Source organism: Mesorhizobium sp. M0518, from assembly GCF_040321125.1.
Taxonomy (GTDB): Bacteria; Pseudomonadota; Alphaproteobacteria; order Rhizobiales; family Rhizobiaceae; genus Mesorhizobium.
The window spans coordinates 505940-561281 of record NZ_JAMYQY010000001.1 but is presented as its reverse complement, the minus strand read 5'-3'; the positions used below and the strand labels follow the sequence as shown (position 1 = coordinate 561281).

General features: G+C 63.5%; 55 protein-coding genes and 1 pseudogene (1 of these 56 only partly in view). 28 read left to right on the top strand and 28 right to left on the bottom strand.

The window, feature by feature from the left end:
• The 6 genes from NKI66_RS02795 to NKI66_RS02770 all read right to left on the bottom strand — a co-directional run.
• On the bottom strand, positions 1-240 hold the 5' portion of the coding sequence (locus tag NKI66_RS02795; protein WP_023811329.1) for a chorismate mutase. The gene continues 87 nt to the left of window position 1, outside the view; only the first 240 of its 327 coding nucleotides appear in the window; the start codon lies at positions 238-240; the stop codon falls past the left edge of the window.
• A 7-nt stretch (positions 241-247) separates the two neighbouring features.
• Positions 248-1852 (bottom strand): signal recognition particle protein, encoded by a 1605-nt coding sequence (gene ffh, locus NKI66_RS02790; RefSeq protein WP_023811328.1) that lies wholly within the window; start codon positions 1850-1852, stop codon positions 248-250.
• Positions 1853-2142: 290 nt separating this feature from the next.
• Positions 2143-3090, bottom strand: a complete 948-nt coding sequence (locus NKI66_RS02785) for a CPBP family intramembrane glutamic endopeptidase (RefSeq protein ID WP_023811327.1) — start codon at positions 3088-3090, stop codon at positions 2143-2145.
• 159 nt (positions 3091-3249) lie between these two features.
• Complete coding sequence (locus NKI66_RS02780; protein ID WP_023811326.1) at positions 3250-3849, bottom strand: DUF1236 domain-containing protein; 600 nt, start codon at positions 3847-3849, stop codon at positions 3250-3252.
• Positions 3850-3912: 63 nt separating this feature from the next.
• The gene (locus NKI66_RS02775; protein WP_023811325.1) at positions 3913-5010 is read right to left on the bottom strand and encodes a zinc-binding metallopeptidase family protein; all 1098 of its coding nucleotides are present in this window, start codon (positions 5008-5010) and stop codon (positions 3913-3915) included.
• A 179-nt stretch (positions 5011-5189) separates the two neighbouring features.
• A complete protein-coding gene (locus tag NKI66_RS02770) occupies positions 5190-6440 on the bottom strand; it encodes a flavin monoamine oxidase family protein (RefSeq protein WP_023811324.1) in 1251 nt (416 codons plus the stop codon).
• A 139-nt stretch (positions 6441-6579) separates the two neighbouring features.
• Here NKI66_RS02770 and NKI66_RS02765 point away from each other — a divergent pair, with 139 nt between their 5' ends.
• Positions 6580-7377 (top strand): lytic murein transglycosylase, encoded by a 798-nt coding sequence (locus tag NKI66_RS02765; protein WP_023811323.1) that lies wholly within the window; start codon positions 6580-6582, stop codon positions 7375-7377.
• Positions 7378-7448: 71 nt separating this feature from the next.
• Here the strand turns inward: NKI66_RS02765 and NKI66_RS02760 are convergent, their stop codons facing one another.
• The gene (locus tag NKI66_RS02760) at positions 7449-7970 is read right to left on the bottom strand and encodes a hypothetical protein (protein ID WP_023811322.1); all 522 of its coding nucleotides are present in this window, start codon (positions 7968-7970) and stop codon (positions 7449-7451) included.
• 5 nt (positions 7971-7975) lie between these two features.
• A complete protein-coding gene (locus NKI66_RS02755) occupies positions 7976-9199 on the bottom strand; it encodes an argininosuccinate synthase (protein WP_023811321.1) in 1224 nt (407 codons plus the stop codon).
• Positions 9200-9496: 297 nt separating this feature from the next.
• On the opposite strand from NKI66_RS02755, the gene NKI66_RS02750 reads away from it, so the two are divergent.
• The gene (locus NKI66_RS02750; protein ID WP_050592691.1) at positions 9497-11572 is read left to right on the top strand and encodes a putative bifunctional diguanylate cyclase/phosphodiesterase; all 2076 of its coding nucleotides are present in this window, start codon (positions 9497-9499) and stop codon (positions 11570-11572) included.
• A gap of 126 nt (positions 11573-11698) precedes the next feature.
• Positions 11699-12339: pseudogene (locus NKI66_RS02745) on the top strand (LysE family translocator).
• A gap of 6 nt (positions 12340-12345) precedes the next feature.
• Here NKI66_RS02745 and NKI66_RS02740 read toward each other — a convergent pair.
• From NKI66_RS02740 to NKI66_RS02715, 6 genes are all read right to left on the bottom strand, one after another.
• On the bottom strand, positions 12346-12825 hold the full coding sequence (locus tag NKI66_RS02740) for a hypothetical protein (protein WP_023811319.1): 480 nt from the start codon (positions 12823-12825) through the stop codon (positions 12346-12348).
• Positions 12825-13274, bottom strand: a complete 450-nt coding sequence (locus NKI66_RS02735) for a hypothetical protein (RefSeq protein WP_023811318.1) — start codon at positions 13272-13274, stop codon at positions 12825-12827. Before NKI66_RS02735 ends, NKI66_RS02740 begins: the two co-directional genes overlap by 1 nt.
• Positions 13271-14506: a dual-specificity RNA methyltransferase RlmN gene (gene rlmN / locus NKI66_RS02730; RefSeq protein WP_023811317.1), complete on the bottom strand. Its 1236-nt coding sequence runs from the start codon at positions 14504-14506 to the stop codon at positions 13271-13273. The genes NKI66_RS02735 and rlmN overlap by 4 nt, the downstream gene beginning before the upstream one ends.
• 190 nt (positions 14507-14696) lie before the next feature.
• On the bottom strand, positions 14697-15200 hold the full coding sequence (locus NKI66_RS02725; RefSeq protein WP_023811316.1) for an invasion associated locus B family protein: 504 nt from the start codon (positions 15198-15200) through the stop codon (positions 14697-14699).
• Between the two features lie 270 nt (positions 15201-15470).
• Positions 15471-15833 carry a YkvA family protein gene (locus NKI66_RS02720; protein WP_023811315.1) on the bottom strand — a complete coding sequence of 121 codons (363 nt, stop codon included), beginning with the start codon at positions 15831-15833 and terminating at the stop codon, positions 15471-15473.
• A gap of 123 nt (positions 15834-15956) precedes the next feature.
• The gene (locus tag NKI66_RS02715; RefSeq protein WP_023811314.1) at positions 15957-16253 is read right to left on the bottom strand and encodes a 4a-hydroxytetrahydrobiopterin dehydratase; all 297 of its coding nucleotides are present in this window, start codon (positions 16251-16253) and stop codon (positions 15957-15959) included.
• A gap of 50 nt (positions 16254-16303) precedes the next feature.
• On the opposite strand from NKI66_RS02715, the gene NKI66_RS02710 reads away from it, so the two are divergent.
• Positions 16304-16822, top strand: coding sequence for a low molecular weight protein-tyrosine-phosphatase (locus tag NKI66_RS02710; protein WP_081734850.1), 519 nt, complete (start codon positions 16304-16306; stop codon positions 16820-16822).
• Here the strand turns inward: NKI66_RS02710 and thpR are convergent.
• Positions 16726-17322: an RNA 2',3'-cyclic phosphodiesterase gene (gene thpR / locus NKI66_RS02705; RefSeq protein ID WP_023811312.1), complete on the bottom strand. Its 597-nt coding sequence runs from the start codon at positions 17320-17322 to the stop codon at positions 16726-16728. The genes NKI66_RS02710 and thpR overlap by 97 nt on opposite strands.
• A gap of 125 nt (positions 17323-17447) precedes the next feature.
• Positions 17448-18092, bottom strand: coding sequence for an arylesterase (locus NKI66_RS02700; protein WP_023811311.1), 645 nt, complete (start codon positions 18090-18092; stop codon positions 17448-17450).
• 83 nt (positions 18093-18175) lie between these two features.
• Between NKI66_RS02700 and NKI66_RS02695 the strand changes: the two genes are divergently transcribed.
• The 4 genes from NKI66_RS02695 to NKI66_RS02680 all read left to right on the top strand — a co-directional run bounded on the left by NKI66_RS02695 (position 18176) and on the right by NKI66_RS02680 (position 23110).
• Positions 18176-18871: an ABC transporter ATP-binding protein gene (locus NKI66_RS02695; RefSeq protein ID WP_023811310.1), complete on the top strand. Its 696-nt coding sequence runs from the start codon at positions 18176-18178 to the stop codon at positions 18869-18871.
• Positions 18871-21420, top strand: a complete 2550-nt coding sequence (locus NKI66_RS02690; RefSeq protein WP_352750704.1) for an ABC transporter permease — start codon at positions 18871-18873, stop codon at positions 21418-21420. Before NKI66_RS02695 ends, NKI66_RS02690 begins: the two co-directional genes overlap by 1 nt.
• A 227-nt stretch (positions 21421-21647) precedes the next feature.
• The gene (locus NKI66_RS02685; protein WP_352750702.1) at positions 21648-22427 is read left to right on the top strand and encodes a Bax inhibitor-1/YccA family protein; all 780 of its coding nucleotides are present in this window, start codon (positions 21648-21650) and stop codon (positions 22425-22427) included.
• Positions 22428-22537: 110 nt separating this feature from the next.
• Entirely contained in the window at positions 22538-23110 is a 573-nt protein-coding gene (locus tag NKI66_RS02680) for a GNAT family N-acetyltransferase (RefSeq protein WP_023811307.1), read from the top strand.
• A 139-nt stretch (positions 23111-23249) separates the two neighbouring features.
• On the opposite strand, the gene NKI66_RS02675 is transcribed toward NKI66_RS02680, so the two are convergent.
• Complete coding sequence (locus NKI66_RS02675) at positions 23250-23636, bottom strand: DUF2794 domain-containing protein (RefSeq protein WP_023811306.1); 387 nt, start codon at positions 23634-23636, stop codon at positions 23250-23252.
• A 605-nt stretch (positions 23637-24241) separates the two neighbouring features.
• On the bottom strand, positions 24242-25042 hold the full coding sequence (locus tag NKI66_RS02670; RefSeq protein WP_023811305.1) for a DUF1223 domain-containing protein: 801 nt from the start codon (positions 25040-25042) through the stop codon (positions 24242-24244).
• A gap of 172 nt (positions 25043-25214) precedes the next feature.
• Between NKI66_RS02670 and NKI66_RS02665 the strand changes: the two genes are divergently transcribed.
• The gene (locus NKI66_RS02665; protein WP_023811304.1) at positions 25215-25886 is read left to right on the top strand and encodes a ceramidase domain-containing protein; all 672 of its coding nucleotides are present in this window, start codon (positions 25215-25217) and stop codon (positions 25884-25886) included.
• 105 nt (positions 25887-25991) lie between these two features.
• Here NKI66_RS02665 and acnA read toward each other — a convergent pair whose 3' ends face one another.
• Complete coding sequence (gene acnA, locus NKI66_RS02660) at positions 25992-28682, bottom strand: aconitate hydratase AcnA (RefSeq protein ID WP_023811303.1); 2691 nt, start codon at positions 28680-28682, stop codon at positions 25992-25994.
• Between the two features lie 280 nt (positions 28683-28962).
• Here acnA and ccmA point away from each other — a divergent pair, with 280 nt between their 5' ends.
• From ccmA to NKI66_RS02640, 4 genes are all read left to right on the top strand, one after another.
• Entirely contained in the window at positions 28963-29586 is a 624-nt protein-coding gene (ccmA, locus tag NKI66_RS02655) for a heme ABC exporter ATP-binding protein CcmA (RefSeq protein WP_023811302.1), read from the top strand.
• 25 nt (positions 29587-29611) lie between these two features.
• On the top strand, positions 29612-30277 hold the full coding sequence (gene ccmB / locus NKI66_RS02650) for a heme exporter protein CcmB (protein ID WP_023811301.1): 666 nt from the start codon (positions 29612-29614) through the stop codon (positions 30275-30277).
• A gap of 112 nt (positions 30278-30389) precedes the next feature.
• Positions 30390-30557 carry a heme exporter protein CcmD gene (ccmD, locus tag NKI66_RS02645; protein ID WP_013528831.1) on the top strand — a complete coding sequence of 56 codons (168 nt, stop codon included), beginning with the start codon at positions 30390-30392 and terminating at the stop codon, positions 30555-30557.
• Entirely contained in the window at positions 30554-31135 is a 582-nt protein-coding gene (locus tag NKI66_RS02640) for a DsbE family thiol:disulfide interchange protein (RefSeq protein WP_023811300.1), read from the top strand. Before ccmD ends, NKI66_RS02640 begins: the two co-directional genes overlap by 4 nt.
• A 103-nt stretch (positions 31136-31238) precedes the next feature.
• Here NKI66_RS02640 and NKI66_RS02635 read toward each other — a convergent pair whose 3' ends face one another.
• Positions 31239-31406: a hypothetical protein gene (locus tag NKI66_RS02635; RefSeq protein WP_013528833.1), complete on the bottom strand. Its 168-nt coding sequence runs from the start codon at positions 31404-31406 to the stop codon at positions 31239-31241.
• Positions 31407-31769: 363 nt separating this feature from the next.
• Between NKI66_RS02635 and NKI66_RS02630 the strand changes: the two genes are divergently transcribed.
• A complete protein-coding gene (locus tag NKI66_RS02630) occupies positions 31770-32690 on the top strand; it encodes an SMP-30/gluconolactonase/LRE family protein (protein WP_023811298.1) in 921 nt (306 codons plus the stop codon).
• 73 nt (positions 32691-32763) lie between these two features.
• Positions 32764-32970, top strand: a complete 207-nt coding sequence (locus NKI66_RS02625; RefSeq protein WP_023811297.1) for a tautomerase family protein — start codon at positions 32764-32766, stop codon at positions 32968-32970.
• A gap of 276 nt (positions 32971-33246) precedes the next feature.
• On the opposite strand, the gene NKI66_RS02620 is transcribed toward NKI66_RS02625, so the two are convergent.
• The 8 genes from NKI66_RS02620 to NKI66_RS02585 form a co-directional block, all read right to left on the bottom strand.
• The gene (locus NKI66_RS02620) at positions 33247-33777 is read right to left on the bottom strand and encodes an NADPH-dependent FMN reductase (protein WP_023811296.1); all 531 of its coding nucleotides are present in this window, start codon (positions 33775-33777) and stop codon (positions 33247-33249) included.
• A gap of 39 nt (positions 33778-33816) precedes the next feature.
• Entirely contained in the window at positions 33817-34437 is a 621-nt protein-coding gene (locus tag NKI66_RS02615) for a pyridoxamine 5'-phosphate oxidase family protein (protein WP_023811295.1), read from the bottom strand.
• A gap of 51 nt (positions 34438-34488) precedes the next feature.
• Positions 34489-35163: a septation protein A gene (locus NKI66_RS02610; RefSeq protein WP_023811294.1), complete on the bottom strand. Its 675-nt coding sequence runs from the start codon at positions 35161-35163 to the stop codon at positions 34489-34491.
• A 61-nt stretch (positions 35164-35224) separates the two neighbouring features.
• Positions 35225-37036 (bottom strand): signal recognition particle-docking protein FtsY, encoded by a 1812-nt coding sequence (gene ftsY, locus NKI66_RS02605; RefSeq protein ID WP_023811293.1) that lies wholly within the window; start codon positions 37034-37036, stop codon positions 35225-35227.
• 12 nt (positions 37037-37048) lie between these two features.
• Positions 37049-38362, bottom strand: coding sequence for a tRNA (N(6)-L-threonylcarbamoyladenosine(37)-C(2))-methylthiotransferase MtaB (gene mtaB / locus NKI66_RS02600; RefSeq protein WP_031213274.1), 1314 nt, complete (start codon positions 38360-38362; stop codon positions 37049-37051).
• The gene (gene dapF / locus NKI66_RS02595) at positions 38362-39246 is read right to left on the bottom strand and encodes a diaminopimelate epimerase (RefSeq protein WP_023811291.1); all 885 of its coding nucleotides are present in this window, start codon (positions 39244-39246) and stop codon (positions 38362-38364) included. The genes mtaB and dapF overlap by 1 nt, the downstream gene beginning before the upstream one ends.
• 96 nt (positions 39247-39342) lie before the next feature.
• Positions 39343-39504, bottom strand: coding sequence for a DUF1328 family protein (locus NKI66_RS02590; protein WP_023811290.1), 162 nt, complete (start codon positions 39502-39504; stop codon positions 39343-39345).
• A 77-nt stretch (positions 39505-39581) separates the two neighbouring features.
• On the bottom strand, positions 39582-40601 hold the full coding sequence (locus tag NKI66_RS02585; RefSeq protein WP_023811289.1) for an MBL fold metallo-hydrolase: 1020 nt from the start codon (positions 40599-40601) through the stop codon (positions 39582-39584).
• Between the two features lie 261 nt (positions 40602-40862).
• On the opposite strand from NKI66_RS02585, the gene NKI66_RS02580 reads away from it, so the two are divergent.
• From NKI66_RS02580 to lpdA, 13 genes are all read left to right on the top strand, one after another.
• Positions 40863-41402 carry a protease inhibitor Inh/omp19 family protein gene (locus NKI66_RS02580; protein WP_023811288.1) on the top strand — a complete coding sequence of 180 codons (540 nt, stop codon included), beginning with the start codon at positions 40863-40865 and terminating at the stop codon, positions 41400-41402.
• Positions 41403-41455: 53 nt separating this feature from the next.
• A complete protein-coding gene (gene zapE / locus NKI66_RS02575; RefSeq protein ID WP_023811287.1) occupies positions 41456-42658 on the top strand; it encodes a cell division protein ZapE in 1203 nt (400 codons plus the stop codon).
• Between the two features lie 749 nt (positions 42659-43407).
• The gene (mdh, locus tag NKI66_RS02570) at positions 43408-44376 is read left to right on the top strand and encodes a malate dehydrogenase (protein ID WP_013528846.1); all 969 of its coding nucleotides are present in this window, start codon (positions 43408-43410) and stop codon (positions 44374-44376) included.
• A gap of 43 nt (positions 44377-44419) precedes the next feature.
• Positions 44420-45613, top strand: coding sequence for an ADP-forming succinate--CoA ligase subunit beta (sucC, locus tag NKI66_RS02565; protein WP_023811286.1), 1194 nt, complete (start codon positions 44420-44422; stop codon positions 45611-45613).
• Positions 45614-45617: 4 nt separating this feature from the next.
• The gene (locus NKI66_RS02560; protein ID WP_023811285.1) at positions 45618-45989 is read left to right on the top strand and encodes a cupin domain-containing protein; all 372 of its coding nucleotides are present in this window, start codon (positions 45618-45620) and stop codon (positions 45987-45989) included.
• Between the two features lie 64 nt (positions 45990-46053).
• Positions 46054-46284 carry a hypothetical protein gene (locus NKI66_RS02555; protein WP_023811284.1) on the top strand — a complete coding sequence of 77 codons (231 nt, stop codon included), beginning with the start codon at positions 46054-46056 and terminating at the stop codon, positions 46282-46284.
• Positions 46274-46693 (top strand): PIN domain-containing protein, encoded by a 420-nt coding sequence (locus tag NKI66_RS02550; RefSeq protein ID WP_023811283.1) that lies wholly within the window; start codon positions 46274-46276, stop codon positions 46691-46693. Before NKI66_RS02555 ends, NKI66_RS02550 begins: the two co-directional genes overlap by 11 nt.
• A gap of 14 nt (positions 46694-46707) precedes the next feature.
• Positions 46708-47610, top strand: coding sequence for a succinate--CoA ligase subunit alpha (gene sucD / locus NKI66_RS02545; RefSeq protein WP_023811282.1), 903 nt, complete (start codon positions 46708-46710; stop codon positions 47608-47610).
• Positions 47611-47759: 149 nt separating this feature from the next.
• Positions 47760-50747, top strand: coding sequence for a 2-oxoglutarate dehydrogenase E1 component (locus NKI66_RS02540; RefSeq protein ID WP_023811281.1), 2988 nt, complete (start codon positions 47760-47762; stop codon positions 50745-50747).
• A 47-nt stretch (positions 50748-50794) separates the two neighbouring features.
• Entirely contained in the window at positions 50795-52075 is a 1281-nt protein-coding gene (gene odhB / locus NKI66_RS02535) for a 2-oxoglutarate dehydrogenase complex dihydrolipoyllysine-residue succinyltransferase (RefSeq protein ID WP_023811280.1), read from the top strand.
• 59 nt (positions 52076-52134) lie between these two features.
• On the top strand, positions 52135-52653 hold the full coding sequence (locus NKI66_RS02530) for a hypothetical protein (RefSeq protein WP_023811279.1): 519 nt from the start codon (positions 52135-52137) through the stop codon (positions 52651-52653).
• Positions 52650-53405, top strand: coding sequence for an SDR family oxidoreductase (locus NKI66_RS02525; protein WP_023811278.1), 756 nt, complete (start codon positions 52650-52652; stop codon positions 53403-53405). The genes NKI66_RS02530 and NKI66_RS02525 overlap by 4 nt, the downstream gene beginning before the upstream one ends.
• A gap of 23 nt (positions 53406-53428) precedes the next feature.
• Entirely contained in the window at positions 53429-54835 is a 1407-nt protein-coding gene (gene lpdA / locus NKI66_RS02520) for a dihydrolipoyl dehydrogenase (RefSeq protein ID WP_023811277.1), read from the top strand.
• Positions 54836-55342: the final 507 nt, after the last annotated feature.

The window sequence follows — 55342 nt, the reverse complement described above, 5'->3', positions numbered from 1 at the left end:
CGCGAAATCCGGGTCGAGATGGGCATCCTTCGCCAGCTGGCGAAGCCGGGCGATCTGCTGCTGCTCGCGTGCCGGGTCGGCCGGGGGCAGGCCATGCGTCGCCTTCAGCACACCGACCGCCTTGGTGCAGCGGAAGCGCTCGGCCAGCATGTGGATGAGGGCCGCGTCGATGTTGTCGATCGAGGCGCGGTAATCGGCCAGGAGAGCGCGAGCGTCGGCCATGTCCTTCTCTTCGTTCATGGCGTCCTCACTTCTTCTTGCCAAGGCCGGGCAGGCCGCCGCCCATTCCGGGCAGGCCGGGGAGCTTCATGCCGCCGGGCAGTCCGGGTAGGCCGCCGCCGGGAAGGCCTTTCATGCCGCCGCCGAGGCCGGCTGCTTGCGCCTGCTTCTGCAAGGCTTCGAGCTGCTTGGGATCCATCTTCGACAGGTCCGGCATGCCGCCGCCCATCATGCCGCCACCCATGCCCCCGGGGCCGCCCGGCATCATGCCGCCGAGGCCCATCTTGGAGGCGAGGCCGCCCATCATGCCGCGCATCAGGCCGCCGCCTTTGCCCTTGCCGCCCATCGCCTTCATCATGTCGGCCATGCCGCGATGCATCTTGAGCAGCTTGTTGATTTCGGCCGCGTCGGTGCCGGAACCGGCGGCGATGCGCTTCTTGCGCGAATGCTTGAGCAAATCGGGATTGGCGCGCTCGGCCTTGGTCATCGACGAGATGATGGCGAGCTGGCGGCCGAACATCTTGTCGTCGAGACCGGCGGCGGCCATCTGGTCCTTCATCTTGCCCATGCCGGGCATCATGCCCATGATGCCGCCCATGCCGCCCATCTTCGACATCTGCTGAAGCTGGCCGGCGAGATCGTTCAGGTCGAACTTGCCCGACTGCATCTTCTTGGCCATCGCCGCCGCCTGCTCGGCGTCGATGTTCTCGGCGGCCTTTTCGACGAGCGAGACAATGTCGCCCATGCCGAGGATGCGGTCGGCGATGCGCTTGGGGTGGAATTCCTCCAGCCCGTCCATCTTTTCGCCAGTGCCGATCAGCTTGATCGGCTTGCCGGTGACGGCGCGCATGGAGAGTGCAGCACCACCGCGGCCGTCGCCGTCCATGCGGGTCAGGACGAGGCCGGTGATGCCGACGCGCTCGTCGAAGCTCTTGGCCAGGTTGACGGCGTCCTGGCCGGTCAGCGAATCGGCGACCAGCAGGATTTCGTGCGGGCTCGACACCTTCTTGATGTCGGCCATCTCGACCATCAGCGGCTCGTCGATATGGGTGCGGCCGGCGGTGTCGAGGATGACGATGTCGTGGCCGCCGAGCTTGGCCGCCTGCACGGCGCGGCGGGCGATGTCGACCGGCGACTGGCCGTCGATGATCGGCAGCGTGGCGACCTTGACCTGTTCGCCGAGCTGGCGAAGCTGCTCTTGCGCGGCAGGACGCCGCGTGTCGAGCGAGGCCATCAGGACCTTCTTGTTCTGACGCTCGGTGAGACGCTTGGCGATCTTGGCCGAGGTCGTCGTCTTGCCGGAACCCTGCAGGCCGACCATCATGATGACGACCGGGGCCGGGGCATTGAGATCGATGGCGACGCCCTCGGCGCCGAGCATGTCGACCAGTTCGTCATGGACGATCTTGACGACCATCTGGCCGGGCTTGATAGACTTGACCACGGCAGCGCCGACGGCCTTCTCACGCACCTTGTCGGTGAAGGAGCGCACCACTTCCAGCGCCACGTCGGCTTCGAGCAGTGCACGGCGCACCTCGCGCAGCGCCGCCGAGACATCAGCCTCCGACAGCGCGCCGCGGCCGGTGAGGCCGTTCAGGATGGAGCCAAGGCGCTCCTGCAGCGATTCAAACATTCTTCTTCCTTTTTCCCAGGCACCCGGACGGTGACCGAGAAGTAATGCGTTCGCGCCAAGTGTCCAAGCAAAAGCCCGTCCAAGCGAAAAGCCAAAAAGCACCCGGGGGCGCTCAGCGCTGCCGGGTGTTGGCCTCCAGGATCGATTTACAGCACTTCACCTCGAAGAGGCTTCGGCGTCCTGGTCGGCTTGCTCGGAGGGATACTCGTCGCGGAATTCGGGGCGTGTAGACAGGAAATCGGACGCAGAGTCAAGACAAAGACCGGATTGCGTCGTTCCCGGGCCTGCAATCAGGCCGTGCTCGCCCGGTCCGGAAGCTCGGCGGCGACCTTGAGCGGCGAACGCGGATATAGAAGCAGCACGATGGTCAGCAGGCTGCAGGCGATGCCGATGAAGGCGATGAGAACCGCATCCGACGTCGCCCAGCCCGGTCCTTCGAGCGGCCTGGCATTGAACAGGGCGAAGGAATTGTAGCTTTCCTGATGCGAGATCAAGAGAAACCCGGTCAGGTTGTTGCCGAGATGAGCACCCAAGGCGCCGCCGAGATTGCCGGTTGCGTAGACGACAAGTGTCAGCAGCAGCGCGAAAGCGGCGATCGACGCCAGCACGCAAGCATTGATGGCTGGTGACGAACTCGCGCTCCAATGCAGCGAGGTGAACAGCAGGGCCGGCAGCAGCGCCCAGACGAACGGGCTCTTGAACCGGCTGGCGAGGCCGCGCAGCAGGTAGCCGCGAAACAACAGCTCTTCCGAAGAGGTCTGCAACAGGGTGAGCGCGGCGATCGGGATCGCAAACAGCAGCCAGGACGACAGGCTGATCGGGCCACGCGCGATCTGCGGCTGCAGCAAATAGAGCAGGATTTCGGATATGAACGACGTGATCAGCACCGCGATCAGCCCCTTGACGAAGCCGGACCATGAAACACGTCGCCTGTTGCCGAGCAGCGCCGACAGCTTCTCGCCATGCAGCCAGCGCATGGCGACCCACAGGCCGATCCAGATGCCGGCAAACGAGACGAGCGCGGTGAGGATGCCGAGGGGCGAAGCGAGGAAACCCTGCATGCCGGATGGGGCCGCCTGCCAGGCGAAAAAGGCATAAGTGCCGCCGACCAGCACGGCCACGGTGATTGCTGCCCAAAAAAAGACCACGATCCCCGTTCCGAGCAACAGGCGCGGCAAGGTCGTCCTGGCGTTCGGCGAATGCCTGTAACGCTCGAAGGCGGCCGGATCGATGGTCACGCGGGCTCCTTTGCCAAAGTCATCGCCTGTTGACTAACCGATGGCCGGGAAAATCGGAATGGTTTTCCGCAAAGGACTAAGCCAGAGCAAAGTCGGCGCAGGAGAGCGCCGCCTGCTGGCGGCCGCTACTGTCGCAGCGGCCGCTTGTGCCGCTTGTCGTCAGCGAACGACGTACATGATGCGCCGGGTCTGCGGATCGATCAGCGCCCGCTGGCCGTTCACATAGACATAGCGGTAATTGTAGTCCGGAATCTCGCGCAGCTCGACGGTGTCGGGCAGGGTCGCGCCGGTCACCACTTCGCCTTCGAGATAGATGGGATCGAGGCGATGCGTGTCGACATAGGTGCGGACTTCAGCCGGGGGCGAAGGGAAGTCATCCACGACCGGATCGCTGGCGATGATCGCGCCGGTATAATCGGTCGAGTAGTTGCCGATGTCCTCCGGCGGCGAGACGACAGCAACGCTGGAGCGCCGTTCCGTCAGCACCACCCGGCTGCCGCCTATATCGGCCGTCACATAGTCGGAATAGACCCAGCCCTGGCCGCCGGCCTCGGCTATGGTGCACCATTTGCTGTTTTCGATGCAGCCATTGAGCGTTGCCGACTGACCGGCGGCGAGCACGCCGATCACAGGGTATTGCGGGCCGGGCCCGGCGCGCACGTTAAGATCGGTGACGGCTGAGACGGCGGTATCGGCAAACGCGGCGCCCGACATCACGGTCAGCATTCCGGCTACCGCAGGAAACAATAGGGATTTCATGGTTTCTCTCCGTTTTCATGGTCCCTCGCCAGCGAAAACGGGGCAGCAGCTCATGCGTTCCCGCTAAAGCGCCTGCGCCAACTCACGATTTGTTCCGTGTTCTTTCGGCAAATCGGTCAGAAGTTCGTGAACGAATTCCAATTTCCGCGCCGTGACTTCCGAAATGACGAAGGGGTAGAGGTCGGGCAGGCCCATGCAGCGGTTGATCGAATTGGAGGCCTCCGACAGCACCAGCCAGCGGGCAAGGATCTTTTCGAAAGGCTCCGGCGCGGTCGCCGGCTCCGAGGGTGCTGCCTGCAATTCGCCGCCGGTGTCGCCGCGCGGCAAGTCGTTGGCCTCCACCGTCTCCAGCCGGCCGAGCGGAAAGTTCAGTGCGTGCACCATTTCCAGCGTGTCGGTGATGTGCAGGTGGTGAGCCCAGGTCTCGGCCCAGTCCTCCCATGGATGCGAGGTCGCATAGGCCGAGATGTGGCCTTGCTGCCAGTCGGGCGGCGCACCATTGGCATAATAGGCCTTCAGCGCCTGTTCGTAATCGGCGCGGTCGTCGCCGAACAGTGCGCGAAAAGCTTCGAGCCTGTGCGGATCGTCGCGGATCAGACGGTCCCAGTAATAGTGCCCGAGCTCATGGCGGAAATGGCCGAGCAAGGTGCGGTAGTTCTCGCCCATCTCGACGCGCCGCTTCTCGCGCTCGGCCGAATCCGCCTCGGCGACATTGAGCGTGACCAGGCCATTGTCGTGGCCGGTGAGAATCCGCTCGCCGCCGGGGCCGCCGCCGATCGGATCGGCGAGGAAGTCGAAGGCCAGGCCGACCTCGTCGGCAGGGGTCTGCTTGGGCGCCACCGGCAGCCCGAAGGCCAGCAGCGAGTAGATGGCGCGCTTTTTCGCCGCTTCGACACGGATCCAGCGGCGGCGGTTGCCGTCGACGGAGAGATCCGGGATCAGCTGGTTCAGCACGCAGGCGCGGCAAAAAGCGTGACCCGGTTCCGCCATCCAGTTGCAGGCGCATTTATCGGCGTTGGTGCACTGGAAGACGCCGTCGACGCCCGCCAGCGCAAAGCGCGCGTGCTCGGGATCGTAGAGCACCGGGTTTCCGCAGTTCAGGCACTGGGCGTTCTCGAAATAGATGCGATGGCCGCAATGCGGGCAGTCGAAGAGTTTCATGTCGATCTCAATTCACCGGAGGTGACATAAATGTTCACGGCGGCCCGTGCCCAACGCGAACAGCCGCGCGGTGTTCCACATTATGTCGAGCCGTTTGTGGAACATGATCTCTACAGAACGAGGTTTCGCAAAGCGAAGGCCAGGTTCCACCTCTCGTTTGCTCTGTCCTTCGGTTCGGGTCATGTCCTCGCCGCAAGCTGGGCGACAACCTGTCTTGCCACCGCTTCGCCCGACAGGCGTGCGCCGCCGCAGGTCTGCATCAGCGGACCGGCCAGGTGCTCGCCGGCGAAGAAGATCTTGTCGGCCACCGGCTGCATAAGGGCCATGCGCGCCAGTGAACGGCCGGGGCGGGCCGCGGCGTATGCGCCGCGCACGAAGCGCTCGCCGCCCCAATTGGTCATCATGGCGCGTCCGACATGCTTGCGCGTATCGCCGCCGAAGATGCCGCACAGCCGGTCGACGACGAAGTCGATGCCGGCCGCCTCGCCGGCCGCCGACATTTCCCAGGCGAAATCGCCGCCGACGAAGCCGACCATCAGGTCGAGGTCGAACGGGAAGCACAGGAAATAGATGTCGTGCCTGGCCATCCGTTCGATCAGCAGGTCGTCGAAGGGCTGCAGCCCGAGCCTGGTGCCCGATATTTCGACCGGCAATTTGGTCAGCATGCCCATCGGCAGGTCGAAGAAGGCGCCGAAATGCGTGTCTGGCAAGGCCGGCGAGAACGCGATCTCCTCGAAGGCGAGCACCGCCGGCGAAGCGGTGACGATCACCGCTTTGGCGCGGACGGTGCCGCGATCGGTGACGCAGGCGACGCCGGGCACGTCCCACAGGATCTTGCGCACCGGCGTCGAAAGTTCGACCGGCACGCCGGCGCCGAAACGCGCCACCAGTGCGCCAAGGCCCTCCTTGCTGAAGTAGTTCGGGTCGAGATCGGCAGCGGCCTGGAAGTCCAGGATCGAGATCTCGTCCTCGTCGGCGCCGAAATCCATCGGCCCGGCGAAGGTGGCGGCGGCGCGCGGTGCATGGCCTTTTGCCAACAGCGCCGAAAGACGATCGTCATCTCCGTCCTTCACTTCATGCCTGGCCAGCAGCCCGAACAGCTTTGCATCGGCGGCCTTCATGTCGGCTTCTTCCGCTTCACTCGCCTTGCGCTCGCGGTAGTAGAGATGATCGACGTTCATGTCATGATGATGCAACGTCCAGCCTGCCGCCTCGGCTTCGGGAAAATAGGGATTGCGGTCGGCGGCATGCAGCCAGGCGCAGCCGATGTCGAAAGGCACGCCGAAATGCTGGTTGCTGGTCCAGGCCCGCCCACCGATGCGGTCCATCGCTTCGAGCAGCGTGAAGGAAAGGCCCGCCGCCTGCAAGGTCCTGGAAGCGGCAAGACCCGCCGAGCCGGCGCCGATGATGACGACATCAACGTCTTGCATGCAGCCCCCTGCCACAATAATCACTTGATCCTAGGCAAATTCCACGGCATTCGCCAGCATTGCAGCGGTGACAGTGACAAGTGCGCGTTTGACTGGCAAGTTCGCAATGGGACGTGATTCAGGCAACCAGGAGATTAACATGGCATTTCTTGCCAAGGGAAAGATGTTTGCAGCGGCCGTGGTGGCGGTGCTTGCGCTGGCGACGGGCGCACAGGCAGCGGCGAGCTGCGGCAAGACCGGCGCCGGCTTCGAGGCCTGGAAGCAGGACTTTGCCGCGCAGGCCGGGTCGGAAGGTGTGGGCGCCAAGGGGCTGGCCGCCCTGGCTGGCGCGAACTACGCAAAAAAGACGATCTCCGTCGACCGCGGCATTCACAAGGCTTTCAGCGGCTCGGTGGACGATTTCATGCGGCGTCGTGGTGGCGCAGCGATTATTTCCAAGGGCCGGTCGCTGAAAAAGTCGAATGCGGCGCTGTTCTCCAAGATCGAAGCGAATTACGGCGTGTCGCCGGGCGTGTTGCTCGCCATCTGGGGTATGGAAACCGGCTTCGGTTCGGCCATGGGCAACCAGAACACCGTCTCTGCCATTTTGACGCTTGCCTATGATTGCCGCCGGCCGGGGTTCTTCTACCCGCATGCCATCGCAGCCCTGAAGCTGGTTGATCGCGGGGCGTTGACAGCCTCGTCGGTCGGGGCCGCGCATGGAGAGATCGGACACACGCAGTTCCTGCCCGGAAACGTCCTTAAATATGGCGTCGGTGGCGGAAACCTGCGCGACAAGGGCACGGCGCTGGCTTCCACCGCCAACTTCCTCAAGGGTCATGGCTGGCGGGCGGGCGCGAGCGCCAGTGCGAATATGGGCGCGATTGCCGGCTGGAATTCCGCGAGCGTCTATCAGCAGGCCATCGCCCGCATTGCCACGGCGATCGACGGCGATTGACGGACCATGCACCGGGCAGAAGGCCCCGGCCATTTCTGACTTGATCGAAAACCCGGCGCGAATGCCGGGTTTTATTTGATTTCGAGCGTGTAGGAGCAGCCGGCCAGGGTCTTGCCGGGGTGGGACTCGACGGTCGAGACGTTGAGCTTGACGTCCGTGGAGAAGGTCAATCCTTCCGCCTCTTCGGTGCTTTGGACAACGACCTTCTCGCCAAGGAATTTTTGCGGCGTGGAAAAAACGGCCATGACGTTGAGTTCTTCGGCAAGCTCCGGCGCGGCAACGCTATCGAGCACGGCCATCGGCCCCGCAGCGGTAAACACGATCGATCCTGTCTCGCGGTTGAACACGCGGATCTTGGCCGGCAGTTCGTATTGGCTGAGAAACGGATTGCCCGAGGCAACCTCCTTCCAGCCAAGCGTTTCAACGGCACCCGGTGCGCTGGACAGCCACAGGGCAAAGTCGTTGTAGGTCGGAACGTCCGCCCTGCACTCGATCAGCGCGGGAAGGTCGAGAGAGGCGGGATCGAACTCCTGACCGGCGGCCGGCGTCGCCAGAACAACCAGCGGCGCCAGGCAGCGACCGAAACCGCGCATCCGCGCTACTTGGTGCGGTTGCGCGCGGCCAGCGTCCTCAGCCGCAGCGCATTGAGACGGATGAAGCCGGCGGCGTCCTTCTGGTCGTAGGCGCCGCGGTCGTCCTCGAAGGTGACCAGCGCATCGGAGTAGAGCGTCTTCTTCGACTTGCGGCCGGTGACCATGACATTGCCCTTGTAGAGCTTGAGGCGCACCGTGCCCTCGACGTCTTCCTGGCTCTTGTCGATCATCGCCTGCAGCATCAGCCGTTCGGGCGCGAACCAGAAGCCGTTGTAGATCAGTTCGGCGTAGCGCGGCATGAACTCGTCCTTGAGGTGGGCGGCACCTCGGTCGAGCGTGATCGATTCAATGGCGCGATGGGCAGCGATCAGAATGGTGCCGCCTGGTGTTTCGTAGACGCCACGCGACTTCATGCCGACAAAGCGGTTCTCGACCAGGTCAAGCCGGCCGATGCCATTATCGCGGCCAAGATCGTTGAGTGCCGCCAGCATGGTCGCCGGCGACAGCTTCTTGCCGTTCAGCGCGATCGGATCACCCTTCAGGAACTCGATCTCGATCTCGGTGACGGTATCAGGTGCGTCCATCGGCGACACGGTGCGCTGGTGGACGAATTCGGGCGGCTCCACCCACGGGTCTTCCAGCACCTTGCCCTCGGAGGACGAATGCAAAAGGTTGGCGTCGACCGAGAACGGTGCGTCGCCCTTCTTGTCCTTCGGCACCGGGATCTGGTGCTGCTCGGCGAAATTCATCAGGTCGGTACGCGACTTGAACGTCCAGTCGCGCCACGGCGCGATGACCTTGATGTCGGGGTTCAGTGCGTAAGCCGAGAGCTCGAAGCGAACCTGATCGTTGCCCTTGCCGGTGGCGCCATGCGCGATCGCATCGGCGCCGGTTTCCCGGGCTATATCGACCAGATGCTTGGAGATCAGCGGCCGCGCGATCGAGGTGCCAAGCAGATAGGTGCCTTCATAGACGGTGTTGGCGCGGAACATCGGGAAGACGAAGTCGGACACGAATTCCTCGCGCACGTCGACGACGCGGATGTCCTTGATGCCCATCATCTCGGCCTTGCGACGGGCCGGCTCGAGTTCGCCGCCCTGGCCGAGATCGGCGGTGAAAGTCACGACTTCGGCGCCGAGTTCAGTCTGCAGCCATTTCAGGATGATGGATGTGTCGAGACCGCCGGAATAGGCAAGCACGACCTTCTTGACGTCTTTGGCCTTGGACATTTCTACTCCGTCGATGGCGGACGCCCCAGCCTGGGCGTCACGGATTGTCGCAGCGCCTTTTAGCAGGAACGGCAAAGCGAGCAAGCACGCGTGCGTGCATGGCTTCTGGTCCAGCGCATGGCCGGGGGCCGCCGGCAGCGGAAACAACCTGCTGCAATCAAAGGCTGCATTTGCTGGAAGGACTTAATCAAGTTTTCACGCCGTGCCGCTAACATTCGCGACAAAGCCGCCTCGACCATTTCCGGGCGGCTTCTTGCCTGCCTTGTCGCGGGTGTCCTCGGGCTCGGGCCGTTCTTGATGCGCGTTATATCATGCATCGCCATGGAGCATAATCTGTGGCTTGTCCTGCTGGCGGCGCTGATGTGCGTCACCGGCTGCTGGGTGACGATCGGCCTCTTCGACCGTTCGAGGAAAACCACCGGCGTGCAGATGAAGGGCTGGCTGTTCCTGACCGCGGTTGCCGCCGGCTCGTCGATCTGGTGCACCCATTTCATCGCCATGCTGGCCTACCAGCCCGGCGCGCCGATCACCTTCGATCCGGTCCTGACCATGGCATCCCTGGTCATCGCCATCGTCGGCACCGGGTTGGGCTTCACCCTCGCATCCGGCAAGAGCTGGCGGCTGGCTCCGGAATGGGGCGGCGTCGTCGTCGGCCTGGCGATCTCGGCCATGCACTACACCGGCATGATGGCCTATCACGTTGCCGGCATCGTCGAATGGGACGGCTCCTATGTCGTGGCCTCACTGGTCATCTCGGCGGTGTTCTCCGCCCTGGCCGTCGGCCATGCCGTGCGCCGGCCATACCGCTGGTCGCACTATCTCGCCATCGGGCTGCTGGTGCTTGCGATCGTCGGCCTGCATTTCACGGCTATGGCCGCGGTGGCGGTGACGCCGCTGTCCTTCATCAGCACAGGCACCAATCCCGATATTCTGGTGGCAATGGCGGTCGCCGTCGCCGTGGTGGGCCTGATCGTCGCGGCTACCGGCTTCGCCAGCTATCTGATCGATGAGCGTGGTCGTTTGGAGAGCTTCGAGCGGCTTCAGCATCTCGCCCTCAACGACGCCCTTACCGGCCTTCCCAACCGGGTCTCCTTCAACGACCGCCTTGACCATGAAATCGACCGGGCATGCGAGGGCGAGGACACAATGACGGCGGTCATCGTCATCGATCTCGACCGCTTCAAGGAGATCAACGACCTCAGGGGGCATGCGGCCGGCGACCAGGCGCTCAAGATCGTCGCCCGCAGGCTCTCGAAACTCATCGACGAGGGCGAATTCGTCGCCCGGCTCGGCGGTGACGAGTTCGCCGCGATCAAGCGCTTCAAGGATCAGAAGGACCTTCTCGGGCTGGTCTCGCGGCTGGAGAAATCCCTGTTCGAGCCGTTGCGACTCGACGATTTCGAAATCGCCGCCGGCGCCAGCATCGGCGTAGCGATCTATCCGCGCGACGGGGCCGACCGCGAGCGGCTGGTCAGCAATGCCGATCTTGCCATGTACCGGGCAAAGAACGACGTCACGCGAGCCGTCTGCTTCTACGAATCCGCCATGGACGAGACGGCGCGGGCGCGCCGCGCGCTGGCCACCGACCTTCGCCAGGCGATCGAGCGCGGCGAGCTTTCGCTCCACTATCAGGTACAGACCTCGGTCCCGACCGGCGCCACCTGCGGTTACGAGGCGCTGCTGCGCTGGACCCATCCGGTGCACGGCATGATCCCGCCCGCCGAATTCATCCCGATTGCCGAGGAGAACGGCTCGATCATGGCGATCGGCGAATGGGTGCTGCGGACCGCGTGCCGCCAGGCGGCCTCGTGGGGCAATGGCCACAAGATCGCAGTCAATCTGTCGCCGGTACAGTTCGCCCATGCCGATCTCGCCAAGCTCGTCCATCAGATCCTGGTCGAGACCGGACTGTCTCCGAAACGCCTGGAGCTGGAGCTGACCGAATCGACGATCGTCGCCGACAAGGTGCGCACGCTGCATGTCCTGCGCCAGATCAAGGCGCTGGGCGTGACCATCGCGATCGACGATTTCGGCACCGGCTATTCTTCGCTCGATACGCTGCGCTCGTTTCCGTTCGACAAGATCAAACTCGACCGTTCATTCATGGCTGACGTCGAGCGAAGCCCGCAGGCCAAGGCCATCATCCGGGCGGTGCTGACGCTGGGCCGCAGCCTCGACATTCCGGTGCTTGCCGAAGGCGTCGAGACGCATGTCCAGCTCACCATCCTGCAAGTCGAAGGCTGCAACGAGGCGCAAGGCTATTTCCTCGGCCGGCCCAAGCCGATCGACCAGATCACCGGGGACGCCGATGTCCGCAACGATCAACTCGTCGCGGAGGAGCCGGCGAGGATGCGGCTGAGCAGGCAGGCATAGGACGCCGCGGCCGGCCGTCCAGCGAATGCCGTGCGGACGCCTGCTGGATCGAGATCGGGTCGCTGCTGTGTCTGGCATCGTCATGGCGCATCCTGTATAGGCCTCGCAATCCCTTGGGGGCCGCTCATGTCGTTCATTCCAGACACCGCCACGCTGATCCAGTTCGCCATCGCCACGGTCATCCTGGCGATCACGCCGGGGCCGGACATGACCCTGTTCGTCTCGCGCACGCTGAGCCAGGGCCGTGCCACCGGCTTTGCCTCGATGGCCGGCGCGCTGTGCGGCACGCTGATCCACACCACACTGGTGGTTGTCGGTGTCTCGGCGCTGATCGTCGCCTCGCCGATGGCTTTCTTCGTGCTGAAGATCTTCGGCGCCGGCTATCTCGTCTTCCTGGCCTGGCAGGCATCACCAGGGGCTCGGCCTTTTCGCCGGAGAAGAAGACAGGCCCCGAGATTTCCCTGTTGCGCAGCTGGGCCGCGGGTCTTGGCGTCAATCTGCTCAACCCGAAGATCATCCTGTTCTTCATGACCTTCCTGCCGCAGTTCGTCTCCGCGCATGATCCGAACGCACCGGGAAAGCTGTTTTTCCTTGGGCTGATGTTCATTGTGCTGTCGGTCCCGGTGACGGTGCCGATGGTGCTGGCGGCGGAAAAGTTTTCGGCGGCGATGAAGGCCAGCCCGCGCGTCACACGGGCGGTCGACTATCTCTTTGCCGGCGTGTTCTCCGCCTTCGCCCTCAAGATCCTGACGGCGCAGGCGAAGTAGGCGCCGTCATCCTGTCTGGCCATCCTCTTTTGATCCTGGTTCGCCTTGCCACCAGCTTGCGGCCCAGCGCCCGGCGCTGAGCCAGTAAAAGATACCACCGACCATGCCGCTGCCGATCACGGCCATGATGGCGCTGGTGTCCCTGACGACGAAGGCGGTGTCACCGCTGCGGTCGGCAAGCCCGAGGAAAACACCGGCAACCACCGCGCCTGCCAGCGCATAGAACAGCCAGTCGCGCCGGCCCAGGATTTCGGCAAGCAGGATGACGACAGAGGCCGGCATCAGGGCGAAATAGGCGACGAACAGAGCGGCGAAGGGAATTGAGAAATACAGGGAAGCCGTCGCCGTCGGATGCGCATGCTCCGGCGTGTAGCCGAGCGATGCCAGCAACAGGATGTTGAGGAAGGCGCTCGCCGCCAGCGAGGCGACGGCATAGCCGAACAGGATGACGGTGAAACGGACGAGGTAGCCGACGAGACGCGCCATCAATCTCGGCCCAGATTCTGTCGCGTGCCGGACCTGCGTCCAGCCAGAAGCCAGTAGACCGAACCGGCGGCGATGCCGGCGGTGGCGAGAAAACCCAGAAAGCCCGGATTGAAGACAAAGCTGCTGGCCGAGCGCGGCATGGATACGCCAAAGGCGATGGACGTGATCGCACCGGTGGCGGCGAAGTAGAACCATCCCCGAAGTGAAAACCGTTCGGCGACAAAGAGCGCCGGGCCGACGATCAACAGCGCGCCGATCGTTACGGTCAAGACGGCGAGCGGGAACGAGCCCAGCCAGTCGAAAGCGAAAATGATGGACCAGTTGCCGTCTTCGATGCCTTCCAGGAGAGCGATCAGCAGCACCGGCACCAGGATCGAGGTCAGCACCGCGGCGACATAGCCGACCGCCATGATGGCGAAGCGTTTTAGCCAGGCGAAGGGGCGGCTCACGCCTCGCCGTGCCCCGCTATCATCATCGCTTCCAGCGCCAGCCGGTCGACCTTGCGCATGCGCTCGGAGTCGGATTTGAGCTGGCCGCAGGCGGCGAGAATGTCGCGGCCGCGCGGCGTGCGGATCGGCGAGGCATAGCCGGCATTGTTGATGTAATCGGCGAATTTCTCGATCGTCTCCCAGTCCGAGCACTGGTAATTGGTGCCCGGCCACGGGTTGAACGGGATCAGGTTGATCTTGGCCGGAATGCCCTTGAGCAGCTTGATCAGGCCCTTGGCGTCCTCGATGGAATCGTTGACGTCCTTCAGCATCACATATTCGAAGGTGATGCGCTTGGCGTTCGACAAGCCGGGATAGGCGCGGCAGGCGGCGATCAGCTCGTTGAGCGGATACTTCTTGTTGATCGGCACAAGCAAGTCGCGCAGATCGTCATTGGTGGCGTGCAGCGAGATCGCCAGCATGACGCCGATCTCCTCGCCGGTGCGGAAGATTTCCGGCACGACGCCGGAGGTCGACAGCGTGATGCGCCGCTTCGACAGGGACAGGCCGTCACCGTCGGAAGCGATCAGCAGCGCCTTCTTCACCGCTTCGAAATTGTAAAGCGGTTCGCCCATGCCCATCATGACGACGTTGGACACTTTGCGGCCCTCGGCCGGCACGATGGCGCCGTCGGGCGTGTCGCGGTCGGGAAAATCGCCGAGCCGGTCGCGGGCGGTGAGCAGCTGGGCGAGGATCTCCTCAGCCGTTAGATTGCGCACCAGCTTCTGCGTGCCGGTGTGGCAAAACGAGCAGGTCAGCGTGCAGCCCACCTGTGACGAGATGCACAGCGTGCCGCGACCCTCTTCGGGAATGTAGACAGTCTCGATCTCGACCGGCCGGCCGGCGCCGCGCGGCGGAAAGCGGAACAGCCACTTTCGCGTGCCGTCGGCGGAAATCTGCTCCTCGACGATCTCGGGCCTGGCGACGGTGAAATGCTTGTCGAGCTCGGCGCGCAGATCCTTGGAGATGTTGAACATGCCGGCGAAATCGGAGACGCCGCGCACATACATCCAGTGCCACAACTGCTGGGCGCGCATTTTCGCCTGGCGCTCGGGCACGGTGCCTGATGCAACCAGAGCCTCGGCGAGCTCGACCCGCGTCAGGCCGATCAGCGACGGCTTTTCGGGCTGTGCCGCGCGGGCACGCAACGCGTCGCGGGCGCCGTCAGTGGTGAGATCGAATGAAAGGGTCATGGTTGCACTGATATAAGCGGTTTGCGGCCGATTTCACGCATCGTGCCGGAAAGGAAGCGCGGCGCATAGCACAGGTTGACGGCAGAGTCATGGGTTGTGCGATGATGCACCCTCGCCAGAGATCCACCAACAGACCCAAAAACGAAAGGCCGGGCTTTGCGGCCCGGCCTTTCACTCAAAACAGCCTAGCCTATTTGCACTTGGCAATCGACGTCAGCGCCGCCGAAATACCTTTCAGGGAGAAGACATAGGAGGTGGGATTGCCGCGGCCAGACTTCGCCGTCACCTTCATGTCGGTGCCGGTCTTCATGGCGGCGATCAGCACCGGCTCCTCGGCGGCATTCTCGACCCAGGCCGATTTGCCGCGGGTGAACATCGAAAACGTCTTCTTATCGATGGTCACGGTGGCCTTGGAGCCGTCCTGGAAGTTGTAGCCGGCAATGAATTGCGGCTCGTACGACACTTGCTGGCCGGGCCGCTGGCTGACGAAGAAGAACATGTCGCCATGGTCGAGCGTCGGCGGCTGCTTGTCGGTCGGCACGGTCAGGACATAGCAGACCTTGCCGCCCGATGCCTGGTAGCTGTAGGTGCCCCAGGCATTGTGCTGGCCGATCTTGGTCGCCGACTGCGCCAGCGCCGGGGCTGCCACGGCCACCAGGACCAGACTCGAAACTATAGCAATCAATCCGCGCATCGCTTTTCCCGTATTCCAAATGGTGCGGAGGCAGGCCGGCTTGGCGTCCTGCCCGTCGCTTCATTTTGATTTAATCTGGGTTACCAAACGGTGAATTTCCGAAGAGAAAAGGACCCTCACCCCGAGGAAACCGCCGCCATTCCCGCGCCGCCGCCTTGCGAGCGGCTGGCGCGACATCCCTTTGGCGACTTGGAGGCCACGAAAGCGGCAAGAGTTTGACTTTTTACGCTGCCGCGGAAAGCCGGCTTCAACGGCGTTCCGTGCGCGTGTTCAGCCCTTGTCGGCCATGGCGTCCCTGGCCGCCTGCCGGTGCGCAGTGGTGATGTGGGCACTGACGGCGGTGATCGCGGCGGTGAGCACGGCGATGTCGTCGGTGAAGCCAAGCCCGAAGACGAAGTCGGGGATGACATCCACCGGCAGCACGAAATAACCGAGCGCGGCCAACAGAATGCCTTTGGCGCGCAGCGGCGTGTTCTTGTCCATGGCGCAGTAGTAGGCGGCCACGACCTCTTCCATGAAGGGGATCTGCCGCGCGGCTTTCTTGGCTGTGCGCCAGAATTTCTCGCGCACTTGGCTCTCGTCTGCCAGCTTGCTGCCAAAGCCGAAGAAATCAAAACCGGATTGTTGCGCCATCAGTTTCTCCTTGCGAGCGCCCATGCGCTTCCGGCGCATGCCCGCGGGGGAAAATGTGGTGAAACCCGACCCCCGCTACAAGATGCCGGTGCCGATTTGGGCCTCCCGAGGCGATACCAGGCCTCAGGCGCCGGCAAAACGGTTCATTTTCTTGGCCAGATCGATATCGAGCGCGGTGACGCCGCCGGCGTCGTGAGTGTTCAGCGTCACATCCACGGTCTTGTAGACATTCGACCAGTCGGGATGATGGTCCATCGTCTCGGCGGCAAGCGCGACGCGGGTCATGAAGGCGAAAGCCTCGGAGAAATTCGCGAAGGTGAATGTGCGCTTGATGGAAGCGCCGTCTTCCGCCAGCGCCCAGCCGTCGAGACCGGTCAATGCGGCTTCAGCGGCTTGCCTGCCCAGTTTCTCTCTCGCCATGTCCATATCCTGTGCTATTCGAAAACGACCCTCACCATAGCGACGGATCGATGAGCGCGAAGCCCATAAACTCCATTCTCTTCGTCTGCCTCGGCAACATCTGCCGGTCGCCGCTGGCGGAAGGTGTCTTCCGCGCCGTTTGGGCCGAGCGCGGATCGGCCCGGGATATCCTGCTCGATTCAGCGGGAACCAGTGACTGGGAGGCCGGCTCTGCCCCCGATCGACGCGCGATCGCGATCGCGGTGCGGCACGGAGTAGACATTTCCGGACAGAGGGCGCGCAAGGTCACGCCGCAGGACCTCCACCGTTTCGACCTGATCCTCGGCATGGACCGGTCGAATGTCGCCGACCTGAAGGCGCTGGCGCCGGCGGCCGTGCAGGACCGCATCCATCTGTTCCTGGAGTTCGCGCAGGGAAAGTCACGCGACGTGCCGGATCCTTATCATGACGAGGCAGAAGCCTTCGCTTCCGCCTATCGCATGATCCGCGAGGCGTCGGAGGCGCTGGCGACAAGGCTGGAGGCGCGGGCGTCCGTGCCTGACAGCGGCCAGGCTTCCTCGACGATATAGGGTCCGCCGCCGACCGAATCGCGCGACGACATCAGCACGAAACGGCCGATGCGGAACGGCAGCGTCGAGAAATTGCCGCGCGCCGACAGATATTGGGCGACGTCCAGCGGGGTCGAATTGCGTAAGCGCGCCAGCGTCACATGCGGCATGAATTTGCGCGGGTCGGCCGGGATGCCGAGCCGCTGGCAGATGCGGTCGATCTCACCTTGAAGCGCGGCCAGATCGGGCGAGGCGGAAGCGCCCGCCCACACCGCATGCGGCTTCTTCTGGCCGAAAGCGCCGACGCCGGACAGCGCCAGCGAGAAAGAAGGGCGGTGGACGCGGTCGAGCGCGTTGGCGATCTCGTCGGCGACATGGCCGGGGACATCGCCGATGAAGCGCAGCGTCAGATGGTAGTTTTCGACATCGATCCAGCGGGCTCCCGGCAAGCCGCCCCGCAGCAGGGACAGCGAAAGGGCAGCGTCACGCGGAATTTCGAGGGCGGTGAAAAGACGCGGCATGAAGAGCCTCCCTTCCTCGAATCGAACTGTCATCCCCAGCGAATCATCGATAGTCAAACGGAGCAAGAGGTTTGTTGGTCACAGTCCCTGTTAAAAGCTCGCCGGGCGGAAACAGTTCCAGCCCGCTAGGAATCGCCCGGCACCGCCGCGATCACCTTCTCGACCGTCGGCAGGATGCGTTCGACCATCTGGTCGACGCCTCGTGCGCTTGGATGCAGGCCGTCCTCGAGCTGCATGCCGGGCTGGCCGGCGACGCCGTCGAGAAAGAACGGGTAGAGCACGACGTCGTATTTCTTCGCCAGGTCCGGAAAAATGGCGTCGAACGCATTCTGGTAGTCGGGACCGAGATTGGGTGCGGCACGCATGCCGGCCAGAAGCACGGCAATCTTGCGCTGCTTCAGCTTGCTTAGCATCTCGTCGAGGTTCTTCCTGGCGATGTCGGGCGAAACGCCGCGCAGCATGTCGTTGGCTCCGAGTTCGAGGATGACCAGCTGCGTGCCGTCCAGCACCGACCAGTCGAGCCGCGCCAGGCCGCCGCTCGTCGTGTCGCCGGAGACGCCGGCATTGGCGACGGTCACTTCGTGGCCCTTGGCGCCAAGTGCCGCCTGCAGCCTGTTGGTAAAGCCCTGGTCCGGCCCAAGGCCGAAGCCCGCCATCAGGCTGTCACCGAAGCCGACGATCTTGAACGGCTCGGCGCTCGCCGAGGACATGGCGCCGCAAATGGCGAGGAAAGCCACGAAGCCTGCGGCAATACTGCGTTTGAAAGACATGCGGCAGGCCCCATATGAGCTAGGATTCTTCGACGGCTTCCGGCAAGCAGAGCCTTCATCTCCAGATATAGGACGATTTCATTTTGACAGAAGCGGTCATCGCGCTGAAAGATGTATCCCTGACCCTTGGCGAGGGCGCTTCATCGGTCCATGTGCTGAAGGGGGTGAGCCTCGATGTGGCGACCGGCGAGGCGACCGGCATCGTCGGGCCTTCGGGTTCCGGCAAGTCGACATTGCTGATGGTCCTTGCAGGACTGGAAAGGGTCGATTCGGGTACGGTCCGAATCGCCGGCGAGCTGCTCAACGGCAAAAGCGAGGACCAGATTGCTTCGTTTCGTGGCCGAAACATTGGCATCGTGTTCCAGTCCTTTCATCTCATTCCCAACATGACGGCGCTGGAAAATGTCGCGGTGCCGCTGGAACTGGCCGGCCATGCCGATCCGTTTTCGGTGGCGGCGCGCGAGCTGGCGGCGGTTGGCCTCAGCGACCGCGTCACCCACTATCCCGGCGAATTGTCGGGCGGCGAGCAACAGCGCGTGGCGATCGCCCGCGCATTGGCGCCGTCGCCGCGCATCCTGATCGCCGACGAGCCGACCGGCAATCTCGACCAGGCGACCGGGCGGCAGGTCGCCGACCTCTTGTTTGCCAAGGCGGCCGAGCGCGGCATGACGCTGGTGCTGGTGACCCATGATCCGGCGCTCGCGGCGCGCTGTTCGCGCCAGGTTTCGATGCGCTCGGGCCGGATCGAGGCACCGGCCCCCGTCAAGGTGACGGCCTGATGCCGCTGTCCCGGACGTTGAGGCTCGCGGTCCGCTTCTCACTGCGCGAGATGCGCGGCGGCCTGTCCGGCTTCCTGATCTTCCTCGCCTGCATCGCGCTCGGCGTCGCGGCCATCGGCGGCGTCAACTCGGTGGCGCGTTCGATCACCGCCGGTGTCGCCAATCAGGGCCAGACGCTGCTCGGCGGCGATCTTCGCTTCCAGATCAATCAGCGTGACGCCAGCCGGGCGGAGCGCAGCTTCCTTGACGGGCTCGGCACGGTTTCCCGGACCGCCAGCATGCGTTCGATGGCGCGTCTGGCCGACGGATCCGACCAGGCGCTGGTCGAGGCCAAGGCGGTCGACCATGCCTATCCGCTCTATGGCACGCTGGAGACCGAGCCGGCACTGTCGAAACAGGAACTGTTCGGCGAAGAGTTCGGCGTCTTCGGTGCGGCGGCACCCGATCTTCTGTTCGAGCGGTTGCACGTCAAGATCGGCGACCGGCTGAAGCTCGGCACCGCCACTTTCGAACTGCGCGCCAGGCTGGTCGCCGAACCGGACGCCGTGTCCGACGGTTTCGGCTTCGCCCCAAGGCTGATGATCTCGACCGACGGACTGGCGGCCACTGGACTGATCCAGCCGGGCAGCCTGGTCGAGAATGCCTACAAGATCCGGCTGCCGGCAGACGCCGACGAGGTGCGGCTGAAAGCCGTCCAGGACAAGGCCGCCACGGATTTCCCCGAAGCAGGCTGGTCGATCCGCACACGCAGCAACGCGGCGCCCGCGCTGTCGTCCAACATTGAACGTTTCTCGCAGTTCCTGACCCTGGTCGGGCTGACGGCGCTGGTGGTCGGCGGCGTGGGCGTCGCCAATGCGGTACGCGCCTATCTCGACGGCAAGCGCGGCGTCATCGCCACCTTCAAGAGCCTGGGCGCTTCGGGCGGCTTCGTCTTTGCCGTCTATCTCGTGCAGATCCTGATCATAGCCGGATTGGGTATCGTGCTGGGCCTTGTGCTCGGCGCACTGATGCCGTTCGCGGCGAGTGCGGCCTTGCAATCCGTCATTCCGGTGCCTGCCGAAGGCGGCTTCTATCCCGGCGCGATCGGTATGGCGGCGCTGTTCGGCCTGCTGGTGACGTTGGCTTTCGCGCTGCTGCCGCTCGGCCGCGCCCGCGACGTGCCGGCAACCGCGCTGTTTCGCGAAATGGGGCTGGAAGGCCGCGGCTTGCCGCGCCCCGCTTATGTCGCGGCCGCCATAGGCATCGCGCTGTTGCTTGCGGCGCTGGCCATTCTGTTCTCGGGCGACCAGCGCATAGCCTCGATTTTTGTCGGCGCTACCGTCTTCGCCTTCCTGGTGCTGCGCGTGGTCGGCGCACTGGTGCAATGGGCGGCCAGGAAAAGCCCGCGCGTGCGCTTCGTGGCGCTCAGGCTCGCCATCGGCAACATTCATCGGCCAGGCGCCCTGACGCCATCGGTGGTGCTGTCCCTGGGGCTTGGCCTGACGCTGCTGGTGACGCTGGCGCTGATCGATGGCAATCTCAGGCGGCAGATCTCCGGCAGCCTGCCGGAACGGGCGCCGAACTTCTTCTTCGTCGACATCCAGAGCGCCGATGTCGCGTCTTTCTCGGCGCTGATCGGCAAGGAGGCCCCGCAGGGCGTGCTGGCCAAGGTGCCGATGCTGCGCGGCCGGGTGATGGCGCTGAACGGTGTCGATGTCGACAAGGTGAAAGTGCCGGCGGAAGGCGCCTGGGTGCTGAGGGGGGACCGCGGCCTGACCTATGACACCAGGCAACCGGAGAACGCGACGTTGACCGAGGGCAGTTGGTGGCCCGAAAATTACAGCGGCGAACCGCTGGTTTCGTTTTCGGCGCAAGAAGGCAAGGAGATCGGGCTGAAGCTCGGCGACACCATCACCGTCAATGTGCTGGGCCGCAATGTCACCGCCAGGATCGCCAATTTCCGCCAGGTCGAATGGGAGACGATGGGCATCAATTTCGTCATGGTCTTCTCGCCCAACACATTCGCAGGCGCCCCGCATGGCTGGATGGCGACGCTGACCGAAAAGAGTGCCTCGACGGCCGACGACGCCCGCATCCTCAACGCCGTCACCCGCGCCTTCCCCGCGGTGACGACGGTGCGGGTCAAGGACGCGCTCGATGTCGTCAACCGGTTGGTCGGGCAACTCGGCACGGCGATCCGGGCCGCCGCTGGCGTGGCGCTGATCGCCTCGGTGCTGGTGCTGGCCGGCGCGCTTGCAGCCGGCAACCGGGCGCGCATCCATGATGCGGTGGTGTTGAAGACGCTGGGTGCGACACGCACGACGCTGATATCGGCCTTCTCGCTCGAATATATGCTGATCGGGCTGGCCACCGCCATCTTCGCGCTGGCAGCGGGCAGTGCTGCCGCCTGGTTCGTCGTCGCGCGCATCATGACATTGCCGTCGCATTTCATGCCGGAGGTGGCGGTGGCAACCATTCTGTTTTCGCTGGTGGTCACGGTCGGCATTGGTCTCGCCGGCACCTGGCGGGTGCTCGGCCACAAGGCAGCACCGGTGCTGCGCAACCTGTGACGACAGGCCCGGAAAAGGCATCCTGGATTAAATCTTGGTAAGAAAGCCGTCCGGAAAGCCGAGGAATCGGCACTTGGTTGCCTCACGAACCGTTACATCCGGTTACGGTCTTGTTCTTGACGCGAATAACCATCATATTTCGCCACAGGCATGCTGGAGCCCTGCCAGCGGCGCCTGGGTCCGGAAGGACCTGACACCGGACGGGGCAGAAGCAATAGAGGACTACAATGGCTGATCCCATTCGCAACTACCAGACGCGCGCCGTGCCCGGCGTCAGCGTCGGTGCCGACATCGATCAGGGCCTGCGCGCCTACATGATCAAGGTTTACAATCTGATGGGGCTTGGCCTCCTCATCACTGGTCTTGCCGCTGTCGGCACGATCATGCTGGCCACCACCACCGATCCGGCTTCGGCTGTCGCGACGCTGCCAAGCGGCGAGATGCTGACCTCGTTCGGCTACGCGATCTTCGGTTCGCCGCTGCGCTGGGTGGTGATGCTGGCGCCGCTGGCCGCCGTGTTCTTCCTGTCGTTCAGGATTCAGTCGATGAGCGTCGCTGCCGCGCAGACCACGTTCTGGGTCCATGCCGGTCTCGTCGGCCTGTCGCTGTCGTCGATCTTCCTGGTCTACACCACGGCAAGCATCTCGCAGACCTTCTTCGCCACCGCCGCCGCTTTCGGCGCGCTGTCGCTGTTCGGCTACACCACCAAGCGCGACTTGACGGCAATGGGCTCGTTCCTGATCATGGGCGTGTTCGGCATCATCATCGCGTCGGTGATCAACATCTTCCTGCAGTCGTCGGCGCTGTCTTTCGCCGTGTCGGCGATCGGCGTGCTGGTCTTCGCCGGCCTCACCGCCTATGACACGCAGAAGATCAAGGAGATGTATTTCGAGGGCGATGCTACCGATGTCGCCGGCCGCAAGGCGATCATGGGCGCGCTGAGGCTCTATCTCGACTTCATCAACCTGTTCATGTTCCTGCTGCAGTTCATGGGCGACCGCCGCTAGTACAGCAGCGCTTGGACCATCGAGTTCCAGAAGGGCGGCCCAACGGCCGCCCTTTTCTTTTGTCTTGGCCTTTGCTGTTATTGCGAGCAGAGAAACGACATGCATAAACAATGAGCAATATTACGATCCGGCCTGTCACGGTGGCCGACCTCGACAGCGTCACGGCCATCTATGCCGACGCGGTGACCCAAGGCACGGCGAGCTATGAGCTGGAGCCGCCGAGCCGCGCGGAGATGGGTGTTCGATTCGACAGCCTGATGGCCGGCGGCTTTCCTTACCTGGTGGCGGAGAAGGACGGCACTGTTCTCGGCTACGCCTATGCCGGCGCCTTCCGGCCGCGCCCGGCCTATCGCTTCATCGTCGAGGATTCGGTCTATGTCGCGCCCGAGGCCAAGGGCCAGGGCGTCGGGCTCAAGCTGATGCAAAGCCTGATCGAGGCAGTGACGACGGCGGGCTTTCGCCAGATCATCGCGGTGATCGGCGATGGCCGTCCCGACAGTGCCTCGGTGCGGCTGCACGAAAAGCTCGGCTTTCGCTATTCGGGACGCCTCGAAGGTTCCGGCTACAAGCATGGGCGCTGGCTGGACACGGTGTTCATGCAGCTGTCGCTGAATGGCGGTGCCTCGGCGCCGCCCGATCCGAGCTCGCTGCCGGAGCGGAAGTTTCGTCTTAAAGGGGACTGAAGCGAGGAATTGGGGAACTGAAGAACTGAACAACTGAAGAACTGAAGAACTGAAGAACTGAAGAAGAAGGCGGTTACATCAGGCGTCGAGTGCCCAATTCTTCAATTCTTCAATTCTCCAGTTTCTTCAATTCCGTAGCTCAAGCCTCTACAACCTTGAGCTTGCTGTCGAACACACCAAGCACGCGGCCAAGTTCCTGACCGCGTTTCAGGATGCGGCCGCCGGCGGCGATGACGGCAAAAGCGCCCTGCTTGCGGGCCAGTTTCGGATCCTTGACGATCTGGAACAGCGGCACTTCACTGGTGCGGCGGAATACGGAAAACACGGCGCGGTCCGCAAGATGATCGATGGCGTAGTCGCGCCATTCATTGGCAGCGACCATGCGTCCGTAGAGCCTGAGGATCTGGTCCAACTCGCGGCGGTCAAACCGTACCGGCTGATCGAGACGTTCGCGTCGTGCCTCGTGCAGCGGGATCAATATCGCGGATGCGTCCCCATCCCCCGTCCCGCCGCTGTCATCCGTCATGCCTCGATCCTTCAAAATGAATCTTTGCCAACCAAAGTTGGCGTGTTCGCGACTGAATTGCAAGGCCTAGCGAACCGAGCCCCGCGCCGCGCCGTTTTCGTCACGTCCAGTCACTTTTATGAAACGCCGTGTTGGAATTGGTGATGTTCCGCCACATTTCTGCCTTTTTTTATCCGCGCTCATGCCCCAATGTCCGACGAATTTACCGGTGTTGCCTGAGACGGTTCGGTCCGGCACCGGCTCGTAAACCCCAAGCCCCCCGCCCACGGGTCTGCGTCGGATCGAACCAACCTCGGCTCTTCCTCGGAAGAACCGGGTGCGACGATCCCAAAACCTAAATGACCGACGTCAGAAGCAAGCTGACGTCGGTTTTTTATTGGGTGGTGAGTCGAGTGCGGTTTCACCGAGCGTCGCGTCCCCCTCACCCGGATTGCCAACCGAATTGCGAAGGGGCAATTCGGGACAATCCGACCTCTCCCCGAGGGGAGAGGAGATCGCGGCGGCGCTTTACCTCTTCTCCCCTCGGGGAGAAGGTGGCCGCGAAGCGGCCGGATGAGGGGCCTCCCATCCACAGTCCTAGCGAAGATGGGGGGCGCCGGCGTCCGTTACGGCTTGTGGATGAACGCGGCGCCGAGAATAGGACCGGGCATGCCGTCCTTGCCGACCGACTGCAGCAGCACGGCGCAGCCGCCCTTTTTGGCAATCTCGCTCATCGGCAGCTCGTAGCGCTGTGCCTTGCCATGCCACATGCCAGCGGTCTGAATCCCGGTGACGGCGTTCCAATAGGTCATCTTGCGGCCGGTATTCTCGCCCTCGCCGACCTTGACCGTCTGCGGCGGGTCGAAATAGACGATGACGACATGGGCGTCGCTGGGGCCGTTGCCGGCATCACCGGCGTCGATCGTCACACGGTCGCTGGTGCGGCTGACCTTGACGGCGACGCGCATGCCTTCGCCGTTCTTGGCCATGCGGGCGAGCGCGCCATCGACCTCGCCGCGGCTGGCGCCGTTGACGTGGACACGGCCGTTGATGACGGCCTGCGGCGTATAGACGGAGCGGCTGCCGAAGGCGCGCATGTAGTCGTATTGCCGCTCGGTGTTCTCCTTGCGGCCCAGCGTGTCCTGCCAGCCGAGATAGTCCCAATAGTCGACGTGATAGGCGAGCGCGACGATATCTTCCTTAGCGGCAAGTTCGGAGAACAGCGTATCGGCCGGCGGGCAGGAACTGCAGCCCTGGCTGGTGAACAGTTCGACCACGCCCAATGGCCTGTCGATCTGGAGCCTGTCGATCTGGACCCGGTCGGCATGGGCGCGATCGGATTCGCCGGCATGCCCGGCGCCGGCAGACGCCGAGAAGGCCAGCGCAAGAGCTGCCAGCCACAATGATTTTCGCGAGGCCATGGCCATTCCGATTCCCGCCGGTGGTGCCGGCTTTATCTTGATTGCTAAAATATGTGGCAGAACCGGAAGTCAACGGGAAGTCACGTTGCGGTGAAATTTTGCCATTGCAGCTGACCGCAACCCCGCAATAGGAAGGATCTGCGCTTCAGGATAGAAACCGATTCGGGCGGCAATCACGATGTGGCAAACGTTTTTGGCGCCGGTCGACCTCTATTGCGAGCGGACCGGCCCGGAATTCTGGTCCGAACCCGTCAACGCCCTGACCAATCTCGCCTTCATCGCCGCCGGCCTGTGGGGCGTGCGCGAGGTGCGAAGGCTGGGCACCGGCGCCTTCGCCGAGGTGCTGGCTTGGTGGGTGGTGGCGATCGGCATCGGTTCGACGATCTTCCACACCTTTGCCACCAAGGGCACGGTCTGGGCCGACGTGCTGCCGATCGCCGGCTTCACGCTGGCCTACACGCTGTTCAATTTACGCCGCTTCCTCGGCATGCGATGGGGCAAGGCCATTGCCATCTTCATTGCCTTCTATGTGCTTGCCGGGGCGATAACCCTTGCCGTGCCGGACTGGCTGCGCCAGGCGTCGAACGGTACGACGGGCTATCTGCCGCCGTTCCTGGCGCTCGCCTTCTTCGGTGTCTGGGTGACGGTGAGCGGCAATCGCGCCGGCTGGTATAATCTGGCGGGCTCGGCGATCTTCGTCGTGTCCGTCATCTGCCGGATGATCGACCCGGTGGTCTGCGGCAGCTTTCCGCTCGGAACGCACTTCCTCTGGCACATCCTCAACGGGCTGATGCTCAGCGTGCTTTTGGCGGCGGCGGCGCGGTTTGGGAAGCCGAAGGTAGGGGAATAGGGGAATAGGGGAATAGGGGAATAGGGGAATAGGGGAATAGGGGAATAGGGGAATAGGGGAATAGGGGAATAGGTCTTCACCTTCCCTACTCCCTTACTCCCGTACTTAAGCCGCCAGATCGCGCAGCACGTATTGCAGGATGCCGCCGTTCTTGAAGTAATCGAGCTCATCCAGCGTATCGATGCGGCAGATGATCGGCACATTCTTCACCGTGCCGTCGCCATAGGTGACCTTGGCGATCATCGTCTGGCGCGGCTTGATGGTGCTCAAGCCGTCGATCTCGACCAGCTCGTCTCCCTTGAGGTTGAGCGATGCCCATGAGGTGCCTTCCTCGAAGACGAAGGGGATAACGCCCATGCCGACCAGGTTCGAGCGATGGATGCGCTCGAAGGACTGGGCGATGACCGCGCGGACACCAAGGAGATTGGTACCCTTGGCAGCCCAGTCGCGCGACGAGCCGTTGCCGTATTCGACGCCGGCGAAGACAACCAGCGGCACGCCTTCCCTTTTGTACTCCATCGCCGCGTCGTAGATCGATTCCTCTTCCTTCGACGGGTAGTGGATGGTGTAGCCGCCCTCGCGCCCGTTCTCGCCCAGCATGTGGTTGCGGATGCGGATGTTGGCGAAGGTGCCGCGCATCATCACCTCGTGATTGCCGCGCCGCGTGCCGTACTGGTTGAAGTCGGCGACGCCGACGCCGTGGTCGGTGAGGTATTTGCCGGCCGGCGAGGCCGCCTTGATCGATCCGGCCGGCGAAATGTGGTCGGTGGTGATCTTGTCGCCGAACAGGCCGAGCACGCGGGCGCCCTTGATGTCGCCGATCTTGCCGAAACCTGATGTCATGCCAGCGAAATAGGGCGGGTTCTGCACATAGGTCGAGTTGTCGTCCCAGGCATAGGTCTGGCCTTCCGGCGCCTTGACGTTCTGCCAGTACTCGTCGCCCTTGAAGACGTCGGCATATTTGCGGGCGAACAGCTCGCGGGTGACGTTCTTCTCGATGAACTCCTGGATCTCGGCCGAGCTCGGCCAGATATCCTTGAGGTAGACCGGCTCGCCGTTCTTGTCCTCGCCGAGCGGCTCGGTGGTCAGGTCCTTTGTGACGGTGCCGGCCAGCGCGTGCGCGACGACCAGCGGCGGCGAGGCCAGATAGTTCGCCTGCACGTCGGGCGAGACGCGGCCTTCGAAGTTGCGGTTGCCGGACAAGACCGCGGCAGCGATCAGGCCCTTGTCGTTGATGGTCTTCGAGATCGGCGCCGGCAGCGGGCCGGAATTGCCGATGCAGGTGGTGCAGCCGAAGCCGACCAGGTTGAAGCCGATCTGATCGAGTTCCTTCTGCAGGCCGGATTTCTCCAGATACTCGGCGACCACCTGGCTGCCCGGCGCCAGCGAGGTCTTCACCCATGGCTTCTGCTTCAAACCGAGGCGGTTGGCGTTGCGGGCCAGGAGGCCGGCGCCGATCAGCACACTCGGGTTCGAGGTGTTGGTGCACGAAGTGATGGCGGCGATGACGACGTCGCCATGACCGAGATCATGGTCGGTGCCTTCGACTGCGTAGCGTTTGGAGATTTCGGCGGCCTTCTTGTATTCGGTCTCCATCGCCTTGGCGAAACCTTCCGGAATGCCTTCCAGGGCGACGCGGCCCTCGGGCCGCTTGGGTCCGGCCATCGACGGCACGACGGAGCCAAGTTCCAGCTCGAGCAGATCGGTGAACACCGGATCGGTCGAGCCGGTCTCACGCCACATTCCTTGAGCCTTGGCATAGGCCTCGACCAGCGCGATGCGGTCCTCGCTGCGGCCGGACATTGTGAGGTAGCGGATGGTTTCCGAGTCGACCGGGAAGAAGCCGCAGGTGGCGCCATATTCGGGCGCCATGTTGCCGATGGTGGCGCGGTCGGCCAGCGTCATGTTGGAGAGGCCCGGCCCGAAGAACTCGACGAACTTGCCGACGACGCCCTTCTTACGCAGCATCTGGGTGACGGTGAGCACGAGGTCGGTGGCGGTGACGCCTTCTTTGAGCTTGCCGGTGAGGCGGAAGCCGATCACCTCAGGCAAAAGCATGGAGACGGGCTGGCCGAGCATGGCCGCCTCGGCCTCGATGCCGCCGACGCCCCAGCCGAGCACGCCAAGGCCGTTGATCATGGTGGTGTGCGAATCGGTGCCGACGCAGGTGTCGGGATAGGCTGTCGTTTCGCCGTCCTCGGTGTTGGTCCACACCACCTGGCCGAGATATTCGAGGTTGACCTGATGGCAGATACCGGTGCCGGGCGGCACGACGCGGAAGTTGCGGAACGCCTGTTGGCCCCATTTGAGGAATTTGTAGCGCTCCTCGTTGCGCTCATATTCCAGCTCGACATTGCGGGCGAAGGCCATCGGCGTGCCGAATTCGTCGACGATGACGGAATGGTCGATGACGAGGTCGACCGGCACCAGCGGGTTGATCTTCTGCGGATCGCCGCCGAGCGAAGCCATGGCGTCGCGCATCGCGGCAAGGTCGACCACGGCCGGAACGCCGGTGAAATCCTGCATCAGCACGCGGGCCGGGCGATAGGCGATCTCGACACCGGCGGTGCCCTTGTCGGTCAGCCAGCCGGCCACCGCCTGGATCGATTCCTTGGTGACGGAGCGGCCGTCCTCGTTGCGCAGCAGGTTTTCCAGCAGCACCTTCATCGAATAGGGCAGCTGCGAGATGCCGGTGAGGCCGTTCTTCTCGGCCTCAATGAGATTGAAATAGGCATACTCCGCGCCGCCTGCGGTCAGCGTGCGGCGGCAATTGAAACTGTCGAGGGATTTTGACACGTGCGATCCTTGTCTGTTCAGCCTGAAAGGGAACGGACGCCGATGGCATGCAATCACGCGCAAAGGTGCGGGTACGGCCATTTCCGCTGTCCGTTCCCAAGCAACCCGAGCCGTTCAAGGCGGCGCGTGCGCTGGTTCGGCGCTAATTCTGTTCCCGTGCCGACCGCTGGCACGGATGCACCGCATATAGAGAATTTTCTGGAATAGTTCTAGACAGTTGGAAAGCAATTTTGTGCGATGCGGCAGCGGCCGCGACACATGGTTTCAGGGCAGGCGAGGAATGCGGCTGATCGCCGAAAATCTGTGCGGCGAGCGAGGCGGCGACGCGGTGTTTTCCGGCATCGGCTTTGCCCTGGAGGAGGGTCAGGCGCTCATCGTTACCGGGCCGAACGGATCGGGCAAGTCGACCTTGCTGCGGGTCATCGCCGCGCTGCTGCCGGTGCCGCAAGGCAGCGTGAGGATCGAGGGTGCCATGAAGATTGAAGACGGGGGCGAAGCGTTCCCGTCTGTTGCCTCGGCCTGTCACTACCTTGGCCACCAGAACGCAATGAAGCCGGCGCTCAGCGTGGCGGAGAATTTGCGCTTCTGGCGCGACTTCAACGGCGACGGACAGCTCGGCGTCGAAGAGGCGCTGGAAACGGTCGGGCTCGGTGGCATCGGCCACCTGCCGTTCGGCTATCTATCGACCGGGCAACGGCGCCGGGCGGCGATCGCGAAACTGCTGGTCAGCCACCGGCCATTGTGGCTGCTGGACGAGCCGACGGCGGGGCTGGACAAGGCTTCGGAGGCGCGGTTCGCGGGGTTGATGGCGAAGCATTGCACGGATGGCGGGATGATTGTCGCGGCGACGCACCTGCCGCTGGGGATCGAGGGGATGGAGTTGAGGATGGGGGAAACGGGTTGATGATGGCGCCCGAGCATCTCATACCATGCTAGCCCTCTTCCTGCGCGACATCCGCCTCAACATCCGTGCGGGCGGCGGGGCGCTGACCGGGGTCATCTTCTTCCTCGCCGTCATCGCCACCATCCCGTTCGGAGTCGGGCCGGACCTGAAGCTGCTGGCCCGCATCGGGCCGGCGATCCTGTGGATTGGCGCGCTGCTGTCCTGCCTGCTCGGTCTCGATCGGCTGTTCCAGGCCGACCGCGAGGACGGCTCGCTCGATCTGCTGGTGCTCGGCAATGATCGCCACATGCTGGCCTTGACGGTGCTGGTGAAATGCCTGGCGCATTGGGCGGGCAGCGTGCTGCCGCTGGTGGTCGCCGCGCCCGTGCTCGGGCTGTTCATGAACATGGAGCCGCTCGGCATCGGCGCCACGGCGCTGACGCTGCTGGTCGGCACGCCTGCTATCACCTTCATCGGCGCCGCCGGTGCGGCGGTGGCGGTGGCGCTGCCGCGTGGCGGGCTGCTGATCTCGGTGCTGGTGCTGCCGCTGACCATTCCGGTGCTGATCTTCGGCGTTTCGGCAAGCTATGGAGCGACCGCCAATCCCGATCCGTTTCTGCAGCCCTTCCTCATTCTTGCCGCGCTGACCCTGTTTCTTGGCGTGCTGGGTCCGGTCTCGGCGGCGCTGGCGCTGCGCCATGGCACGGATTGACGCGGCGTATGACTGCGGATTGCGAAGCCGACGGAGCGAGGCTAAGGGAAAGCATGTCTAGACTGGGCGACATGATTGGCTTGGAAGGCCGCACTTCAGCGGGGCCTGCCGCATGAGCGCGCATGCACTCTATGTGACCGCTGCCTATGGCATCACTGCCGTGGTGCTGGCCGGATTGATCGGCTGGATCCTGCTCGACCAGCGGGCGCGCAAGCGTGAGCTTGCCGAACTGGAGGCGTCCGGCGTGAGGCGTCGCTCCGACAAGGTCGCAAAGCCATGAGCATCGAAACAGAAACGCCGCCCCCGCGCACTCGTCGCCTGTTCGTGCTGTTGCCGCTGCTGATCTTCCTCGGCCTGGCCGGACTGTTCCTGTCGCAGCTGCTGTCGGGGCGCGATGTTTCGGAAGTGCCGTCGGCCCTGATCGGCCTGCCTGCGCCGCAAACCAGCCTGCCGGCGCTGGAGGGCTCAAACCTGCCGGGGCTCGATTCGAAAACCTTCGCCGGCAAGGTCACATTGGTCAACGTCTTCGCGTCGTGGTGCGCGCCATGCCGCGAAGAGCACCCGGTGCTTCTGGCGCTGTCGCAGGACAAGCGTTTCAGCATGGCGGCGCTGAACTACAAGGACCGGCCGGAAAACGCACGCCGGTTCCTCGGCGATCTCGGCAATCCGTTCCAGGCGATAGGGGTCGACGAAGCGGGCCGCGCGGCGATCGACTGGGGCGTCTATGGCGTGCCGGAAACCTTCGTCATCGGCAAGGACGGCAAGATCGCCTACAAGCATGTCGGCCCGCTGACGCCCGAGACGGCGAGGGATCTCTTGCTGCCACAGATCGACAAGGCGCTGGCGGCGTCGAACTGACGTCGCGACGCACCTATACGCGTAGCTGCATCATCCTTGGGTCTTCGCAACGCCACGCGTCGCTACGCCCAAGGATGGCGAACGTGATGAGGCGATCGAATACTCAGCCGTAGATCTGCTTGTGGATCTGGTAGAGCATTTCCGAGCGGTCGGCGCGCATGTCGGCCAGATCGCGGCTGGAAAAGCTGTCGATTTCGGCGACAAGGCGGTTGTAGTGCTTGCGCTTGGCAATGCTGTTGCGAGCGCGGGTCATGAGACTGTCGAGGATCATAGCAAGGTTCCTTTTTGGCGCCGCGTTTCGGCGGCGGTTTCTTCCTCCCTTGATCGATACGAAGCATGACATAGTAATGGTGCATTGCAAAAAGAAGATGTTGCAATGCACCATTGCGCTGAACGCATAGCCGGTTAATGCGGCGCTAAAGCGCGTCGCGTTTGAACGGATTCAGGCGACGCGCTTCAGGTCTTTGTTTTTATGCATGTCGTTCTCCCAAAACCGGGGCCACTTTTGGGCGACATGCATTAACGTCATGCGCAGAGCCGCAAGCGATCTTTTGCATCACACTGTGCGTACCCACATTGCCTTCTGTCCCTCCGGCTGTCTTGATCCGGTGTCATTGATGCCGGGAGGAAAAGCATGGCGGCTGCGGACTATTATGAAATTCTCGATCCGCGCTTCGCGCGCCTGTTCAACGGCAACGCGCAGGTCGAGAAGCTGTTCACCGGATGCCAGTGGGCGGAGGGGCCGGCCTGGTTCGCCGCCGGCCGCTATGTCGTCTGGTCCGACATCCCCAACAACCGCATGCTGCGCTATGACGAGACCGACGGCAATGTCAGCGTCTTCCGGCAGCCGTCCGGCAATTCGAACGGCAACAGCGTCGACCGGCAGGGCCGGCTGATCACCTGCGAGCATTCGGGCCGCCGCGTCAGCCGCACCGAGTTCGACGGCTCGGTCACCACGATCGCGGCCAAATGGAAGGGCAAGCGGCTGAATTCGCCCAACGACGCGGTGGTGAAATCCGACGGTTCTATCTGGTTCACCGATCCGAGCTACGGCATCGATACGGATTATGAGGGCGACAGGGCCGAGAGCGAAATCGGCGCCTGCCATGTCTACCGGGTCGATCCCGGCACCGGCGAGGTCGAAGCCGTCATCACCGACATGGTCCGGCCCAACGGCCTGGCCTTCTCGCTAGACGAGAGCCAGCTTTATGTCGTCGACACCGGCCGCACGCATGGCGCGCAGAATCCGGCGCATATGCGGGTGTTCAATGTCGGCAAGGGCGGCAAGAAGGTTTCGGGCGAGAAAGTCTTCGCCGACTGCACGGCCGGCCTGTTCGACGGCTTCAGGCTCGACGAGGACGGCCGCATCTGGACCAGTGCCGCCGACGGCATCCATTGCTACGATCCGGACGGCACGCTGATCGGCAAGGTCAAGGTACCGGAAGTCACCGCCAACTGCGTGTTCGGCGGCAACAAGCTGAATTGCCTCTACATCGCCGGCACCACGTCGCTCTACATGGTGCGGCTCATGGTCAACGGCGCCAAGACATACTGAGACTGGAGCACTGGCGGCCGTTCGACGGTTTCATCGAAGCGGGTCGCGAGCACGAACATCCCGGGAGGAAAAAATGCCATTCGTCAACATCCGCATCGTCAAGGAAGTGATATCAGCCGATCCGGCGGGCAAGAAGGCGGACATCGCCAAAAAGGTCACGGCGGCCATCATGGACGCCACCGGGCTGAGCAACGACGATGTCTGGGTGGTTTTCGAGGAGGTCAATGCGCGTGATTGGTATGTTGGGAAGACGGATGTGGAGACGCTGCGAAAGGGTTGATTTCGAAGGCATGGCGAAGCCCCTTTCCTTCGTCATCCTAGGGCGAAGCAGTCGCGAAGCGACGTCGCGGAGACCCTAGGATCCATGCCGCGACTTTCGAGCAGGGCACAACGGTGCAATACTGTCTTTGGCGGTCCGTGTAGTATCCAACGTTAGGCTGCCCTTCTTGGACCGATGCATTCTCGGCAAAGGTCGCGGCATGGATCCTAGGGTCTGCGCCGCGTCGCTTCGCTCCTTGCTTCGCCCTAGGATGACGAATGCGTGGTGGGTCGGCACTCAACGGGCGCGGATAAAGTCCGCGAAAGCATTCAGCGCATCGCGCATCGCCAGCCGGTTCGCCGGCTCCGCCAGGATGCTCTCGACCTCCGGCTGCTTCTTCCCCAACAGCACAATCTCCAGCATATCCTCGCACAACGCGAATGACATAGTGCGCATGATCTCGGCCAGTGCGGCGCGAGCGAACAGCGAGCGCGGCGAGGCGTGCACCAGCATGGCGGGCTTGGCGACGGCGGCGTCGCGCGAGACCAGCCAGTCGAGGGCGTTCTTCAGCCCGCCCGGCACGCCATGGGCATATTCCGGACAGGAGACGATCACGCCGTCGGCTCGGGTGACGGCATCGATCAGCTTGGAGGCTTCGAGCGGCGTCCGCTCGCCCTCATCATCGGGATTGAAGATGGGCAGACGGCCAAGCCCGTCATGGACGGTGACGCGGCAGCCGGACGGCGCTTCGCGGGCCAGTGCGGCGATCAGCGCCGAATTGGTGGAAGCCGCGCGCAGGCTGCCGGAAATGGCAAGGATGTTCAGCAAGGTATGGAATCGGTCCAGACGCGAATCGCGTCCGGAAACCTACCACATCGTCTTCTTGTATTCCTCGTCGAGCCAGCGGTCGGTCGCCTCGGCGGAATCGGCAACCGCCAGCTGATCGCGCATGATCTGGCCGAGCGTCGGCAGCGTCGCACGGTCGTACCAGGTTTCCGGCTTCCACAGGTCCGAGCGCATGAAGGCTTTTGCGCAGTGCATGTAGGCGGCCTTGACGCTGACCACGACGACGCTTTGCGGCTCCCTGCCGTCGACGGCGAGGCGTTCGCGCAAATTTGCGTCGACGGTGATGCGGGCATCGCCGTTGACGCGCAGCGTCTCGTTCATGCCGGGAATGAGGAAGAGCAGCCCGACAGAGGGATTGAGGAGAATGTTTTCCAACGTGTCGAGCCGGTTGTTGCCGGGCCGATCGGGAATGGCGATGGTGGTGTCGTCGAGAACGGTGGCAAAGCCCGGCTTGTCGCCCTTCGGCGTCACGTCGGCATTGCCGGCACCGTCGGACGAGCCGATCAGCACGAACGGGCTCTTGCCGATGAAGGAGCGGCAATGGCCGTCAAGTTTTTTCAGCTCCTTGCGGATAGAACCGTCGGTCGGCCGTGGCGTCTTGTAGATCGTCCTCAACTGGTCGCGCGTGGTGATGAATTCCATGTCCCTCTCCCCAGAACGGTTCATTGTTTCACGAACGCAGAACCGCTTTTTCTACTTTCCGGTTCTCTCTTCTTTGCCGGCCTTGTCCTCGAGTGAATGACGCAGGATCAGCGGCATCTGGCTGAAGGTGAACAGAAGCGTGATCGGCATGATGCCCCAGACCTTGAAAGTAACCCAGGCGTCGGTGGAAAAATTGCGCCACACCACCTCATTGACGATGGCCAGGAACAGGAAGAACAGGCCCCAGCGGAAGGTCAGTTTCCGCCAGCCTTCGGCGTCGAGGCTGAAGGCCGAATCGAAGACATAGCCAAGCAGCGACTTGCCGAAGTAGAGCCCGCCGAGCAGCACGCCGCCGAACAGCGTGTTGACGATGGTCGGCTTCATCTTGATGAAGATGTCGTCCTGCAGATAGAGCGTCAGCGCGCCGAAGATGAAGACGACGACGCCCGACACCATCGGCATGATCGGCAAGGTGCGGGTGAGCAGCCACGAGGCGATCAGGGCGATTGCCGTGGCGGCCATGAACAGCCCGGTGGCGACGAAAATCGGCCCGCCGAACTCGGCCAGAACAGGGAATTTCTGCACCAGCCATCCGCCGCGCGCATTGGCGAAGAAGAACACCATCAACGGACCCAGCTCCAGCACTAGCTTGAGCAGCGGATTGACGCCTTCCTTCTTCTGCTTCTGCGGGTCCGACGGATCGCGTTCGAGAATGGGTGGGTTCATGGAATCTCTTTCTTGCGCATGATCTGATCCAAAAAGTCTGCAACTTTTTGGGACATGCTTGTTAAGCTACTCCAGCGATCGCCCTGGCGAATTCGCTTGCCGAGAAAGGTTCGAGGTCGTCGACCTGTTCGCCGACGCCGATGAAATAGACCGGCAATTTGTGCTTTGCCGCGATCGCCACCAGAATACCGCCGCGCGCCGTGCCGTCCAGCTTGGTCATCACCAGGCCGTTGACGCCGGCGATATTGCGGAAGATCTCGACTTGGTTGAGCGCGTTCTGGCCGGTGGTGGCGTCGACCGTCTGCAGCACGGTGTGCGGTGCTTCCGGGTCGAGTTTGCCAAGCACGCGGACGATCTTTTCGAGCTCCGCCATCAGTTCAGTCTTGTTCTGCAGGCGGCCGGCGGTGTCGATGATCAGCACGTCGGAACCGGCCTCCTTGGCCTTCTCGAAGGCGTCATAGGCCAGTCCCGCGGCATCGGCGCCGATCTTTGAGGCGATCACAGGCGATTTCGTCCGCTCGCCCCAGATCTTCAGTTGCTCGATCGCGGCGGCGCGAAAGGTGTCGCCGGCGGCGAGCATCACCGACAGGCCACCATCGGTGAGCTTGGCGGCCAGCTTGCCGATAGTTGTGGTCTTGCCGGTGCCGTTGACACCGACCACCAGGATGACATGCGGCTTGTGTGAAAGGTCGAGCTCCAGCGGCATGGCGACATGGGCCAGCACTTTTTCCACCTCGGCCGCCATGATGGCGCGGACCTCGGTGTCGGAGACGTCCTTGCCGTAGCGGCTGGCGGCCAGCGCGTCGGTAACGCGCAAGGCCGTCTCCATGCCGAGATCGGCACGGATCAGCACATCCTCAAGGTCCTGCAAAGTCTCTTCGTCCAGCTTGCGCTTGGTGAAGACGCCGGCAATGTTGCCGGTGAGCTCCTTGGAGGAGCGGGCAAGCCCGTCCTTCATGCGCTGGAACCATGAGCGCCTCGGTGCCGGCTCCGGCGCCTTCTGTGGCTCGGCCTTCTGCTCGACCTTCTTGGTGACGGTCACCTTGCCGGGTGCGGCTTTTGGCTCCGGCGCGGGTTGTGGAAGAGACTGCGGCTCGGGCGCAATTTCCGCAATGACCGGCTGCGATTCGATCGGCGCCGGCTGGCGAATGGGAGGTGCGATTTCGGCAGGCGGGGCTTCGGGCGTCGGTGCTGAAACTTCTTCCTTCTCCCCGTCTTCAGACGGAGAGAAGGTGCCAGCAGGCGGATGAGGGGCGGCGCTGACCTCTGATAATGGCTGAGCAGGGGCCGGCCCCGGTGTCGGCACCTCGATCGGGGCTGGTGTCTCGGCCGGAACCTCGGCAGGCGTCGGCACTTCGACCGGTTCCGGTTCCGGCTGCTGTTCCGGGCGTGACGGGACGATCTCCGGCTCGGCCGGCGCGGGTGGCGGGACCTCCTGCGGCTGCGGTTCGGGAGCAGGCTCCGGAACGGCGGGAGGTGTTGGTATCTCCTCGGGCGCCGGCGGCTCGGCAGGCGTCTCGGGCGCGGGTTCTTCTTCCGGCTCGGGCTCCGGCAGGGGTTCCGGCTCGGAGGGAATAGTCGGCTCCGGTGCTGGCGGAATGGCCGGTGCCGGCTCGGGCACCGGCTTCTCGACAGGCGCCGATTCCGGCGCGGGGATCACTTCCGGCTCGACCGTCGTCGGCGTCGGCGCAGTTTCCGCCTCGCGCTCCAGCTCGTCACGCTTCAAGAACTCCGGAACGACCTGCTCGGCCGCCGGCTTCAGCGCCTCGAGCGCTTCCCATTTGATCGGCGGCAGCGGGGCGGTCTCGTCGACCCGCTCCTCGACCACCTCTTTCTTGCCGAACGAAAATATCTTCTTGAAAAAACCAGCCATGCTTTGCGTTTCTCAGGCCGCGCGGGCGGCGAGGGGCGCCGCGATCAGCCTGCTACCATCGTGGCCTGATATATCGGCCTCGACGATCTCACCCGGTGCGCCCGTGCCGAGTGCGGCAAGCGTAAAACCCTCGGTGCGGCCAAGGCCGTCGCGCTCGATCAGGATCGACTGACGCGTACCGGTGAGCGACGACAGATGCCTGATATACGCAACTTCACCGGCGGCGCGCAGCCGGGCGGCGCGCTGCTTGACCAATTCACGGCGGAGCTGGGGCATGCGCGCGGCAGGCGTGCCTTCGCGTGGGCTGAACGGGAAGACGTGGAGATGGGTCAGGCCACACTCCTCGACGATTTTTTCCGAGTTCTCGAACATTTCGTCGGTCTCGGTCGGGAAGCCGGCGATGATGTCGGCGCCGAAGACGATACCGGGGCGCAGCTTGCGCACATCCTCGCAGAAGCGGATCGACTGGTCGCGCAGATGCCGGCGCTTCATCCGCTTCAGGATCATGTCGTCGCCCGACTGCAGCGACAGATGCAGATGCGGCATCAGCCGCGGCTCGGTGGCGATGGCGTTGAGCAGATCGTCGTCGGCCTCGATCGAATCGATGGAGGACAGCCGCAGGCGCTTCACGTCCGGCACCTGTTTCAGGATTGTTTTCACCAGCCTGCCGAGCTTCGGCGCGCCCGGCAGATCGGCGCCGAATGATGTCATGTCGACGCCGGTCAGAACGATCTCGGCATAGCCGTTGCCGGCGAGCCGCTTGACCTGCTCGACCACGGCGCCCATCGGCACCGAGCGCGAATTGCCGCGGCCGTAGGGAATGATGCAGAAGGTGCAGCGGTGGTCGCAGCCATTCTGCACCTGGACGAAGGCGCGTGCCCGGCCCTCGATGGCGTCGACCATGTGGCCTGCGGTCTCACGCACCGAAAAGATATCGTTGACGCGTGCCTTTTCGGTGTCGTTGACGCCGAAATCCGGCAGTGCGCGATAGGAGTTGGCCTTCAGCTTCTCTTCATTGCCGAGCACGAGATCGACCTCGTCCATGGCGGCGAATTTTTCAGGCTCGGTCTGCGCGGCGCAGCCGGTGACGATGATGCGCGCCTGCGGGTTGTCGCGGCGCGCCTTGCGGATCGCCTGCTTGGCCTGGCGCACTGCTTCGCCTGTCACGGCGCAGGTGTTGAAGATCATGGCGCCACCTTCCAGCGCGCCCAGACCGGCACTTTCAGCCTCGCGCCGCATCACCTGCGATTCATAGGTGTTGAGCCGACAGCCGAAGGTGACGACATCGATGCCCTGGGACATCGGGCTCTTGGGCAGAGCGGACATCAGGCCGCGCTTTCGGTGTCGCGGGCCCATGTCCCGTTCGACGGGTCGAAGCTGCCGGAAAATTCCCATTCGGCGGCGCCCGTCAGGACCACGTGGTCATCGTCGCGCCATTCGACATGCAGCATGCCGCCGCCGGGGGTCAACAGACTGACGCTGCGGCCGGTCCGGTTGGTGCGGGCAGCGGCCACGACGGCGGCGCAGGCGGCCGAGCCGCAGGCCTTGGTCAGTCCGGCGCCGCGCTCCCAGGTGCGGATGATCATCGTTTCGGGCGAAGTAACCTGAGCGATGGTGATGTTGGCGCGCTCGGGGAACATCGGGTGGTTCTCGAGCAGCGGGCCGAAGCGGTCGAGCTCATAGGACCAGACGTCATTGTCGACCCAGAAGATGGCGTGCGGATTGCCCATCGAGACGACCGAGGGTGAATGCAGCACCGGCGCGTCGATCGGGCCGATCTGCAGCTCGATCATCCGGGTGTCGCGGAACTCCTCGGCCAGCGGGATATCCTGCCAGCCGAAGCGCGGCGTGCCCATGTCGACCGAGATCGAACCGTCGGCATGTTCGCGCGCATTGAGGATGCCTGCCACGGTTTCGAAGGTGAAGATCTTCTGGCCGGTCTCGGCGGCGAGCGCCTGGACGACGCAGCGCATGCCATTGCCGCAGGCCTGGGCGCTGGTTCCATCGGAATTCAAGATGTCGATGAAAAAGGCGGTGCCCGGCGTCCTGGCGTCATGGATCGCCATGATCTGGTCGAAGCTGGTCGCGGCATCGGCATTCAGCGCAATCGCCGCCGCCGCCGTCACCCGATCGGCACGGCCACGCATATCGGCAACGATGATCTCGTTGCCGATACCGTTCATCTTGGCGAAAGGGGCGGTGCTGGCCATTGCTCCGAAAAATTCCGTATCCGTTTGGCGCTATATGGCGGAAACGGGCAGGAATTACCAGTGCGCAGCCGCTTGGTCACGGCGAAAGCGCCGGACTTACGTGACGGCGAAAATGCCCAGCACCATCAGCAGGAAAATGATCAGAACGATGCCGATAAGGATGCGCGCACCGGTGGCGGCGGCACCTGCCAGCGCCGGCATGCCGAGCAGACTCGCCGCCGCGGCGACGATCAGGAGAACGACGATCCATTTGAGCATGGCAATGCCTCGCAAACCGGCAGATTTTTCAACCACATGAAAACGCGGTTGCCGCGCTGGGGTTCCGTCGAAACCGATCAGGGCGCTATGTGCTCCGGCACATCCCATACCTCACCCGGCCGCAAGGCGCGAAAGCGCTCGCGGGGGATGCCTTGATCGTCAAGCGCCTCGGTCAATTTGCGCGCCGGCTCGTCGATCGGCTCGTCGGTGAGCTGGAAAGTGCCCCAGTGGCAGCCGGCGGCATGGGCGGCATTGCACAGCGCCATGCCTTGCACCGCCTCCCAGGGGTTCTGGTGCTGCGGCGCCATGAACCAGCGCGGCTCATAGGCGCCGATCGGCAGGATGGCGAAGCGGAAACCGCCATGTTTCTCAGCCATCAGCCGGTAGTTGATGCCATCGTGGAAGCCGGTGTCGCCGGCGAAATAGAGCTTGCTGTCAGGCGTTTCGACGACGAAGCCGGCCCACAGCGCCATGCGCCGGTCGCGGGCGCCACGCGCCGACCAGTGATGCACCGGCTCGACATGGACGGCGGCGCCATTGCCGATCTCGACCCTGTCGCCCCAGTCATGCGCCGACAGTCGCATGCCGGGCACGGCGGCTTCGATGATGGCGTCGTTGCCGAGCGGAGTGAGCACCAGCGGGTCGTGGCCGGCCTTCAGCCGCTTCAACGTGGCGAGGTCGAGATGGTCATAGTGGTTGTGGCTGACCAGAACGAGGTCGATCGACGGCAGGTCGGCAAAGGCGATGCCTGGCGCATTGATGCGTTTTGGTCCGGCGAAGGAAAGCGGCGACGCGCGCAGCGACCACACCGGATCGGTAAGAATGTTCAGACCGGCCGTCTGGACCAGCAAGGTGGAATGACCAACCATGGTCACTTCCAGCGCAGCGCCCTCGACCCGAGCCGTCGGTTTCGCCTGCGGAAAGGGGCTTGCATCGCTCGCCGGCCATTTCGAGCGCTGGCCATTCAACTGCCATTTCAGCAGGTCGGCGAAACGGCCGGGTGGCTGGCCGTCGGGATTGAAGAACAATGCGCCGTCGAAATGGTCGCTGGGCGGGCCGCTGTAATAGCGATTGGCGGCAGTCTTTCTCGCGGCCAATTTGCGGCTCCAGCAGGGTTTCGTTTCCAGACATAGGCGCTAAGGCGGTTCGCGCAAGCGTCCACCGACGAAGTGTTGACCGGAATTCCCAAGCGACGGGCGACAAGCGGTCAGCCGTCCCCATTGCGATAAAATTGCAACACTTCTGGCTGCAAACTGTATTTTAACCATATCGGGTTGAAATTTCGCCACCTTCTCCATCTTGGTGGGGGTGAGATTGTGCGGACGGCTTCCCCCCAGCCGGATCCGACGGAGGTTGGAATGACTTTTTCGAAAACCGGTCTGGTGGCCGTATCGCTGGCGGCGCTCGTTGCGAGCGGCTGTTCGACCTCACGTTTTTCCTCGATGGATGACCAGCAGCCGGCACCGCTGGAGGCCGCGCCCGCCGGCAAGGTGACGGCGAACCAACTGCCGCCGCCGGCATCGCCCGGCACCACCGACCCTTCGCAATTCCCGACCGCTCCGGCGAACACGCAGGTCGCCGCGCTGCCTTCGGATGGTTCGGCGCCGGCCGGCGCTTCGGACGTGACCGCCGCCAGCGTCGCCGGTGTCTGGAACGCCAGCGTTGCGGGCCAGAGCTGCAAGGTGGCGACACCGCAGACCAAATTCGGCGCCGGCTTCCGCGCCGGTCCGCTGCATTGCCCGGCGCCGATGGACGGCATCAAGTCGTGGAACGTCGCCGGCAAGCAGCTGACGCTCTATGACGAGAGCGGCGGTGCGCTGGCGCGGCTCTATTCCTCGGGCGGCTCGAAATTCGACGGCCAGACTTCCAACGGCCAGCCGATTTCGCTTACGAGATAGTTTTTGTTTTACGCAATTCCGGTTCCCGGAATCGCTCCAGAACGACGTGACCGATGCATCTGCGTGACGGCCTCCAGACCCATGCGACCGTTAGGCAGCGCTACGACCATCTGGTGGAAACCGGTACGATCGACCGCGATCCGGCGCAGGAACGGATCGTTGCGGCGCTCGACCGGCTGACCGATGAGATCTCGGCCAAGCGGCTGGCGCATAAGTCGAGCGCGCTGGGCTGGCTGTTCGCCCGCAAGCGCGAGACGCATGAGGCCGTCAAAGGCCTCTACATCCATGGCGGCGTCGGCCGCGGCAAGACCATGCTGATGGACATGTTCTTCGACTTGCTGCCGGTGCGGCGCAAGCGCCGCGTCCACTTCAACGACTTCATGGCCGACGTGCAGGACCGTATCCAGAAGCACCGGCAGGCGCGCAAGAATGGCGACGTCAGGGAAGACGATCCGATCCCGCCGGTGGCCAAGGCCCTTGCCGAGCAAGCCTGGGTGCTGTGCTTCGACGAGTTCTCGGTCACCGACATTGCCGACGCGATGATCCTGTCCAGGTTGTTTTCGGCGCTGTTTGCCAGCGGCGTGGTGCTGGTCGCCACCTCGAATGTGGCGCCGGAAAACCTCTACAGCGACGGGCTGAACCGCCAGCTTTTCCTGCCCTTCATCGGCATATTGGAGCGGCACACACAGGTGCTGGCGCTCGATGCCGACAAGGACTACCGGCTGGAAAAGCTCGCCCGGACACCGGTCTATGTGACGCCGGCCGACGCGGCGGCGGACCAGCTACTCGACGAGGCCTGGCAAGCCATGACGCGGGGCGCGCCGACCGCCGAGACGTCGCTGGCCCTCAAAGGGCGGCAGGTGATCGTGCCGCGTGCGGCGGGCGATGCGGCGCGGTTCTCCTTCGCCGATCTCTGCGAGAAGCCGCTTGGCGCGCGTGATTTCCTGGCGATCGCCGGGCGCTTCTCAACCATTTTCATCGACCACGTCCCGGTGCTCGGCGAAGGCAAGCGCAACGAGGCCAAGCGCTTCATCCTGCTGATCGACACGCTCTACGACCATCGTATGCGGCTGGTGGCGAGCGCCGAAGCGCCGCCGCAAGCACTTTATGCAGCCAAGCGCGGCGTCGAAGCCTTCGAGTTCGAGCGCACGGCATCGCGGCTGATCGAGATGCAAAGCCGCGACTGGCTGGAGGATTGGGCGGAGCGGCAGAAAGGAAAGCCGGCGGTGTCGGAAGCGTCGCAGGCGCAGGCCTAAAGAAAGCAATTGGCAGCTTAGGCGCCCCGCTCATTCCTGCTTCGTTGAAGATTGGCGAAATCGCGTGGCAATCGATCTCCCCCCTTGAGGGGGGAGATGGCCGGCAGGCCAGAGGGGGTTGGTTCGACCGGGCGCGGCACAGATGGCGCCAGCGCTTCACGCGCGGCGACCCCCTCTGTCGCCTTCGGTGACATCTCCCCCCTTGCGGGCAGGGCTATCGCACATGGATTCTTGCGAAGAAGAACCCCCACCCTAACCCTCCCCACAAGGGGGAGGGAACGCTGCCGCGTGCCTTTAATTCTTCTTGGCGCCGAAAAGACAGGCGATGCTCCTGGGCCAGCGCCAACGGAAGTCTCCCTCTCCCTTGTGGGGAGGGGTTAGGCGTGGGGGTCCGTGCCGGGCAGACATCTCAGGAATTCCATATGCGATAGCCCTGCCCTCAAGGGGGAGATTTGGCGACCGCCATCACAAGGGCGTCATCGCCTGCATCCAGCCTTACGATTTCCATCTTCGTCGGCTATTTCTTCCCAAGTCGGCTTACAAACTTTGACGTTTACGTAAATCCCAAATGATCTAACCGATTGAAAATACTGACACCAAAATAATCGTTTGAATTTTTTGCGTGCCGGGGCTATTGGGTGCGGCGAAAATTCGCGGTTCCCCGCAGCATTCCGGCCTCTTCTTCGACGCCGCCATCAAATCACCAGAGATTTGAGACGTCGTCACCGACAAAGGGAAAACATCCTCACATGGCACGCAACAAGATAGCGCTTATCGGCTCTGGCATGATCGGCGGCACGCTCGCTCACATGATCGGCCTCAAGGACCTCGGCGACGTGGTGCTGTTCGATATTGCCGAAGGTATCCCGCAGGGCAAGGGGCTCGATATCGCGCAGTCGTCGCCTGTCGATGGCTTCGACTCCAGGCTCACCGGCATCAACGACTATGCCGGCATCGAAGGGGCCGACGTCTGCATCGTCACCGCCGGCGTGCCGCGCAAGCCCGGCATGAGCCGCGACGACCTTTTGGGCATCAACCTCAAGGTCATGGAACAGGTCGGCGCCGGGCTGAAGAAGTACGCGCCGAAGGCCTTCGTCATCTGCATCACAAACCCGCTCGACGCCATGGTCTGGGCGCTGCAGAAGTTCTCAGGCCTGCCCAACAGCCATGTCGTCGGCATGGCCGGCGTGCTTGACAGCGCGCGCTTCCGCTATTTCCTGGCAGAGGAATTCAAGGTCTCGGTCGAGGACGTCACCGCCTTCGTGCTCGGCGGCCACGGCGATTCCATGGTGCCGATGATCCGCTATTCGACGGTATCGGGCATTCCGCTGCCCGACCTCATCAAGATGGGCTGGACCTCGAAGGAGAAGCTCGACCAGATCGTGCAGCGCACCCGCGACGGCGGCGCCGAGATCGTCGGCCTGCTCAAGACCGGTTCGGCCTATTACGCGCCGGCCGCTTCGGCGATCTCGATGGCCGAAGCCTATCTCAAGGACAAGAAGCGCGTGCTGCCCTGCGCGGCGTATCTCTCCGGCCAGTATGGCGTCAAGAACACCTATGTCGGCGTTCCCGTGGTGATCGGCGCCGGCGGCGTCGAGCGCATCATCGAGATCGAACTCAACAAGAGCGAGCAGAAGATGTTCGACTCCTCTGTGGCGACGGTGCAGGGCCTGACCGAGGCCTGCGTCAAGATCGCGCCGCAACTCGCCTCCAAATGAATCTCCAGTAAGTGAACCCCCAGTCGATCCGGAGACCACCCAGATGAACATCCATGAGTATCAGGGCAAGGCGCTGCTGAAGAGCTTTGGCGCGCCGGTGGCCGAAGGTGTGCCGGTGTTCAAGGCGAGCGAAGCGGAAGCCGCCGCCAAGGCGCTGCCGGGCCCGCTCTATGTGGTGAAGAGCCAGATCCATGCCGGCGGCCGCGGCAAGGGCAAATTCACCGAGCTCGGCCCGGACGCCAAGGGCGGCGTGCGGCTGGCGAAATCGGTGGCCGACGTCGTCGCCAACGCCAACGAGATGCTGGGCAACACGCTGGTGACCAAGCAGACCGGTCCGGCCGGCAAGCAGGTCAACCGCCTCTACATCGAGGACGGTGCCGACATCGAACGCGAGCTCTATCTGTCGATCCTGGTCGACCGTTCGGTCGGCCGCATCGCCTTCGTCGTCTCGACCGAAGGCGGCATGGACATCGAAGCGGTCGCCCATGACACGCCCGAAAAGATCATCACCGTCGCCATCGATCCGGAAAAAGGCGTCACAGCAGCCGACCTGAAGGCGCTCAACGGCGCGCTCAAGCTCGACGGCGATGCGGCCAAGGACGGCGATACGCTGTTCCCGATCCTCTACAAGGCCTTCGTCGAGAAGGACATGAGCCTGCTCGAGGTCAACCCGCTGATCGTCATGAAGAACGGCCGGCTGCGCGTGCTCGACGCGAAAGTGTCGTTCGACAACAACGCGCTGTTCCGCCACCCCGACGTGCTCGAACTGCGCGACACCACGGAAGAGGACGAGAAGGAAATCGAGGCGTCGAAATACGACCTCGCCTATGTCGCGCTCGACGGCAATATCGGCTGCATGGTCAATGGCGCCGGCCTTGCCATGGCGACGATGGACATCATCAAGCTCTATGGCGCCGAGCCGGCCAACTTCCTCGATGTCGGTGGCGGCGCATCCAAGGAAAAAGTCACGGCGGCGTTCAAGATCATCACCAGGGATCCGGCAGTCAAGGGTATCCTGATCAACATCTTCGGCGGCATCATGAAGTGCGACATCATTGCCGAGGGCGTCATTGCCGCGGTCAAGGAAGTCGGGCTGGAAGTGCCGCTGGTGGTGCGCCTGGAAGGCACCAATGCCGAGCTTGGCAAGAAGATCATCAACGACAGCGGCCTCAACGTGGTGTCGGCCGATGATCTCGACGACGCAGCCAAGAAGATCGTGGCGGCGGTGAAGGGCTGAGCGGATGCCTCCGCGCAAGATAAACCTCGTCGAGGCGGCGGATCGGACCATCACCAAGGTTTTCGATCCGCATATCGCCGGCGATGTCAACGACAGCCAGGCGAAGGTCGCCAAGTTCGGCGAGATGTTCGACTGGCATGCGCATGACAATGAGGACGAAGCCTTCCTCGTGCTGCGCGGGCGTATCGCCATCGATTTCCGTGACGGTCCCGTCGAGCTCGGCGAGGGCGATTTCATCGTCGTGCCGCGCGGCGTCGAACACCGGCCGCGCTCGCTGACTGCGGAACCCGTCGTGCTGATGTTCGAGCCGGCAACGACGCTCAACACCGGCAATGCCAAAAGCGACCTCACCGTCGCCGACCTGAAGCGGCTGTAACGAACTTGCGACTGCCACACAGTTACACATATACTGTGTGAAGTAGGCGCAGGAGAAAAGAGAAATGAAGAACATCACTCTGGCAGTCGAAGACGAGGTCTTGGAGCAGGTCAAGCTGACGGCCGCCGAACAGCGAACGACCGTCAACGCCATGGTGCGGGAGTTTTTCTCGGCAGTGGCCGCCAAGCGGTACGCCAAGGACGAGGCACGGCAGGCCCTTCTGCGGCTCGCCCGCGAGGCGGCAGGCGACATGGGTGGCAAGAAATGGAACCGGGAAGCTCTCTATGATCGCTGACTGCTTCCTCGACACGAACATCCTCGTCTATGCCGCCATCGGACACAAGGCCGAGCGCGCGAAGTATGAGCGCGCCGTGGAGTTGATCGCCAAGGAAGACTATTCGACCTCCGCACAGGTGCTGCAGGAGTTCTATGTCAACGTGACCAAGCGGGCTGAGGTCACACTGGCGCCGGCGAAGGCGGCCGAATGGGTCGCCGCGATCTCCATGAAGCCCTGCCAGGATCTGGATAGCGCCGTTGTAATGCAGGGCATCGCGAACGCGCAACGCTACCAGATTTCATATTGGGATGGCGCCATCATCGCCGCCGCCGAGCGCCTTGGCGTCAAGATACTCTACACCGAAGACCTCAACCACGGGCAGTCTTATGGCTCCGTGGTCGCCATGAACCCCTTCCGCAATCACTGATCAGGTCGCAAAAAATGTCCATTCTCGTCGACAAGAACACCAAGGTGCTGGTGCAGGGCCTGACCGGCAAGACCGGCACGTTCCACACCGAACAGGCGCTGGCTTATCACGGCACGAAAATGGTCGGCGGCATCCACCCGAAGAAGGGTGGCGAGACGTGGACCGGCGCGAAGGGCGAGAGCCTGCCGATCTTCGCCACCGTCGCCGAGGGCAAGGAAAAGACCGGCGCCAACGCCTCGGTCGTCTATGTGCCGCCGGCGGGTGCCGCCGAGGCCATCCTGGAAGCGATTGAGGCCGAGATCCCGCTGATCATCTGCATCACCGAAGGTATCCCGGTGATGGACATGATCAAGGTCAAGGCGCGGCTCGACCGCTCGACGTCGCGGCTGATCGGGCCGAACTGCCCGGGCGTGCTGACGCCCAACGAATGCAAGATCGGCATCATGCCCGGAAACATCTTCCGCAAGGGCTCGGTCGGCGTTGTTTCGCGGTCGGGAACGCTTACCTATGAGGCAGTGTTCCAGACCACCAATGTCGGCCTCGGCCAGACCACCGCCGTTGGCATTGGCGGCGACCCCGTCAAGGGCACCGAATTCATCGACGTGCTCGAAATGTTCCTCGCCGATGACGAGACCAAGTCGATCATCATGATCGGCGAGATCGGCGGTTCCGCCGAGGAAGACGCCGCGCAGTTCCTCAAGGACGAAGCCAAGCGTGGCCGAAGCAAGCCGATGGCCGGTTTCATCGCCGGGCGCACGGCGCCGGCCGGCCGCACCATGGGCCATGCGGGCGCGGTCATCTCCGGCGGCAAGGGCGGCGCGGAAGACAAGATCGCGGCGATGGAATCGGCTGGGATAAAAGTATCGCCCTCGCCGGCGCGGCTAGGCACGACGCTGGTCGAGGCGATCAAGGGTTAAGGCAGTAAGGGAGTAGGGCAGTATGGCAGTAGGGGAATAGGAAGAACGGGACGAGCGGCGGCAACCGCCTGCTTTCCCTACTGCCTTACTCCCCTACTGCCCTACTCCCCTCCAAAAACAGGAGACGGAGCCAGGCTCCGCGGACAAAAATGGCAAGACAAGATCAGGCCAACGACCAATTTTCGCTCACCTCATTCCTCTATGGCGGCAACGCCGATTACATCGACGCGCTCTACGCCGCCTATGAGGACGATCCCGCCTCGGTCAATCCCGAATGGCAGGAGTTCTTCGCCGGGCTGAAAGACGATGCCGGCGATGTGCGCAGGAATGCCAAGGGCGCCTCCTGGGCCAAGCCCTCCTGGCCGCTGCAGGCGAATGGCGAACTGGTCTCGGCGCTCGACGGCAACTGGGGCATCGTCGAGAAGACGATCGAAAAGAAGGTCAAGGACAAGGCGGTCACCAACGGCGTCGTCCTGTCCGATGCCGACGTGCACCAGGCGACGCGCGATTCGGTGCGCGCCATCATGATGATCCGCGCCTACCGCATGCGCGGCCATCTGCACGCCAATCTCGATCCGCTCGGCATCGCCAAGCCGCTCGAGGATTACAACGAGCTGTCGCCGGAGAACTATGGCTTCACCGAAGCCGACTATGACCGGCCGATCTTCCTCGACAATGTGCTCGGCCTTGAATTCGGCACCATCCGGCAGATGCTGGAAATCCTGACCCGAACCTATTGCTCGACGCTCGGCGTCGAGTTCATGCATATTTCGGACCCCGAGGAAAAGGCCTGGATCCAGGCCCGCATCGAGGGCGCCGACAAGGAGATCACCTTCACCGCCACCGGCAAGAAGGCGATCCTGCAGAAGCTGGTCGAGGCCGAAGGCTTCGAGCAGTTCATCGACGTCAAGTACAAGGGCACCAAGCGCTTCGGCCTCGATGGCAGTGAAGCGCTGATCCCGGCGCTGGAGCAGATCGTCAAGCGCGGCGGCCAGCTCGGCATGAAGGAGATCGTGCTCGGCATGGCGCATCGCGGCCGGCTGAACGTGCTCTCCCAGGTGATGGCCAAGCCGCACCGCGCCATCTTCCACGAGTTCAAGGGCGGCTCGGCCGCACCCGACGAGGTCGAGGGCTCGGGCGACGTCAAGTACCATCTCGGCGCCTCGTCGGACCGCGAGTTCGACGGCAACAAGGTGCATCTGTCCCTGACTGCCAACCCCTCGCATCTGGAAATCGTCGATCCGGTGGTGATGGGCAAGGCGCGCGCCAAGCAGGATTACCTGTTCGGCCGCAGCCGCGAGGAGATCGTACCGCTGGAAGAGCGCGCCAAGGTGCTGCCGCTCTTGCTGCATGGCGATGCCGCCTTCGCCGGTCAGGGCGTGATCGCCGAGATCCTCGGCCTGTCCGGCCTGCGCGGCCACCGCGTCGCCGGCACGCTGCACTTCATCATCAACAACCAGATCGGTTTCACCACCAACCCGCGCTTCTCGCGCTCGTCGCCCTATCCATCAGACGTGGCCAAGATGATCGAGGCGCCGATCTTCCACGTCAATGGCGACGACCCGGAAGCCGTGGTGCACGCCACCAAGGTGGCGATCGAATTCCGCATGAAGTTCTTCAAGCCTGTTGTGGTCGATATGTTCTGCTATCGCCGCTTCGGCCACAATGAGGGCGACGAGCCGGCCTTCACCCAGCCGATCATGTATCGCAACATCCGCACCCACAAGACGACGGTCCAGATCTATGGCGACCGGCTGATCGCCGAGGGTCACATCAGCCAGGCTGAACTCGACCAGCTCAAGGCCGACTGGCGGGCGCATCTGGAATCGGAATGGGAAGTCGGCCAGCACTACAAGCCCAACAAGGCCGATTGGCTGGACGGCGCCTGGTCGGGCCTGCGCACCGCCGACAACCAGGATGAACAGCGGCGCGGCAAGACCGCCGTGCCGGTCAAGACGCTGAAGGAAATCGGCAAGAAGCTGACCGAGGTGCCGAAGGATTTCGAAGCGCACAAGACGATCATCCGCTTCCTCGAGAACCGCCGCCAGGCGATCGAGTCGGGCGAAGGCATCGACTGGTCAACGGCCGAGGCGCTGGCCTTCGGCGCCATCCTGCTCGACGGCAATCCGATCCGCCTGTCGGGCCAGGATTCCGAACGCGGCACCTTCTCGCAGCGCCATTCGGTCCTTTACGACCAGCGCGACGAGACCCGTTACATCCCGCTCAACAATCTGTCGGCGGCTCAAGCTGGCTACGAAGTCATCAACTCGATGCTGTCGGAAGAGGCGGTGCTGGGCTTCGAATATGGCTACAGCCTGGCCGAGCCGAAGGCGCTGACCTTGTGGGAAGCGCAGTTCGGCGACTTCGCCAACGGTGCCCAGGTGGTGTTCGACCAGTTCATCTCCAGCGGAGAGCGCAAGTGGCTCAGAATGTCGGGCCTCGTCTGCCTGTTGCCGCATGGCTATGAAGGCCAGGGTCCGGAACACTCTTCGGCCCGGCTCGAACGCTTCCTGCAGCTTTGCGCCGAAGACAACATGCAAGTGGCCAACTGCACGACGCCGGCCAACTACTTCCACATATTGCGCCGGCAGCTGAAGCGCGACTTCCGCAAGCCGCTGATCCTGATGACGCCGAAATCGCTGCTGCGCCACAAGCGGGCGGTGTCGACGCTGCCGGAAATTTCGGGCGAAAGCTCGTTCCACCGGCTGCTTTGGGACGACGCGCAACTGCTTTCCGGGCAGGCGATCAAGCTCACCAAGGATTCGAAGATCCGCCGCGTCGTGCTGTGCTCGGGCAAGGTCTATTACGACCTCTATGAGGAGCGCGAGAAGCGCGGCATCAACGACATCTATCTGCTGCGCGTCGAACAGCTCTATCCGTTCCCGGCCAAGGCGCTGATTACGGAACTGTCGCGTTTCCGCAATGCCGAGATGGTCTGGTGCCAGGAGGAGCCCAAGAACATGGGCGCCTGGTCGTTCATCGACCCGTATCTGGAATGGGTGCTGGCGCATATCGACGCCAAGCATCAGCGGGTGCGCTACACCGGCCGTCCTGCCGCCGCCTCGCCGGCGACCGGACTGATGTCAAAGCATCTCGCCCAGCTCGCCGCCTTGCTCGAAGACGCGCTTGGTGAATAGAGAATATCTGGGCGAACAACAGAACCGAAAGAAAACGGACAGGCACAATGGCTACCGAAATCCGCGTTCCCACTCTCGGCGAATCCGTCACTGAAGCGACCGTCGGCAAATGGTTCAAGAAGGTTGGCGATACAATCGCCGCCGATGAACCGCTGGTCGAGCTCGAGACCGACAAGGTGACGGTGGAGGTGCCTGCCGCCGCCGCCGGCACTCTGGGTGAGATCACCGTCAAGGAAGGTGAGACGGTCGGTGTCGGCGCGCTGCTGGGTTCGATTTCGGCAGGCGGCGCGGCCGCCGCGCCGGCAACCAAGCCGCAGGCGGTGTCGCAGGCCTCGTCGCCGGATGCGGCATCGACCGGCAAGCAGGCCGCGGCCGAGACCGCCAAGATCGCCGGCGACGCCGGCCCGGTCGAGCCGCGCACCATGCCACCGGCACCGGCCGCGGCGAAACTGATCGCCGAAAGCAATCTCTCGGTCGACCAGATCTCCGGTTCGGGAAAGCGTGGCCAGGTGCTGAAAGGCGACGTGCTCGACGCCATCTCCAAAGGCGCGCCGTCACAGCCGGCAGAGACGCCGAAGGCGGCACCTGCACCGGTTGCCGTGCGCGCGCCATCCTCCGGCGACGACGCCTCGCGCGAGGAGCGCGTGCGCATGACCAAGCTGCGCCAGACCATCGCGCGCCGCCTCAAGGAAGCGCAGTCGACCGCCGCCATGCTGACCACCTTCAACGAGGTCGACATGTCAGCGGTGATGGCGCTGCGCACCAAATACAAGGACGTGTTCGAGAAGAAGCATGGCGTGAAGCTCGGCTTCATGGGCTTCTTCACCAAGGCCGTCACCCACGCGCTGAAGGAAATCCCTTCGGTCAATGCCGAGATCGACGGCACCGACATCATCTTCAAGAACTATGCCCATATCGGCGTCGCCGTCGGCACCGAAAAGGGCCTCGTCGTCCCGGTCGTGCGCAATGCCGACCAGATGTCGATCGCCGAGATCGAGAAGGACATCGGCCGGCTGGGCATCGCCGCCCGCGACGGCAAGCTGTCGGTCGCCGACATGCAAGGCGGCACGTTTACGATTTCCAACGGTGGCGTTTACGGGTCGCTGATGTCGACGCCTATCCTCAACGCGCCGCAGTCGGGCATTCTTGGCATGCACAAGATCCAGGAGCGGCCTGTCGTGGTCGGCGGCCAGATCGTGATCCGGCCGATGATGTATCTGGCGCTCAGCTACGATCACCGCATCGTCGACGGTAAGGAAGCAGTGACCTTCCTGGTCCGCGTCAAGGAAAGCCTGGAGGATCCGGAACGGCTGGTGCTTGATCTCTGAGGTCTGGTGCTGATCCGGCTGTTGGAATGCGTGCCGGAGGAAGGGATCTGCGCGGCAGAATGACGACCCGTTCCCTTAGCCTTTCCAAGGTGCTTTCGATCGCATCGATCGCGGCCGGCATGGTGCTGGCCACCGCCGGCGCCCATGCAGCCTGTCCGATCGAGCTCGCCGTCTATGGCGACGCCCAGAGCGGCAGCGAAATCGATTTCACGCCGACCGGCACCTCGGCGACCGTCACCAACAGCTTCCGCATGATCCTCGACAACAATGTGGTGCTCAACGGTATCGTTATGTGGAACGAAGGCGTGTCGCGGCCGAACGGCGCGCTGATGTACAAATGCCCCGAAGGCGACGTCACCGGCGAGGAGCTTGCTGCCTGCACGCCCTGGCATGGCGTCATCTACACGTCGGATGACAAGGGCAACATCGGACTGCTGCCGGCCGAAGGGGTCGAAGCGCCGAAGACGCTGATCCTGCCGGACCTCGGGCCGGCGTTGCGCCAATCCTCGGCCTATGGCGGCAGCGGGTTTTCGAAAGTGCCGTGGGATGTGTTTGTCTTGAAGGGATGCCAGGAATGAGCGAGGCGAAAAAGGTGCTGCTGGTCACCGGCGGTAGCCGCGGCATTGGCGCCGCGGTCTGCCGGCTAGGATCGAAGGCCGGCTACCGCGTGGCGGTCAACTATGCCTCGAACCAGGCTGCCGCTGACGCAGTGGTCGCCGAGATCAAGGCCGGCGGCGGCGAGGCCTTAGCCGTCAAGGGCGATGTCGGCAGCGAGGCCGATATCGTGGCCATGTTCGAGGCCGTCGACCGCGCTTATGGCCGGCTCGACGCCTTCGTCAACAATGCCGGCATCGTCGACGTCAAGGCGCGTGTCGACGAGATGGACGTCGCGCGGCTGGAGCGCATGATGCGCATCAATGTCGTCGGCTCGTTCCTGTGTGCCCGCGAAGCGGTGAAGCGCATGTCGACCCGTCATGGCGGGGCGGGCGGATCGATCGTCAACATCTCGTCGGCGGCAGCGACGTTGGGCTCGCCGGGCGAATTTGTCGACTATGCCGCCTCCAAGGGTGCCATCGACACGTTCACCGTCGGGCTCGCCCGTGAGGTCGCACTGGAAGGCATTCGCGTCAATGCGGTGCGGCCCGGCCTCATCGATACCGAGATCCATGCCTCCGCCGGGCAGCCGGACAGGATAGAGCGGTTCCGCGACCTGCTGCCGATGAAAAGAGCCGGCACGGCTGATGAAGTCGCGGGCGCGGTTCTCTATCTTCTATCCGACGCCGCGTCCTATACGACGGGCGCGATCCTGAATGTAAGCGGCGGCCGCTGAGCGCCAAGCAAAGGGAAACAAACATGGCTTATGACGTCGTTATCATCGGATCGGGACCGGGCGGCTATGTCTGCGCCATCAAGGCGGCGCAGCTCGGGCTCAAGGTTGCGGTGGTCGAGAAGAATGCCACCTTCGGCGGCACCTGCCTGAACATCGGCTGCATCCCGTCCAAGGCCCTGCTCCATGCCTCCGAGATGTTCGCCGAGGCCGGCCACTCCTTCGACACGCTCGGCGTCGAGATATCAGCGCCGAAATTGAACCTGAAGAAGATGATGGCGCACAAGGATGCGACGGTGACGTCGAACGTCAACGGCGTCGCCTTCCTGTTCAAGAAGAACAAGATCGACAGCTTTCGCGGCACCGGCAAGGTGGTCGCGGCCGGCAAGGTCTCGGTGACCGGCGAGGACGGCAAGGTCGAGGAGATCGAGACCAAGAACATCGTCATCGCCACCGGATCGGATGTCGCCGGCATTCCCGGCGTCAAGGTCGACATCGACGAGAAGGTGATCGTGTCGTCGACCGGCGCGCTGTCGCTGGAGAAGGTGCCCGGCCATCTGGTGGTGGTCGGCGGCGGTGTCATCGGGCTCGAGCTCGGCTCGGTGTGGGCGCGGCTCGGCGCCAAGGTCACCGTGGTCGAATTCCTCGACACCATCCTGGGCGGCATGGACGGCGAGGTCTCCAAGCAGTTCCAGCGGCTGCTATCCAAACAGGGTTTCGAGTTCAAGCTCGGCGCCAAGGTCACAGGCGTCGCCAAGGCCAAGAAGGGTGCCGCGGTCACCTTCGAGCCGGTCAAGGGCGGCGCCGCCGAGACGATCGAGGCTGATGCCGTGCTGATCGCCACCGGGCGCCGGGCCTATGCCGACAGTCTCGGGCTCGGGGAAGCCGGCGTCGAGGTCGACGAGCGCGGCCGCGTCAAGACCGATGGCCATCTCAAGACCAATGTCCCGGGCATCTATGCCATCGGCGATGTCATCGCCGGGCCGATGCTGGCGCACAAGGCCGAGGACGAGGGCGTGGCGGTAGCGGAAACCATTGCCGGCCAGGTCGGCCACGTGAACTATGACGTCATTCCGAGCGTCGTCTACACCAGCCCGGAAATCGCCTCGGTCGGCAAGACCGAGGAAGAGTTGAAGAAGGCCGGCATCGACTACAAGGTCGGAAAGTTCCCGTTCAGCGCCAATGGCCGGGCGCGCGCCATGCTGCACACCGACGGTTTTGTGAAGATCCTCGCCGACAAGCAAAGCGACCGCGTGCTCGGCGTGCATATCGTCGGCTTCGGCGCCGGCGAGATGATCCACGAGGCGGCGGTGCTGATGGAGTTCGGCGGCTCGTCGGAGGATCTCGCCCGCACCTGCCATGCGCATCCGACGATGTCGGAGGCGATCAAGGAGGCGGCGCTGGCCACGTTCTTCAAGCCCATCCACATCTAAAAGGCCAATGCTTCGTCATCCTCGGGTTAAGCCCGAGGATGACGAAGGCACGGTGACACCACTAACCAAAACGGCCCGCTTTCAGCGGGCCGTTCGTATTTGATATCGAACCGATCAGTTGGCCGGTGCGGCAGGAGCCGGCGCTGGAGCCGGTGCGGGCGCTGGGGCCGGGGCCGGTTCTGCAGGGGCCGGTGCAGGTGCAGGTGCAGGTGCAGGTGCAGGTTCGGCTGGCTTCATCGGTTCTGCCGGTGCGGGCGCGGGGGCCGGTGTGCTGGCCGCCGGCGGCTCGGCTGGTGCCGGGTGCTCACCACTTCTTCCGAAAACATAATACGCGACAACCGCCAGAATAACGACGACCAGCGCAATCAGCCAGCCACTACCGCCGCCACCGCTCTGTTTGATGGTGGTGTTGGTGGTGTTGGGATTGAACGGATCGTTTGGATTCGGTGCGTTCGCCATAAAAGTGTCCTCCGTGGATGAAAAATATCAATCAACACCATTCAACGC

What these genes read in the sequence shown, in the direction of transcription:
- ffh (WP_023811328.1), bottom strand. Translation starts at nt 1,852, where the DNA reads ATGTTTGAATCGCTGCAGGAGCGCCTTGGCTCCATCCTGAACGGCCTC.
- NKI66_RS02780 (WP_023811326.1), bottom strand. Translation starts at nt 3,849, where the DNA reads ATGAAATCCCTATTGTTTCCTGCGGTAGCCGGAATGCTGACCGTGATG.
- NKI66_RS02775 (WP_023811325.1), bottom strand. Translation starts at nt 5,010, where the DNA reads ATGAAACTCTTCGACTGCCCGCATTGCGGCCATCGCATCTATTTCGAG.
- NKI66_RS02770 (WP_023811324.1), bottom strand. Translation starts at nt 6,440, where the DNA reads ATGCAAGACGTTGATGTCGTCATCATCGGCGCCGGCTCGGCGGGTCTT.
- NKI66_RS02765 (WP_023811323.1), top strand. Translation starts at nt 6,580, where the DNA reads ATGGCATTTCTTGCCAAGGGAAAGATGTTTGCAGCGGCCGTGGTGGCG.
- NKI66_RS02760 (WP_023811322.1), bottom strand. Translation starts at nt 7,970, where the DNA reads ATGCGCGGTTTCGGTCGCTGCCTGGCGCCGCTGGTTGTTCTGGCGACG.
- NKI66_RS02755 (WP_023811321.1), bottom strand. Translation starts at nt 9,199, where the DNA reads ATGTCCAAGGCCAAAGACGTCAAGAAGGTCGTGCTTGCCTATTCCGGC.
- NKI66_RS02750 (WP_050592691.1), top strand. Translation starts at nt 9,497, where the DNA reads ATGCGCGTTATATCATGCATCGCCATGGAGCATAATCTGTGGCTTGTC.
- NKI66_RS02740 (WP_023811319.1), bottom strand. Translation starts at nt 12,825, where the DNA reads ATGGCGCGTCTCGTCGGCTACCTCGTCCGTTTCACCGTCATCCTGTTC.
- rlmN (WP_023811317.1), bottom strand. Translation starts at nt 14,506, where the DNA reads ATGACCCTTTCATTCGATCTCACCACTGACGGCGCCCGCGACGCGTTG.
- NKI66_RS02725 (WP_023811316.1), bottom strand. Translation starts at nt 15,200, where the DNA reads ATGCGCGGATTGATTGCTATAGTTTCGAGTCTGGTCCTGGTGGCCGTG.
- NKI66_RS02720 (WP_023811315.1), bottom strand. Translation starts at nt 15,833, where the DNA reads ATGGCGCAACAATCCGGTTTTGATTTCTTCGGCTTTGGCAGCAAGCTG.
- NKI66_RS02715 (WP_023811314.1), bottom strand. Translation starts at nt 16,253, where the DNA reads ATGGCGAGAGAGAAACTGGGCAGGCAAGCCGCTGAAGCCGCATTGACC.
- NKI66_RS02710 (WP_081734850.1), top strand. Translation starts at nt 16,304, where the DNA reads ATGAGCGCGAAGCCCATAAACTCCATTCTCTTCGTCTGCCTCGGCAAC.
- thpR (WP_023811312.1), bottom strand. Translation starts at nt 17,322, where the DNA reads ATGCCGCGTCTTTTCACCGCCCTCGAAATTCCGCGTGACGCTGCCCTT.
- NKI66_RS02700 (WP_023811311.1), bottom strand. Translation starts at nt 18,092, where the DNA reads ATGTCTTTCAAACGCAGTATTGCCGCAGGCTTCGTGGCTTTCCTCGCC.
- NKI66_RS02690 (WP_352750704.1), top strand. Translation starts at nt 18,871, where the DNA reads ATGCCGCTGTCCCGGACGTTGAGGCTCGCGGTCCGCTTCTCACTGCGC.
- NKI66_RS02685 (WP_352750702.1), top strand. Translation starts at nt 21,648, where the DNA reads ATGGCTGATCCCATTCGCAACTACCAGACGCGCGCCGTGCCCGGCGTC.
- NKI66_RS02680 (WP_023811307.1), top strand. Translation starts at nt 22,538, where the DNA reads ATGAGCAATATTACGATCCGGCCTGTCACGGTGGCCGACCTCGACAGC.
- NKI66_RS02675 (WP_023811306.1), bottom strand. Translation starts at nt 23,636, where the DNA reads ATGACGGATGACAGCGGCGGGACGGGGGATGGGGACGCATCCGCGATA.
- NKI66_RS02670 (WP_023811305.1), bottom strand. Translation starts at nt 25,042, where the DNA reads ATGGCCATGGCCTCGCGAAAATCATTGTGGCTGGCAGCTCTTGCGCTG.
- NKI66_RS02665 (WP_023811304.1), top strand. Translation starts at nt 25,215, where the DNA reads ATGTGGCAAACGTTTTTGGCGCCGGTCGACCTCTATTGCGAGCGGACC.
- ccmA (WP_023811302.1), top strand. Translation starts at nt 28,963, where the DNA reads ATGCGGCTGATCGCCGAAAATCTGTGCGGCGAGCGAGGCGGCGACGCG.
- ccmB (WP_023811301.1), top strand. Translation starts at nt 29,612, where the DNA reads ATGCTAGCCCTCTTCCTGCGCGACATCCGCCTCAACATCCGTGCGGGC.
- ccmD (WP_013528831.1), top strand. Translation starts at nt 30,390, where the DNA reads ATGAGCGCGCATGCACTCTATGTGACCGCTGCCTATGGCATCACTGCC.
- NKI66_RS02640 (WP_023811300.1), top strand. Translation starts at nt 30,554, where the DNA reads ATGAGCATCGAAACAGAAACGCCGCCCCCGCGCACTCGTCGCCTGTTC.
- NKI66_RS02635 (WP_013528833.1), bottom strand. Translation starts at nt 31,406, where the DNA reads ATGATCCTCGACAGTCTCATGACCCGCGCTCGCAACAGCATTGCCAAG.
- NKI66_RS02630 (WP_023811298.1), top strand. Translation starts at nt 31,770, where the DNA reads ATGGCGGCTGCGGACTATTATGAAATTCTCGATCCGCGCTTCGCGCGC.
- NKI66_RS02625 (WP_023811297.1), top strand. Translation starts at nt 32,764, where the DNA reads ATGCCATTCGTCAACATCCGCATCGTCAAGGAAGTGATATCAGCCGAT.
- NKI66_RS02615 (WP_023811295.1), bottom strand. Translation starts at nt 34,437, where the DNA reads ATGGAATTCATCACCACGCGCGACCAGTTGAGGACGATCTACAAGACG.
- NKI66_RS02610 (WP_023811294.1), bottom strand. Translation starts at nt 35,163, where the DNA reads ATGAACCCACCCATTCTCGAACGCGATCCGTCGGACCCGCAGAAGCAG.
- ftsY (WP_023811293.1), bottom strand. Translation starts at nt 37,036, where the DNA reads ATGGCTGGTTTTTTCAAGAAGATATTTTCGTTCGGCAAGAAAGAGGTG.
- mtaB (WP_031213274.1), bottom strand. Translation starts at nt 38,362, where the DNA reads ATGTCCGCTCTGCCCAAGAGCCCGATGTCCCAGGGCATCGATGTCGTC.
- dapF (WP_023811291.1), bottom strand. Translation starts at nt 39,246, where the DNA reads ATGGCCAGCACCGCCCCTTTCGCCAAGATGAACGGTATCGGCAACGAG.
- NKI66_RS02590 (WP_023811290.1), bottom strand. Translation starts at nt 39,504, where the DNA reads ATGCTCAAATGGATCGTCGTTCTCCTGATCGTCGCCGCGGCGGCGAGT.
- NKI66_RS02580 (WP_023811288.1), top strand. Translation starts at nt 40,863, where the DNA reads ATGACTTTTTCGAAAACCGGTCTGGTGGCCGTATCGCTGGCGGCGCTC.
- zapE (WP_023811287.1), top strand. Translation starts at nt 41,456, where the DNA reads ATGCATCTGCGTGACGGCCTCCAGACCCATGCGACCGTTAGGCAGCGC.
- mdh (WP_013528846.1), top strand. Translation starts at nt 43,408, where the DNA reads ATGGCACGCAACAAGATAGCGCTTATCGGCTCTGGCATGATCGGCGGC.
- sucC (WP_023811286.1), top strand. Translation starts at nt 44,420, where the DNA reads ATGAACATCCATGAGTATCAGGGCAAGGCGCTGCTGAAGAGCTTTGGC.
- NKI66_RS02560 (WP_023811285.1), top strand. Translation starts at nt 45,618, where the DNA reads ATGCCTCCGCGCAAGATAAACCTCGTCGAGGCGGCGGATCGGACCATC.
- NKI66_RS02555 (WP_023811284.1), top strand. Translation starts at nt 46,054, where the DNA reads ATGAAGAACATCACTCTGGCAGTCGAAGACGAGGTCTTGGAGCAGGTC.
- NKI66_RS02550 (WP_023811283.1), top strand. Translation starts at nt 46,274, where the DNA reads ATGATCGCTGACTGCTTCCTCGACACGAACATCCTCGTCTATGCCGCC.
- sucD (WP_023811282.1), top strand. Translation starts at nt 46,708, where the DNA reads ATGTCCATTCTCGTCGACAAGAACACCAAGGTGCTGGTGCAGGGCCTG.
- NKI66_RS02540 (WP_023811281.1), top strand. Translation starts at nt 47,760, where the DNA reads ATGGCAAGACAAGATCAGGCCAACGACCAATTTTCGCTCACCTCATTC.
- odhB (WP_023811280.1), top strand. Translation starts at nt 50,795, where the DNA reads ATGGCTACCGAAATCCGCGTTCCCACTCTCGGCGAATCCGTCACTGAA.
- NKI66_RS02530 (WP_023811279.1), top strand. Translation starts at nt 52,135, where the DNA reads ATGACGACCCGTTCCCTTAGCCTTTCCAAGGTGCTTTCGATCGCATCG.
- NKI66_RS02525 (WP_023811278.1), top strand. Translation starts at nt 52,650, where the DNA reads ATGAGCGAGGCGAAAAAGGTGCTGCTGGTCACCGGCGGTAGCCGCGGC.
- lpdA (WP_023811277.1), top strand. Translation starts at nt 53,429, where the DNA reads ATGGCTTATGACGTCGTTATCATCGGATCGGGACCGGGCGGCTATGTC.